We start from the raw sequence: 57,671 nt of genomic DNA, 5'->3' as shown, positions 1-57,671 counted from the left end.
ACCACTTCCGTCGGATCGGAAATGAACCGTTCCGCTAATTGCGAGAGGTGCACCAGTCCGTTCTCCTTAATACCTATATCGACAAACGCCCCGAAATTGGTGATGTTGCCTACGATGCCCGGAAGAATCATTCCTTCGCGCAAATCGGCTATGGTGCGCACGTTCTTGTCGAACTCAAAGACTTTGATAGCCTTACGCGGGTCACGTCCCGGCTTGTCGAGTTCCTGCAGAATGTCCTGTAAGGTGGGCAGGCCGACGGTAGGGGTGATGTAGGCGGAGATGTTAATCTTCCGGCGGAGTTCCTTGTCGGCTATCAGTTCGTCGATGGTACATTTCAGGTCTTTGGCCATTTGCTCTACGATGTGGTAGCTTTCCGGATGCACGGCGGTGTTGTCCAGCGGATTCTTGGCTCCGGGGATGCGGAGGAATCCGGCACACTGTTCGAAAGCCTTGGCGCCCATGCGCGGAACTTTCATCAATTCTTTCCGCGAACCGAAAGCTCCGTTTTCCGCCCGGTAGTTGACGATGTTTTGAGCCAGTTGCGGTCCCAGTCCGGAGATGTAAGTCAATAGATGGCTGCTTGCCGTATTCAGGTTTACGCCGACCAGGTTCACGCAATTCTCTACGGTCTGATCGAGTGCTTTTTTCAGCTTTGTCTGGTCTACATCGTGCTGGTATTGACCTACACCGATGGATTTAGGATCTATCTTCACCAATTCTGCCAACGGGTCCATCAGGCGGCGGCCGATGGAGACTGCTCCACGCACCGTTACGTCATAATCGGGAAACTCGTCGCGGGCAATCTTCGAAGCCGAATAAATGGAAGCTCCCTGTTCACTGACTACAAACACGGGTATCTGACGGTCGAAGCTCTGGCTGTTGATGAAATCTTCTGTCTCACGGCTTGCCGTTCCGTTGCCGATGGAGATGGCTTCTATCTGATAGGCCTCAATCATCTTACGGAGTTTGGAAGCAGCTTCTCCTGTTTTGTTCACCGGAGGATGCGGATAGATATTCTCATTATGTAACAGATTGCCTTGCGCATCGAGGCAGACGACTTTACATCCCGTACGGAATCCGGGGTCGATGGCGAGCACCCGTTTTTGTCCCAATGGAGGGGCGAGAAGAAGTTGGCGGAGGTTCTCGGTGAATACCCGAATCGCTTCCTCATCGGCTTTTTCTTTGGATTGAGCGGCAAATTCTGTTTCGATGGAGGGCTTGAGCAGACGCTTGTAAGCATCGACCGTAGCTTCGCCCACCTGCTGGCTACACTCGTTGTTGCCACGTACGAACTGACGTTCCAAGCGTTCGATACATGCCTCGTCGTCGGGTTGGATAGATACTTTCAGCAGGCCTTCCGACTCTGCCCGGCGGATGGCCAACAGGCGGTGGGACGTGCAGCGTTTCAGTGCTTCGGAGAAATCGAAATAATCCCGGTATTTCGCTGCTTCTTCCTCTTTTCCTTTCACCAATTTGGCACTAATCTCTGCCTGACGGCTGAACTGATTACGTACCGCGTTGCGGGCACGTTCGTCTTCGTTCACCTGCTCTGCAAGGATGTCACGGGCGCCTTTCAGGGCATCTTCCACATCTTTCACGTCTCCTTTCACGAAGGAGGCAGCCTTGGCGCTAAGGTTGTTTTCCCTTTGCAACATCAGGAGGATGGCAAGCGGTTCCAACCCTTTCTGGCGGGCTACTTCGGCACGTGTCTTCCGCTTGGGTTTATAAGGAAGATAAATGTCTTCCAGTTCCGTAGGATTCCAAGTGTCGTTGATACGTTTCTCCAGTTCGGCAGTCAGTTTTCCCTGCTCGTTGATGGTGCCGAGAATCGTTTCTTTCCGTTTGGCTATGTCGCACAACTTATCGTGTTGCTCTTTGATTTGCTCTATCTGCACTTCATCCAGTCCGCCGGTGGCTTCTTTACGGTAACGGCTGATGAAGGGAATCGTAGCACCTTCACCCAAAAGATGGAGTGTACTACTTATTTGTCTTTCCGGTATACCCAAAAAACCGGAAATCATCTTGTGAAATAATTCCATAATTTGTATTTTTTGAGAGTAAATGAGCGACAAAAATACATATTAATCTGCTAAACCCGACAAGTTTTACTATATTTGCAACTTAATTAATGAATTAACACATCAAAACTGCATGATTATGCTGGGACGTCTTGGATATCTTTTTATCTGTTTCCTTTGGCTTCTGCAGTCAACGGAAGTATTGGCTGTCTCTAAAGATAAGAAACCTATTCTGATTATTTGCTCCTATAATCCGGCTGCGCATCAAACCTCGGTCACTATTTCCGATTATATGGATGAATATAGTAAATTGGGGGGACAGCGCGACATTATCATCGAAAACATGAACTGTAAAAGCTTCTCGGAAGCTCCGTTATGGAGCGAAATGATGACGCAGATTCTGGCTAAATATCAGGGGGAAAAGCATCCGGCGCAAATTATCCTGTTGGGACAGGAGGCATGGGCTGCTTATTTGTCGCAGAGGGATGAAATGCAGGTGAAAGTGCCTGTGATGTGCAGTCTGGCCAGTAGCAATGTGGTGATATTGCCGAAAGATACGGTGAAAAACCTTGATCGCTGGATGCCCGAATCTATCGATATATTTGAGGATCATCTGGATATTCCCGAACTGGAATCGGGATTTATCAACCAATATAATATAGAAGGTAATATCCGCATGATTCAAGCTTTCTACCCGAAAACGAAACACATTGCTTTTATCTCGGACAATACTTATGGCGGGGTGACCATGCAAGCGTTGGTGCGAAAAGAAATGAAGAACTTCCCCGATCTGGATTTGATTCTGATGGATGGCCGGACACATTCTATTTATACCATCGTTGAGGAATTGAGACAGCTGCCCGAAAACACAGTTATCTTGGTGGGAACGTGGCGTGTGGACATGAACGAAGGGTATTTCATGCGAAATGCTACGTATGCCATGATGGAAGCTACTCCTACCATCCCGGCTTTTACTCCTTCATCGGTGAGCCTCGGTTATTGGGCGATAGGAGGAGTGCTGCCCGATTATCGGAAAGTGGGAGGAGAAATGGCTCTGGAATCTATACGGATGGATCAGCATCCGGAGGATACGGAAAAGCATCTTTCGGTCATCGGCTGCAAAGCGGTATTGGATAGCCGGAAGGTGAAAGAGTGGGGGCTGCACCCGAATGTGTTGCCTTTTAAAGTGCAGCTTGTCAACCAGTCGGTTTCGTTCTATCAGCAATATACTTATCAGATATGGTCTGCTTGTGCTTTGTTCGTGATTCTGGTACTTGGCTTATGTATCTCTCTCTTCTATTATTTCCGTACGAAACGTTTGAAAGACGAGCTTCTGAAATCGGAGAAGGATTTGCGTGTAGCGAAAGACAGGGCGGAAGAGTCTAATCGTCTGAAGAGTGCTTTCCTTGCTAATATGAGTCATGAGATACGGACACCGTTGAACTCGATTGTCGGCTTCTCGGATGTACTGGCAATGGGTGATAGCACGGAGGATGAACAGCAGTCTTATTATCAGATTATCAAAACCAATTCGGATTTGTTGCTTCGTCTGATTAATGATATTCTCGATCTTTCACGTCTGGAGGCCAACCGGGTGACTTTGACGTGGGAGGAATGTGATGTGGTGCAATTGTGTAGTCAGGTGGTTGCCTCTGTTAGTTTTTCACGGCAGTCGTCGGATAATCAGTTTTTGTTTTCCACCTCTTTTGAAACTTTCCGGATGGTGACGGATGTGCAGCGTATGCAACAGGTAATCATTAATCTGCTGTCCAATGCTGACAAATTTACGAAAGGCGGGAAGATTACATTGGACTTTTCTGTGAATGAGGAAAAGCAAATGGCTATTTTCTCGGTAACGGATACCGGATGCGGCATCCCGAAAGAAAAACAGGGACTTGTGTTCGAGCGTTTTGAAAAATTGAATGAGTATGCCCAGGGAACCGGATTGGGATTGTCTATCTGTAAATTGATTGTGCATAAATGGAGAGGAAGTATATGGATCGACCCTGACTATACCGGTGGGGCACGGTTCGTATTCTCGCATCCGCTAAATATAGAAAAAGAATGAAACGAATAGGATTTATTTATGGCTTGCTTTTCTGTCTCGTACTGTCTGTTGCGGCGCAGGAAAAGGTGGTGAAGCTGAAGATTGTGGAAACAAGTGACGTACATGGTAATTATTATCCGTACAATTTTATAACCCGTCACGAGTGGAAGGGGAGTCTGGCACGAATTTATTCTTTCGTGCAGAAAGAGCGCGAACAGTATAAAGAGAATCTGATATTGCTGGATAATGGTGATGTTTTGCAGGGACAGCCTACTGCCTATTACTATAATTATATAGATACGGTGTCTCCTCATCTTTGTTCGGAAATGATGAATTATATGAAATATGATGCCGGCAATATGGGAAACCATGATGTGGAAACGGGGCGTGCCGTGTTCGACCGTTGGATAGCCACTTGTGACTTCCCTGTGTTGGGTGCCAACATCATTGATACGTCTACGGGAAAGCCCCATCTGGCTCCTTATAAGGTGTTGGAACGTGATGGCGTGAAGATTGTGATATTGGGTATGATTACTCCTGCCATCCCTGCATGGCTTTCTGAAAATCTGTGGAAAGGGTTGCGTTTCGACGATATGGAAGAGACGGCACGCAAATGGATGAAGATTATCCATGAAAAAGAGAATCCCGATGTAGTGATCGGATTGTTTCATGCCGGACAGGAGGCTTTCAAAATGTCGGGTAAATACAATGAGAATGCTTCTCTCAACGTTGCGAAGAATGTCCCGGGATTCGATATTGTATTGATGGGACACGATCATGCCCGCGAATGTAAGAAGGTGATGAACGTGGCCGGAGATTCGGTGTTGATTATCGATCCGGCCAGCAATGGAATTGTATTGTCTAATATCGATGTGACCTTGAAATTGAAAGATGGAAAGGTGCAGAGCAAGGATATCAAGGGGGAGTTGACGGAGACGGAAACTTACGGAATCAGCGAGGATTTCATGAAGTATTTTGCTCCGCAATATGAGGCGGTGCAGAAGTTTGTATCCAAGAAGATCGGAACTTTTACCGAGAGTATCTCTACTCGTCCTGCTTTCTTCGGTCCTTCCGCTTTTATCGACTTGATACATACCTTACAGCTCGACATTACCGGAGCTGACATCTCTTTTGCCGCTCCGCTTTCGTTTGATGCGGAGATAAAGAAGGGGGATGTGTTTGTCAGTGATATGTTCAACTTATATAAGTACGAGAATATGTTGTACGTGATGACGTTGTCCGGGAAGGAGATTAAGGATTTTCTGGAGATGTCTTATTATATGTGGACGAACCGGATGAAGTCACCGGAAGATCATCTGCTCTGGTTCAAGGAGAAACCTCGGGAAGGTGCGGAAGACAGGGCTTCTTTCCGGAACTTCAGTTTTAATTTCGACTCGGCTTCCGGCATTATTTATACGGTGGACGTGACTAAACCGCAGGGAGAAAAGATTACGATTACGAGTATGGCCGACGGTTCTCCTTTCCGTATGGATAAGATATATAAAGTGGCCTTAAATTCTTATCGTGGTAATGGCGGTGGAGAACTGTTGACGAAAGGATCGGGTATTCCGCAGGAGAAATTGAAAGACCGTATTATTTTCTCTACGGATAAAGACCTTCGTTTCTATTTGATGAATTATATCGAAAAGAAAGGTAAGATGGACCCCAAAGCCCTGAATCAGTGGAAGTTTGTTCCGGAGAAATGGACAGTGCCGGCTGCCAGACGTGATTATGAATATCTATTCCGGTCTGTTCAATAAGTAGTCAAAAGTGTTCATTATGTCCGATAATACTCCTGAATGGCTTGTGTATCTGATTAAATGCTGGTATATTTGTCGCAAAAAAGAGAGAGTATGGATATTCAGAGTGTTCCTAAAATAGGTATTTCTTCGGTAGTTCATTCCAAACATATAGATGCCGACCATATTGATGTTATGGATAATGATATAGCACTTTTCGATACGGAGAGCGTTATATCATTGTATAATGGACCTACCAAACTGGAAGTGCTGACTGTAGGGCTTTGCCTGGAAGGTACTGGTGCATTTAATATTAGTTTGCGTGAATTTGAGTTGTCTCCCGGATTGATGGTGATAGCGTTGCCCAGCCAGATTATTGAACAGCGGTGCTTTAGTCCCGATTTTAAGGGAATATTTTTTGCTGTGTCAAAGAATATGTTGGAGGTGTTGCCTAAAATAGGGAATGTGCTTTCCTTATTTCTCTATCTGAAAGACTATCCGTGTCTCGCCCTTCACTCGCACGAGCAGGAGGTTGTGAAGGAATATCATATGTTTATCAGGAAGAGATTGAGAAATAAGGAGGGGGTGTACCGTAAAGAGGTTGTGATGGGATTGATGCAGGGGTTCTTTTTCGAACTGTATAATATTCTTAATAACCATGTACCTGCCAATACTGTCACAGTGAAGAATAAAAGTCGGAAAGAATATATTTTTGAACGTTTCTATGAGTTTTTAGTAGAGTCCTACCAGTCTGAACGCAGTGTGAAATTCTATGCCGATCAGTTATGTCTGACACCGAAGCATCTTTCGGGAGTAGTGAAAGAGGTCAGTGGGAAAACAGTGGGAGAGTGGATTGACGAATTGGTGATTCTGGAGGCGAAAGCACTTCTGAATTCTTCAAGTATGAATATACAAGAGATTGCCGACCGGCTGAATTTTGCAAACCAGTCTTTCTTTGGAAAATACTTCAAACATTACACCGGTATGTCTCCTAAGGAATACCGGAAAAGCCGCTAAATTTATAAAACACCGGAACGTACACGGCTTAATGTCTCCGGTGTCATTAGAAGATAGGAGGCGATGTACGCCAAAGGTGCACGTTTGATGATTTCCGGATGTGTTTCGAGCAGGAGGTTATAGCGTTCGCGGGCGGATTCAAAACGCCAGGAGTCTGCTTTAATCTGCGATACGATTAGGGAGTATTCCAGTATCTTCTGGTAGAACATATTGATCTCCCAATTTTCTCTTGCCAACTTTTGTATCATATCACGGGGGAATAGGTAAATGATGGAAGGTTCCAGAGTTTCCACTATCAGCCGCGTAGGTTCTTGTTTCAAGAAACTTTCGATACACATCACGATGCAGCCTTCGTATGAGAAATGTTCGGTTATGTCTTTTCCATTTTTGTAATAATACTGCCTAAGCATACCTTTGCCAACAAAAACGAGTTCGTGAGCTACTTCTCCTTCATTCAGCGCTATTGCTCCTTTGGGAAATTCTTCACGGATCAATATGTTTTCTATCTGCCGTCTTCCTTCTATGCTCATTTCCGGAAAGCGGGAATTAACAACAGCATTTACGGTATCTCTTAATAGTGTATCCATGTCTTTTTGTCTTGGTGTGTGCAAAAATACTAAAAACGGTTGACATAAATCATGTGTGGTACAAAAAAGATGTATATTTGTCCGCAAAATCAAAATGTAGTTGATAATGAATAAGATAATAAAGTTGGCAGTGTTGCTGTTCTGTTTTAGTGGTTGTGTAAGGGATAATGATGCTATTTATTATCCGGTTGGCAACGTGGATGTGGAAAGAGGCGGTCCGGCTTTGGAGGCTGGAAAGGGTGATTTGATAGCCCGTAGTTATAATACCGAAGATTATGTACTGGACACGCTCGCGCAATATCCGGGTGATCCGACGCTCGGTAAATTGACATTTATGGTTAGTCTGAGAAACCGGTTGACTGATCAGGAGGTGAGTGGTTTTAATGGTGTCGGTCAATCCAAACTAACGATGAGTCTTGGATATAAAGACGGCAACTATCCGGCAGAAAGCCAGGTCCCTGTTTATACTTCGCCCGACGTGACTGCCAGTTATGCCATCAAACTCCGTTTAAAAGGAGAATTGACCTTAACAGGAGATGAATGGATGATTGATTATATTTATGCTCAATTAGCCGGCTTATTCCAGCCTTATCCTCCTACGTCTTTCCCGGAAGTGTTTATGTGTAAAGGGGGTGAACAATCGTATGCTACGTTCGATTCTTTCCGCAGAACTTGGACGTTCGATATAACTTATGATCGTTCCAACCTTTCTTTCAGCCAACTGTATTTCAATCTGTTTGTGAATCTGGCAGGTCAGAAAAGGGAGGACAGAGTCCGGTTGAGGATTGATAAGGAATCTTACTTCGAGATCTATAAAGAAAAAGAGAGTCCATTAATGGGATAGCGCGATAATAATGCAAGATGAAAATTTACGCAAAATTTGCACCATTTTCTTTAATAATACCCATTTATAACGCCTAAAAACGATACTTTGATATAGATATAAGGCAATAAAAAAGCCTCTTACTTGTTTGTAAGAGGCTGATAATCAAGTGGTAGTGGGTACGAGAATCGAACTCGTATTACATGCGTGAGAGGCATGTGTCCTAACCGTTAGACGAACCCACCGGAATTTGATAGATTTAAAAAGAGCCAAGTCTACAAAACTTAGCTCTTTTTTATTTTGAGATTTTGCGGAAGCTGGGGGATTCGAACCCCCGGTACCCTTACGAGTACGTCAGTTTAGCAAACTGGTGGTTTCAGCCACTCACCCAAACTTCCTTGAACCCGCATTCTCTCTCAAATGCGGTGCAAATATAGGGGGAACTTTTGGACTACGCAAATCTTTTAGCAAGATTTTTTTTACCTGTTTTTTGTAAAATGAGATAACCTGCTATGTTTCAAATGTTAAACGGAGGAATTTTTTTTTCGAAAGCTTTTAAATTTTATCGATGAGCGGACGACTTGAAACATATTGACGCTATCCGTTCATTATAGTGACGGTATCTTCATGGGATAGGGTAATCATCGGGATTGGATAGTGACGGTATATTTAACCTTGGAAAAGGGCATAAAAAAAGGCTATCTATCCCAGACAGCCAATCTTTTGTTAACCTTAAATCTAATACTATGAAAAACACAGTACAAATATACGGACTTCTGGTGAATTTGCAAATAAAACAAGAAAAAAGAGATGTTTTATAACATTGATTAAATATTTGATTCTTCAATTCTATTTTTATTAAGATTTTCAGCGTTTTGAACACTATATTCCCAATATTTATCACATAATTTCAGATAACTGGTCTCTGCACTTTTGCCTCCTAAAGAAATGGCATACATCTTTGTCTGTTTTGCTTTTGCATGTTCTATGGACCGGGATAGCAGTTTATCGACGGGACGCATCTCAAAATCCGATACGGTGATGATGTCTGCTTCCATATATCCTTCTTCGCTGATTTTTCGCAGAGCATGCGTGATGACCGGTTCCATATCTGTTCCACCATGAAAAGATTGGCTTAGGAAATCGACAAGGCGGTCGAAGCTACTTCCTAAATCGGTTATTTCAATACACTCGATATCATCGGAGAAAAGGATGACGTAACATTTCCGATGTTGTACTTCTGTCAATTCGGCAATGGCAAGTAGAGTAGATTTCGCGATTCTTTCCCGTTCTCCTGCCATAGAACCGGAAGTGTCCAGACAAACGATGAAAGGGCCTTCAGCTTCTTCGGAAACTTCATTTCCTGCTGTTTTCTTATCATTGATGGTTTGCTTCTCGTGCGATTGATAATCGATGACTTGTAGTCTCTTCTCTATGAAACGCTCGAAAAATACGGGTTGCAGGCTCTTTTCCGCCAGATAACAATATTCCAGAGGGAGAAGACTATTCAAATCATTACCTTCACAAATGCCTGCAATATCGCTTCGGGTGGCGTGAGATATAATTTGTTCCCGATGAATACCTGCGGTCATTTTGAAACGTTTCCGGCTACTTTGGTGTTTCTTGCCTAAGATTTCTACCAGTTCGCGGATAACGGGATTCCGCTTGATCGTTTCTTCGTATTCTAAAATCTGTTCCGCTATCTGTTTATGATTGCGAAGCAGCCAGACGAGGCGTGAGCCACCGCGTACCGGAAGATTTTTGGCTAATGACAGTTGAATGCGGTAGAAATCCTCACAGAGTTGCTCGATATGTTCCATCTGATAGTTGAACTCATTGTTCGAGAGCAGCGTATGCCACTTGTCGAAAAAGAGAGTCCGCAACGCTTTCCATTCTTTGGAACGCGGGCTGATTACATCAAAACGTTGGAGATAGTATTTTACGTTGAGGTCTACCAGGTGATATTTCATGGAGAAGGGGTATGCGCTGTTTTTCAGGAATTGAAGAAACTTTGCGTCCGATGCTTCATTCATTTCATGAAAGTATTCCCATTGCGATGCATAGCGGGAGTAGAAATCTTGCAGGGAGGGTTGTGTGTGACGAAAATATAGGTGAATGTCCGCATCCAGTTCTTCGGGACGGATAATCTGATTGTGCAGTTGTTCGTTGTATACATCATAGGCTATTCCCTGCAATTTTTCGTAATAAATGTCTTGCAGGTGTTTGAGCCTAATACTCTCTGTTCTCTTGTTCATGGGCATGAGCGATGATGCGAAGTTCATTCCGGTAGTTCTCTATGATATGTGCAGTCTCTCCCAAGATTCGCTTAATCTTGCTTTTTTGCGATGAACTTAAGAAAAGATGTTCCTTGGTGTATGCTGTTTCCCGCTCGGAGATTGTTTTATATTCTACTTCCATTTGCTGAAGTAAATCTATTACTTCCTGCAATGTAAATTCGAACGGAGTGCTGTCGTCCTGCTGTGCTGGCAAAGGTTCGCAATTGTCATAACATAGTAGTGGATACTCCTGATTGTTGATGAAAACGGATCGTTTTCCTTTTCGGAGGGAATAAATATTCTTTTGTGCGATATTTCTGTTCTTTACAAAATCGTAGGCTTTCAGGATTTTGTTGACCGGACGGAATTTATCCTGCTGGATATAAAACAGCCGGTTACTGTCTTTCTTCAAAGACTGGTAATCTGAAGCAAAGATGAGTAAATTTCCGGCAATGTGGTAACCTTCTATGCGATGATAGAAGGTATCTACGACCTGGATTCCCGGATCGCTAAGTTCCCGTAAGCTGTGTTCGGACTTCATGTTTTCTTTCAACGTATCCAGTTTCTGTTCCAGCCGTTTTTCTCCCAATAAATAGGTGTTGATTCCCCGTGCAATCGACTGTTCCACTATGTTTTCGATGATGGGGAGCTGCGAAACTTCATCCCACAGGCAGGCACTCATCAGCAAGCAGTCGGAGAAGTGAATCCCCGGCGATTCGTTCAGATAGGCCGAGGTGCGGAGCAGACCTACTATTTTTTTCCAACGGCGGTCGGATATATAGATGGGAGGGGTGTTTTCATCCCGTCCCGTATTGTACTGTTCGATTTCTCGTTTGATATTGTGAATCAGCTCGAAGATGGTATAGTGAATACCTACTTTCTCACTTTCAGCTTGTATTTGATTGTATAATTCATCGTCTACCTGGAGTTTTGCGGGGATTTCAGGTTCTACCTCCCGTGTAGAAGAGATCATCTGGTCGAAAGCATATTCCTGTTCAATGCATCCCACAAACTGGCGGATCAGGAAACGGTCGTATAAGGCTTCCAGTCCTTCACCCTTTGCGGGTAGTTCGTTGGATGCGGCAATCAGCGCTTTCAGAGGAACACGCACCGTAAATTGTCCGTTGCGATATATCTTTTCATTGATTACCGTCAAAAGAGAATTTTGGATGGCAGGACCGGCTTTCCATATTTCATCCAGAAAGACAATTGATGCTGTCGGCAAGTATCCTTGTGTAATACGTTCGTATGTATCTTCATCTTTCAACTTTGAGATGGACACGGGACCGAATATTTCATCCGGTGTACTGAAACGGGACATCAGATATTCAAAAGCATCCGCATCTTTAAATGCCAGTTTGAGCCTGCGCGCCACTAAGCTCTTGGCTACTCCCGGAGGGCCCAATAGAAAGATACTTTCACCTGCCATGGCAGATAATAGGGAGAGTGCGATGGTATGTTCTTTTTCGAATACTCCCTCATTGAGGGATTTCAGTAGTTGGGTGATATGGGATTTGATTGACTTCATGCGACAGATGATTTCATGTGTTGTTAGCAGGAGGCAAAGATACAAGAATTCTTTGAAATAGACTTCATTGGGGGGGATTTACCCACAGATTTAGGCAATTTCCTCCCGATAAGTAGGAGTTTTCAGTTTCATAAGGAAAATTCATTCTCTACTTTTGTTCTATCGAAAGATTAATGATAGATAATAATTAGAGAACCGTTAAAAATAAAGGAATATGAAAACGAACACATTTAAATACTTCGGTTTGGCTTTGATGGCCGTATTGATGGTAAGTTTTACCTCTTGCGAAGTGGAAATAGATAGTTTCTATGATGATGATCATAATGGTGCAGGGTACTATAATCGTTCGGCTGATTTATGTAGTCGTACTTGGGTTAGTTTCTACCGGGACATGGACGGTAACTATTGCCGTCAGGAACTGGACTTCTTTTTAGATCGTACGGGAATTGACTATATACGGGTGGAATATCCTAACGGAGCAGTAGAGCAATATGAATATAATTTCCGTTGGAGCTGGGAGAATTATGCGCAGACTTCCATTCGTATGTCATACGGACCGAATGATGTTTCATACCTGGATGATGTGTACATCGGTGGAAACAGGTTAAGCGGTTATCTGGACGGACGAAATAACTTTGTAGAGTTTCAGGGGAAATGATGAAAGATAAAGAGGAAAGAAACAGAGGGAAAAGATCGTTTGAAGGATAACAAGATGCAGGTGAAAAGAGAAGGATAAGGAAGTTAAGATAGAAATAGGATAGTTATTAGGAACAAAATAATAGGTAACGAAGTAAAAGGGGAATCAATAAGATTTCAGGATATATGAATCAGGGTATCAATAGGGCGTGAAATGAAAGCTTAAAAGTTTTGAACCGGACTAAATAGTTTTTATCTTTGCGCCCTATTAGTTTTTATATACATGGAGTGGTTATATAGTCTATTTATCGAACATTCTGCCTTACAGGCTGTTGTGGTACTTTCACTGATTTCTGCCATTGGTCTGGGCTTGGGAAGAGTGCATTTCTGGGGAGTTTCCCTGGGAGTCACTTTTGTTTTTTTTGCAGGTATCCTTGCCGGACATCTCGGGCTTTCGGTCGATCCGCAGATGTTGAACTACGCAGAAAGTTTCGGACTGGTCATTTTCGTTTATTCTCTCGGTTTGCAAGTCGGTCCCGGTTTCTTCAGCTCTTTCCGTAAAGGAGGGGTGACATTGAATATGTTGGCAATGGGAGTTGTTCTGTTGGGAACCTTGTTGACGGTGGTAGCCAGTTATGCAACAGGCGTCTCTCTTCCTGATATGGTCGGTATCCTCTGTGGAGCAACCACGAATACTCCGGCGTTGGGAGCTGCACAACAGACGCTGAAACAGATGGGAATGGACAGCAGTACTCCTGCTTTAGGATGTGCGGTAGCCTATCCGATGGGGGTCGTTGGGGTAATCCTTGCCGTTTTATTAATTCGCAAAGTGTTGGTTCGCAAAGAAGACTTGGAGATAAAAGAGAAAGACGATGCGAACAAAACCTACATTGCAGCGTTTCAAGTACACAATCCTGCTATTTTCAATAAAAGTATCAAGGATATAGCTCGCATGAGCTACCCGAAGTTTGTCATCTCCCGCTTATGGCGTGACGGACATGTCAGTATTCCGACTTCTGACAAGATATTGAAGGAAGGTGACCGTTTGCTGGTGGTAACTGCGGAGAAAGATGCTTTGGCCTTGACCGTGCTTTTTGGTGAACAGGAAAATACGGATTGGAATAAAGAGGACATTGACTGGAATGCGATTGATAGTGAATTGATTTCGCAGCGTATTGTCGTTACCCGTCCCGAACTGAATGGTAAGAAACTCGGGTCACTCCGGTTGAGAAACCATTATGGGATTAACATCAGCCGCGTGTATCGGTCGGGTGTGCAGTTGCTTGCTACTCCGGGATTGGTACTTCAATTAGGAGACCGCCTGACGGTAGTGGGAGAGGCTGCTGCTATTCAGAATGTGGAGAAGGTATTGGGAAATGCTGTAAAAAGTTTGAAAGAACCCAATCTGGTTGTTGTGTTTATCGGCATCGTACTTGGCTTGGCATTGGGAGCTATTCCTTTCTCCTTTCCGGGTGTCAGTACTCCTGTGAAGCTGGGATTGGCGGGTGGACCGATTATCGTTGGTATCCTTCTGGGAACTTTTGGACCGCGGATACACATGATTACCTATACCACCCGTAGTGCGAATCTGATGCTGCGTGCCTTGGGGCTTTCCATGTATCTTGCTTGTCTGGGACTGGATGCCGGAGCTCATTTTTTTGACACCGTATTCCGTCCGGAAGGTTTGTTATGGATCGCTTTGGGGGCCGGATTGACTATTGTTCCAACCGTGTTGGTCGGGTTTGTAGCTTTCAAGATGATGAAGATTGATTTCGGTACTGTATCCGGTATGTTGTGCGGAAGTATGGCAAATCCGATGGCACTGAACTATGTGAACGATACCATTCCCAGCGACAATCCATCCGTAGCCTATGCGACTGTTTATCCGCTGTGTATGTTCCTGCGGGTAATTATCGCTCAAGTGTTGTTGATGTTCTTGTTAAATTGAGAATTGAGAATTGAAAATTGAGAAATGATGGATTTGTAAATAAAAAGAAGTCATTTCTTAATCAGGAATCGTTTAAAATAGATAAATTTGTAACTAGAAAAGGAGAGGAGTTAATAAATTCCTTTTTTGAGTTACTAAATGGTAAGTTGTCAATGAATAATAAGTTGCCAATTAATAAATTGTAAATAGTAAAATAGTAAATAGAATGACTGCTCAAAGTAACATAACTCCTGAAAGCATTGTGAGTGATCTCCGTTACCTGCAACTGCTTTCCCGAAGTTTTCCTACCATTGCCGATGCCAGTACGGAAATAATCAACTTGGAGGCTATCTTAAATCTACCTAAAGGGACGGAACATTTCCTGACTGATATTCATGGAGAATATGAAGCTTTTCAGCATGTATTGAAAAATGCTTCCGGTGCGGTAAAACGTAAAGTAAATGAAATATTCGGCAATACTCTCCGTGAAGCTGAAAAGAAAGAAATCTGCACGTTGATTTACTATCCCGAAGAGAAACTCCAATTGGTGAAGGCCCGTGAAAAGGATCTGGACGATTGGTATCTGATTACGCTGAACCAACTGGTGAAGGTCTGTCAGAACGTGTCTTCCAAATATACCCGTTCGAAGGTTCGTAAATCACTGCCTGCCGAATTCTCTTATATCATTCAGGAGTTATTGCACGAATCGTCTATCGAACCGAACAAGCATGCTTATATTAATGTAATTATCAGCACGATTATCACTACGAAGCGTGCCGACGATTTCATTATCGCTATGTGTAATTTGATTCAGCGCTTGACTATTGATTCTCTTCATATCGTAGGAGATATTTACGACCGTGGTCCCGGTGCGCATATCATTATGGATACATTGTGCAATTACCACAACTTCGATATCCAATGGGGAAATCATGATATTCTTTGGATGGGAGCAGCTTCCGGTAATGATAGTTGTATCGCTAATGTGATACGTATGTCCATGCGCTACGGTAATCTGGGTACGCTTGAAGACGGGTACGGAATCAATTTGCTTCCATTGGCTACTTTTGCAATGGATACGTATGCCGATGATCCTTGCACGATCTTCATGCCGAAAATGAACTTTGCCGATGCTCATTATAATGAGAAGACTTTGCGTCTGATTACTCAAATGCATAAAGCCATTACCATTATCCAGTTTAAACTGGAAGCTGAAATCATCGACCGCCGTCCGGAATTCGGAATGGCTAATCGTAAACTTCTGGAGAAGATTGATTTTGAACGTGGTGTCTTTGTGTACGAAGGAAAAGAATATGCTTTGCGCGATACCAACTTCCCGACTGTAGACCCGGCAAATCCTTACCGGTTGACTGAAGAAGAACGCGAATTGGTAGAAAAGATTCATTATTCATTTATGAATAGCGAGAAATTGAAGAAGCATATGCGTTGTCTGTTTACCTATGGCGGCATGTATCTGGTTTCAAACTCGAATCTTCTTTATCATGCTTCTGTTCCTCTGAATGAGGATGGCAGTTTTAAGCATGTCAAAATACGTGGAAAGGAATACTGGGGACATAAATTGCTGGATAAAGCCGACCAACTGATCCGTACCGCTTACTTCGATGAAGAAGGAGAGGAGGATAAGGAATTTGCTATGGATTATATCTGGTATATGTGGTGTGGTCCGGAGGCTCCCTTGTTTGATAAGGATAAGATGGCGACTTTTGAGCGTTATTTCCTAGAAGATAAAGAGTTACATAAAGAAAAGAAGGGCTATTATTACACATTGCGTAACCGGGAAGATATTTGTGACCAGATTTTGACAGAGTTTGGAGTTTTAGGGCCTCATTCGCATATTATCAACGGTCATGTGCCTGTGAAAACGATTCAGGGAGAACAACCCATGAAAGCCAATGGCAAGCTTTTCGTTATTGATGGTGGCTTTTCGAAAGCTTATCAACCGGAAACGGGAATTGCGGGATATACACTTGTTTATCATTCTCATGGTATGCAGCTCGTACAGCATGAACCGTTCCAGTCCCGTCAGAAAGCCATTGAAGAGGGGCTTGATATCAAATCGACCAACTTTGTTCTCGAATTTAATTCGCAACGAATGATGGTGAAAGATACCGATAAGGGAAAAGAACTGGTGACTCAAATACAGGATTTGAAGAAATTGCTTGTTGCTTATCGTACTGGTCTGATAAAGGAGAAGGTTTGAAATGAATGTTATTCCTTTGCAATATGAAATTCAATAACTTTTAGTGCATTGAGTGATTCGTTCCACCTAGGTGGGACTAAACGGTGACCCGGATGGGACGAAAGGAAAACCATGGTGGAACGAAACAAACATCCAGGTGGAACGAATTATCATTAGTAAAGCAATATCTTGATATTAGTGTTTTAATCTTTTCAGCAGTATATCTTGCCCGATTCTTGTTTAGAAAAGAACAATACCTGCTTCTATAATCGCTCCTTTATCGTAATTGCTTGATTTATTATAGAATCTGGTTAACCCATAACCGCCTGTCGCAAAGATACCGAACTTCTTGGTAAATTGATATTCCAGATTGGCACGTGCCTGCAATGCGTACAAACGTTTCGGAATCACCTCGTCTTTGTTATCGAACGCCTCGATATGCTGGTAGCCAAGGTCTCCGCTGATGGATAAGCCTTTGTAAAGAGGAAATGACAGACCGGCACGATAGGATGCACTTGCCGAAAACTTATCATTCAATCCTTGATACATGGAGCCGACTCCCAGAATAGTATAAAACAATTGGTTCTTAAAGCGTACACCTATATTGGCAGGCGTAGCATTTCCACCATATACCATCATTTGCACTTTTGTATCAGGATTCGCATTCACCAGTCCGAGTTGGAACCCCTTCATATCTTCCCTGTAATAATTGACAAGGCCAATTTGAAGCCCGCGTGCCTGCGTTGCATAATTACATAATGCTATTTGCACCCCATTCAGTTTCGATGCGGTTATGTTGGCAATTCCTGCAATCTGCAAGCCGTTCATGTGTTCGCCTACCACATTCAAAAGTCCGGAAGCCATCAAACCGCCGAAGCTCTGTCCTGTGATATTTGCCGCTCCGGAAAAGTGTAGCCCCGAAGCCATATTGCCCGTCACATTCATGAAACCACTCATCATTACCCCCGAGGTATTATCTCCTCCGATGCTGGTTAAGCCGGATATGATTACTCCCTGCGTTCTGTCACCGGTGATATTTACCAGTCCGGCAGCAGAAAGTCCTACGGTGTTGTTACCGCTGATATTACTGATACCGGCCAGCTGGACACCCCTCATTGTTCCACCTGCCAGATTGGCTAATCCGGTGATCTGTACTCCGTTCATGTCACCATGTACCACACTTCCCAATGCATTGATGCCCACACCGTTCAGACGGTTCATTGTAGACAGGAGACCGATGTTCACATAAGTCGTCTGTGTACTGTCATGCGGTTGCGTACAAATATCTTTCCAGATGGATATATTAATACCTGCACTCTTGTTCTGTGCCGGTAAACAAACGGCAGCCATTAGTATAGCTGCCGTGAATATTGTTTTCTTTATCTTCATTCCTTTCTCTTTTCGGTTTAAGTTATATCTCTATGCAGCTAACTTTATATTAGCCTTTTGCTTCCTGATATAAATAACGTTTGATGCTCTTCTTCGGTGTCTTTTCGAATTCTTCCGGATAGATTTTCATCTTGGATATTTGGCTGTAGGCCGGTAGCATATCATTCAGTGCCACACGGTTTTCTTCCATTATTTGCTCGATGTCTTCATTCTTGAGACCGTGAGCGAAAGCGTCGTCAAAATCAGGATAAACAAGTCCGACAAGTTTTTCGTTTTGCTGAACGATAATACTTTCAGCCACGTATGGCAGGTTGTTCAATTTATCTTCAATTTCTTCCGGGTAGATATTCTGTCCGCTGGCACTCAATAACAGGTTCTTGCTGCGTCCTCTGATCGTAACATTTCCTTCGGCATCCATCAAAGCCAGGTCACCTGTATGCAGCCATCCGTCTTTGTCGATAACTTCTTGGGTAGCTTCTTCGTTTTTGTAATATCCCAACATCACATTCGGGCCCTTACATACGATTTCGCCAACAATGTTTTCGGGATCAGATGACAACACTTTCACATCCATACGTGGCACAGCTTTTCCGCATGAACCCGGTTTGAATCTTCTCCAATCCTCGTAGCAGATAATCGGACCACATTCCGTCATTCCATATCCTACTGTATAAGGGAAATCAATCATTTTCAAGAACTGTTCTACTTCCTGATTGAAAGCAGCACCTCCTACAATAACAGCTTTGAAGTTTCCGCCGAATGCCTTAATCATTTCTTCGCGTACCGTTGCTTTTATCTTGTCATTGATGATAGGTACTTTTAGTAAGATCTTCATTGCAGGAGTTTCCAGTTTCGGAAGTACGCTCTTCTTGATGATTTTTTCGATGATAAGCGGTACGGCAACAATCAGATTCGGTTTCACCTCTTCGAAAGCTTGGAAAATGATTTTCGGACTCGGCATGCGGGTAAGGAAGTAGATGTGGCAACCCACGGAGAACTCATAAAGGAATTCGAAAGCCAGTCCGTACATATGTGCCATAGGGAGCATGGATACGATCTTATCTCCGGCTTGCAGGTCTAACACTTCAAAAGCAAATTTGGTATTCGACCACAGACTGCGATAGGGGAGCATTACTCCTTTCGAGTAACTTGTTGTTCCTGAAGTATAATTGATAACAGCCAGTTCTTCCGGTTCATCCTTATGATATGCGATATGCTCTGTGCGGAAATTCTTCGGATATTTTTTGCCGAACATTTCGTTCAGATGCTCGCGTGCATAAGTCAGTCGTTCGCTGCGTGACACTAGCAGGGTGAAGTCGTTCATCATCAGGATACCCTCCAGTAGCGGCATTGCCGACTCATTCAGGTTTTCCCATACCATATCTCCTACAAGCAGTAATTTTGCTTCGGAATGGTTGACGATGTTATGTATATTGTCCGCTTTAAATTCATGGAGAATGGGTACAACAACTGCCCCATACGTCAGTGTAGCAAGGAAAGTGACTCCCCAATGAGAGCTGTTTCTTCCGCAAACAGCAATCTTGTCTCCTTTGCGGATTCCACTTTCTTCAAAAATGATATGGAGTTTTTCGATCTTGCGAGCTACGTCTTTATACTGTAATGTTGCACCTTTATAATCGGTCAGGGCATCCAAGTCCCAATTATTTTTGATACTATTCTCAATGTAGGCTATAAAACTTTGTTCCATTGTTTTGCACATTTGGTATTAATTTGTGCAAATATAGCAATTATATTAAGAATGAAGAATTAAGAGGGAAGAATTTTTGGAAATGGGGGAAGGGCGATGCGGTGAGATCGCGACAGGCCGGTAGGAAGAAAGAATATGATTATAGCTAATTTCATTATGCTATAACCAAAAATCGTTATGCTATAATCAAAAAAAAATATGCTATAAGCAAAAATAATTCTGCTCATAGCATATTGATTGATTCTTTAGATTCTTATTTCAAGTACCATTCGTACATTCTTTGTACGCCTTCCTCGATTTCAATTTTATGGTGCCACCCCAAAGCGTGCAGTTTCGAAGGATCGGTCAGCTTGCGCATAGTGCCGTCCGGTTTGCTGCTGTCGAAGGTCAGTTTTCCTTGATACCCTACAGTTTCTACAATACGTTCGGCCAGTTGGCGGATGGTGATTTCCTTACCGGTGCCGATGTTGATGTGGCAGTTGCGGATATCTTTGCTACCTTCTTTATAGGTATCTTTGAAGTCTACGTGCTCCATAACAAAGACACTGGCATCCGCCATTTCTTCGCTCCAAAGGAACTCGCGGAGTGGAGTACCTGTACCCCAAAGAGTGACTTCCGTTTCGCTGATTCCGTATTTTTGCAGAATAGCCAGGATTTCTTCTTTCGGACTGTCGCCATTCACACCTTCCACCGGACGCAGATTCATATCCTTACGTACAGCTTCCCAGTTTCCTTCTTTCAGACAGTGTGCCAGATGAATCTTACGGATCATGGCAGGCAGTACATGACTGCGTTCCAAGTCGAAATTATCATTCGGTCCGTAAAGGTTTGTCGGCATCACAGCGATGTAGTTCGTTCCATATTGCAGGTTGAAACTTTCGCACATTTTCAGTCCGGCAATTTTAGCGATTGCATACGGTTCGTTGGTATATTCCAACGGTGAAGTAAGCAATACGTCTTCCTTCATCGGCTGTTCGGCGTCACGTGGATAAATACACGTGCTACCCAGAAAGAGCAACTTCTTTACATGGTGGCGGAAGCTCTCTCCGATGATATTCTGTTGAATTTGCAGATTCTTATAGATGAAGTCGGCACGGTAGATGCTGTTCGCCATGATACCACCCACAAAGGCAGCAGCAAGGAATACATATTCCGGTTGTTCTTCATCGAAAAAATTACGGACAGCCGCGCCATCCAGCAGATCAAGCTCTTTGTGAGTGCGGCCTACCAGATTTGTGTATCCTTTATCCTGCAAATTCTTCCAGATAGCAGATCCCACAAGTCCGCGGTGTCCTGCCACATATATCTTTGCATTCTTTTCCATTCTATCTTTTATTAGTTCACCACAGAGGACGCAGAGGACACGGAGGATTTTATTTTTTCCTCTGTGTCCTCGGTGTCCTCTGTGGTGAAATGAAATTCATTTAGTGTTTGGTAGCAATCATTCGTCTCACTTTCTCCATATCGTGGCGAACCATGATGCTTACCAGTTCTTCGAATGATGTTTTACGCGGATCCCAACCCAACAGTGTTTTAGCTTTTGTCGGGTCGCCCAGCAGCTGTTCTACTTCTGATGGACGGAAATACTTCGGATCAACTTCTACCAGAGATTTTCCGGTAGCTACATCGATACCTTTTTCATTTACGCCTTCACCTTCCCAACGAAGTTCGATCCCTGCTTCTTTGAATGCTAACGTTGCGAATTCGCGCACCGTGTGCATTTCTCCAGTAGCAATAACGAAATCTTCGGGAACATCATGTTGCAGGATCAGCCACATACATTCGATGTAATCTTTGGCATATCCCCAGTCGCGGCGTGCATCCAGATTACCCAGATACAGTTTGTCCTGTTCGCCCTGTGCGATACGTGCGGCAGCAAGCGAAATTTTACGGGTAACGAACGTCTCACCACGGCGTTCGCTCTCGTGATTGAACAAAATACCGTTTACTGCAAACATACCATAGCTTTCGCGGTAGTTTTTAGTAATCCAGAAACCATATTGTTTGGCTACCCCATACGGAGAACGGGGATAGAATGGAGTTGTCTCTTTTTGTGGAACTTCCTGCACCTTACCGAACAATTCGGAAGTAGAAGCCTGATAGATGCGGGTTTTCTTTTCCAGTCCCAGGATGCGTACAGCTTCGAGCATACGCAACGTACCGATAGCATCTGCTTCGGCAGTGTATTCCGGAACGTCGAACGAAACCTTCACGTGGCTTTGAGCTGCGAGATTGTAGATTTCATCCGGTTGCACCTGTTGAATAATACGAATTAACGAACTAGAATCTGTCATATCCCCATAATGCAGATTAATCGTACGTTTCTGTTTCATGTCGCGCACCCACTCGTCAAAATACAAATGTTCAATACGCCCTGTATTGAACGAAGAAGAACGACGGAGTATACCGTGTACTTCGTAACCTTTTTGCAATAGAAATTCGGCAAGATAAGAACCATCTTGTCCGGTGATGCCTGAAATTAGGGCTTTTTTCATACGCTAATTATTTATATAATTGAAAATGTGGGTGCAAATGTCGGCATTTTTTGTGACCCATCCAAGTGACTTTCCAATTATTTTTCAGCACAGTCATTCAGCACGGTTTTTTCCCATTATTTTGTCGATAATCAAAGCGATAGCTCCGTCTCCCGTCACATTGCAGGCAGTGCCGAAACTGTCCATGGCGATGTAAAGCGCAATCATCAAAGCTTGTGCCGATTCGTCGAAACCGAGCATGGATTGCAGAATCCCCAGGGAAGCCATGATTGCTCCACCCGGAACTCCCGGAGCGGCTACCATTGTGATACCCAGCATAAAGATAAACCCGGCGAACAGGGGGAAGTCGAACGGCATTCCCTGCATCATCATCAATGCCAGTGCGCAGGCTACGATTTTCAATGTGCTGCCCGATAGATGGATGGTGGCACATAGCGGAATCACGAATCCGGCCACTTCGGCAGATACTCCGTTCTTTTTGGCCTGTTCCAGCGTCACGGGGATGGTGGCTGCGGATGATTGTGTGCCCAATGCCGTGAAGTAAGCCGGCAGCATTTTGCTAAGCAATTTGAATGGATTTTTATGCACAAACAATGCCGCAATGGAATACTGAAAAACTAACAGGAAAATATGAAGAACGAAGATGACTCCGATAATTTTAATAAACACCATCAGGATAGAATATACTTGTCCCGAATGTGTCATGTTGAGGAATATGCCGAAAATATAAAGCGGCAGCAAAGGCAGAATGACGGCACTTATCATTCGTACGATAATTTCCTGAAAATCACGTGCCACATTTTTCAATGCGTCGCTGTTGAGTGACGCCAGTCCTAACCCCAGTGTGAAAGCTAAAACCAGGGCTGTCATCACGTTCATCAGCGGCGGAATGGAAACGGAGAAGTAGGGGAGGATTCCCTGCGCTGCGCTTACTTCTTCAAGTGGCGCACCCGGTTCGATAAGTGAGGGAAATATTGTGACTCCTGTGAAGTAGGAGAGAAAGCCGGAAAAAAGAGTAGCGAAGTAAGCGATCAAAGCAGTCAGGAGCAGCATTTTTCCTGCACCTTTCCCGATGTCGGCAATAGCCACAGTGACCAGCCCGACGATAATCAATGGGATAGAGAAATTGAGAAATTCACTGAAAATGCCATTGAACGTAACAAATATTCGCACTAGCGGAGCCGGGAAAACTGTGCCGATGGCAATACCCAAAATGATGGCGATAACGATGCGTGCCAGCAAACCGATTTTGATCTTCTTCATCCTTGATTTTATTTGTAGACTACAAAAATAATGTTTTAATCTAAAATCTTGCGAACAAATGTGCATTTTAAATGTTACTAAGATAAAGAATATTCAAAATATACAAGTTATGGCAAATCAGAATAAAACAGATATCGGACTTATCGGCTTGGCTGTGATGGGCGAGAATCTTGCTTTAAACATGGAGAGTAAGGGATGGCACGTGTCGGTATATAACCGTACTGTTCCCGGAGTAGAAGAGGGGGTGGTAGAGCGCTTCCTGAATGGTCGTGCAAAAGGTAAAAACATCGAAGGGTTCACGGATATAAAGGCATTTGTAGATTCGATAGCTATTCCCCGTAAGATTATGATGATGGTTCGTGCCGGAAGTCCGGTAGACGAACTGATGGATCAGCTTTTCCCGTTGCTTTCACCGGGAGACATTCTTATTGATGGCGGTAATTCTAATTACGAAGATACTGACCGTCGTGTCCAACTGGCGGAATCAAAGGGATTTTTTTTCGTCGGTAGCGGTGTGTCCGGTGGTGAGGAGGGAGCCTTGAATGGCGCTTCTATTATGCCCGGCGGTTCGGAAAAAGCATGGCCGGAAGTGAAACCGATTCTTCAGAGTATTGCGGCAAAAGCTCCGGACGGCACTCCTTGTTGCCAATGGGTGGGTCCTGCCGGCTCCGGTCATTTTGTGAAGATGATTCACAACGGTATCGAATATGGTGATATGCAACTGATTGCTGAAGCCTATTGGGTGATGAAAAAGTTGCTTGATCTGACCAATGAGGAAATGGCTGATGTCTTTGCCCGTTGGAACGAAGGCAAACTTCGCAGTTATCTGATTGAAATCACCGCCAACATTCTGCGGCATAAAGACAAATCCGGAGGTTATCTCATTGATAAAATTCTGGATGCAGCCGGACAGAAAGGAACCGGTAAATGGTCGGTTATCAATGCGATGGAACTCGGTATGCCGTTAGGGCTAATTGCCACGGCGGTATTCGAACGAAGCCTTTCTTCACAGAAAGACTTGCGTCACTTGGCTTCCAAGCAATTCCAGTGTCAACATACACAACCTATATATAATAAGGCGGAACTCGTAAAGAATATTTTTTCTGCTCTTTATGCTTCCAAACTCGTCTCTTATGCCCAGGGATTCGCCGTGTTGCAACGTGCTTCCGACGCTTTCGGCTGGCATCTCGACCTGGCTTCCATTGCACGTATGTGGCGTGGGGGATGCATCATCCGCAGTATATTCCTGAACGATATTGCCGCTGCCTTCGAAGCCACCGACAAGCCTAAACACTTGTTGTTGGCTCCTTATTTTAAAGAAGAAATGAAGACATTGCTTCCCGGATGGAAGAGTCTGGTGGCGGAAGCCATGAAAGAAGAACTTCCCGTTCCTGCTTTCTCTTCTGCCCTGAACTATTTCTATTCGCTCACTTCTGCCGATTTGCCCGCCAACCTTGTGCAGGCACAACGCGATTATTTCGGTGCGCACACTTTTGAGCGTAAGGATGAGTTGCGCGGACAGTTCTTCCACGAGAACTGGACAGGCCACGGAGGAGATACGAAATCGGGTACATATAATGTTTAAATAGAAAAATAGTTTTGAAATGATAAATTATATTTCACCACAGAGGACACGGAGGACACAGAGGTTTTATATTTTATTTACTATAGAGTAACACAGAGTTTCACGTATTTATAATTGTATTTATCGCTCTGTTTTACTTGCAGAAAGAGAGAGAAGAACTCTGTGTTCTCCGTGTCCTCTGTGGTGGACTCATAAATGATTATTTACCATTTCAAAACATAAATCAAAACAATTCTTGAATGATGGATAAATTTGCAATGATAATTTTCGGTGCGTCGGGTGACTTGACCAAGCGTAAGCTGATGCCTGCCCTTTACTCCCTTTACCGTGAAAACCGGTTGACCGGAGAGTTTTCCATATTGGGTATCGGGCGTACGGTCTATTCTGACGATAACTACCGTTCCTATATATTAGAAGAACTGCAACAGTTCGTCAAGTCCGAAGAACAGGACGCAGCTCTTATGGCTTCGTTTGTCTCCCATCTCTACTATTTACCGATGGACCCGGCAAAAGAAGAAGGTTACCCACAACTCCGCCAACGTCTGGTGGAATTGACTAACGAGGTAGATCCGGACAATTTGCTGTTCTACCTTGCCACTCCGCCATCACTTTACGGAGTAGTGCCCATCTACTTGAAAGCTGCCGGACTTAACACTCCCCATTCGCGCATCATCGTCGAAAAACCTTTCGGCTATGATCTCGAATCGGCACTTGAACTGAATAAAACGTATGCCTCTGTTTTCAATGAGCATCAAATTTACCGTATCGACCATTTTCTCGGTAAGGAAACGGCCCAGAATGTACTGGCTTTCCGTTTTGCCAATGGTATCTTCGAACCTCTCTGGAACCGTAACTATATCGACTACGTTGAGATTACAGCCGTAGAAAATCTGGGTATCGAGCAACGTGGCGGGTTCTATGAAACGGCAGGTGCGCTGCGGGATATGGTGCAGAACCATCTGATACAGCTTGTAGCCCTTACGGCTATGGAACCGCCTGCTGTTTTCAATGCAGACAATTTCCGTAATGAAGTGGTGAAGGTCTACGAATCTCTTACTCCATTGAACGATGTCGATTTGAACGAACATATTGTTCGCGGACAATATACAGCCTCCGGTAGTAAAAAGGGATACCGTGAAGAAAAAGGAGTGGCTCCCGATTCGCGCACGGAAACTTATATTGCCATGAAACTGGGCATCAGTAACTGGCGCTGGAGTGGCGTTCCGTTCTACATTCGTACAGGAAAACAAATGCCGACGAAAGTAACGGAAATCGTTGTTCATTTCCGTGAAACACCTCATCAGATGTTTCATTGTGCCGGTGGCAACTGTCCGCGGGCGAATAAATTGATTCTTCGTTTGCAACCGAATGAAGGAATAGTGCTCAAGATCGGAATGAAAGTCCCCGGTGCAGGCTTCGAAGTCCGTCAGGTGACGATGGATTTCAGTTATGCACAGTTGGGCGGTGTGCCTAGTGGCGACGCTTATGCCCGTCTGATAGACGATTGTATTCAGGGTGATCCGACTTTATTTACTCGAAGTGATGCAGTAGAAGCCTCATGGAAATTTTTCGATCCGGTGCTGCGCTATTGGAAAGATAATCCCGACGCACCTCTTTACGGTTATCCCGCAGGTACGTGGGGGCCTTTGGAAAGCGAAGCGATGATGCATGAACATGGGGCCGACTGGACGAATCCTTGTAAGAATTTGACAAATACAGATCAATATTGTGAATTATGAAAATATCAGTTTTTCCCTCATCTATTGAAACTTCACGAGCATTGATACTCCGCCTGGTGGAAATCATGAATGAAGAGCCGGACAGAGTATTCAATATCGCAGTCAGCGGTGGTAATACCCCTGCTCTGATGTTCGATTTATGGGCGAATGAATATCTGGAAATCACCCCTTGGGACCGTATGCGGATTTATTGGGTGGATGAACGTTGTGTGCCTCCCGATGATTCGGACAGTAATTACGGAATGATGCGCAACCTTCTTCTGGGTATCACTCCTATTCTTTATGAGAATGTATTCCGCATCCGTGGAGAGGAAAAGCCTGCGAAAGAGGCGGTTCGCTATTCGGAGTTAGTCCGGCAGCAAGTGCCGTTTAAACGTGGTTGGCCCGAATTCGATATTATACTGTTGGGAGCCGGAGATGACGGACACACTTCTTCCATCTTTCCCGGACAAGAAGATTTGCTGACTTCAAACTCTATTTATGTGGTCAGTGCACATCCCCGTAACGGGCAGAAGCGTATCGCAATGACGGGATATCCCATTCAGAATGCCCGCTATGTCATTTTCCTGATTACCGGAAAAAACAGAGCCGATGTAGTAGAAGAAATCTGTAATTCGGGAGACACTGGTCCCGCAGCCTATGTGGCTCATCATGCGCAAAATGTAGAACTGTTTATGGATAAAGGGGCTGCCGCATATATTGAAGATCCTAATAAAAAGATGAGTTAGAACATAACTATTTCATTGACGAAACTAATAGAAAAAAGAAGAATATGAATCCTTATCAACATTCATTTGGTGGTAATATCCCGCAAGACGTAGCTGGGAAACAAGGCGAAAATGTTATCTTTATTGTTTATGCTTTAAAAGATTCGCCTGAAACTCTTGACAAAGTAAAAGATGTGTGTGCCAATTTTTCGGCCCTGATTCGCAGTATGCGTAACCGTTTTCCCGATATGATGTTCAGTTGTACTATGGGATTTGGAGCTGATGCCTGGAGCCGTCTTTTCCCGGAACAGGGAAAACCCAAAGAACTGAACACTTTCGAAGAGATAAAAGGCGAGAAGCATACGGCAGTTTCTACTCCGGGCGACTTATTGTTTCATATCCGTGCAAAACAGATGGGATTATGTTTTGAGTTTGCTTCCATCATTGATGAGAAACTTCAAGGCGTAGTTGAGCCTGTTGATGAAACTCACGGTTTCAGATATATGGACGGCAAGGCCATTATCGGCTTTGTAGACGGAACGGAGAATCCGGCAGTTGATGAAAATCCCTATCATTTTGCAGTTGTAGGAGAGGAAGATGCTGATTTTGCAGGAGGCAGCTATGTCTTTGTGCAGAAGTATATTCATGATATGGTTGCGTGGAACTCCTTGCCTGTGGAAGAACAGGAGAAAGTGATCGGACGTCGTAAGTTTAACGATGTCGAACTGTCTGACGAGGAGAAACCTCAAAATGCGCATAATGCCGTCACTAATATTGGTGATGACCTGAAAATAGTGCGTGCCAATATGCCGTTCGCCAATACGTCTAAAGGAGAATATGGTACCTACTTCATCGGCTATGCAAGTACGTTCACTACTACCCGGCAGATGTTGGAAAGTATGTTTATTGGCAATCCGGTAGGCAATACCGACCGTTTACTGGACTTTAGTACAGCAGTAACGGGAACACTTTTCTTTGCTCCTTCCTACGATTTACTGGGTGAACTGGGCGAATAAAAAATAAAAGACTGGAGGAGGATTACACTTTGGTAATCTCCTCCACTACATATTGGTCTTTTACTTTCTTGCAAGTACATACGAAGAATTCCGGATGTTTCAGAGCTCCTTGTAAAGTATCAGGAAGAATCATTTCTTTAGTATGACGGTCCATTGCAACCGTTGCATACAGGATACCTTCGCTCTTGCATTTCTCTATTAATTCACTTTTTAGTTCTTCTACACTATATTCCATTTGTGTGATCCTTTGTCACTGCAAAGTTATGGAAAATATGTATATTTTATGCAATTATATTCCTGTAATAAATAAAAAATAGCTCCCTTGTTCGTCCGCCGACGAGGGAGCTATCAACACAAAAACTAAACTAGACTTAACTAAACTATTCTATTCTTGGAATTTCACAATCCCTTTCTGTTCTTTGCAAAGGTAGATATAAAACGGGTTTTGACAAACTATAATCGACAAAAATCACTTTTTTACCGATAAATTCATGAATAATCAGCTCCTTTCGTCAAGAAAAGTCTGAAAAACTTGTTTGTAACTATCGCTGATAGGAATATATGTCTTGTCAAAAACAATACGGCCGCGGTCGATCACGCGTATCTTATCTTTTTGTACGATGAATGAGCGGTGCACACGTATGAAACGGCTGGAAGGTAAAAGTTCCTCCATTGCTTTCATACTCATCAGTGATAGAATGGGTTTGGAAGCATCTTCCGTATATATTTTAATATAATCTTTCAGTCCTTCGATATACATGATTTTCTTCAAGTCCACTTGCACCAGTTTGTAGTCACTTTTCACAAAGATACTGTCTATCTCTTCCGGTTTCTGCACAAGTTCGAACCATTGAAGGGCCTTGTTGGCGGCTTGTAGGAAATCGACGTATGAGATCGGTTTCAGCAGGTAATCGAGTGCATTGACACGATAACCGTCGATGGCATACTGTCCGAAAGCAGTGGTAAACACAATGCGGGTGTGCGGATCTACCATCTTCGAAAACTCCAAACCATTAAGCTCCGGCATCTGGATGTCCAGAAACAGGAGATCAATCTCTTCGCCAGGCAATTCTTTCATTGCCTGAACCGCACTGGAATACTTTCCTACGAGTTGCAGGAACGGGGTTTTATTCACGTAACTCTCTAACAAGCTAAGAGCTAACGGCTCATCGTCAACAATTGCACAACGTAACATCATACTATTTTATATCTAAAGTTCTTATATCCAATGTTTTGAAATCTACTCTTTGATCTTGATGCTTAATCTCGATTCGTATACTTTTTCATCCTTTGAGATGCCTTTCGACCAAGTATAAGCCCCGGGATAAAGAATCTCCAACCGGCGGCTGACTTGCTCCAGTCCCACACCCGAGCCACTTTTATCCTCCACTGTCTTTGGATGATTACTGTTGCGGATTTCGCAAATCACCTCCTTATCATTCTCCGAAAGATGAATACTGATGAAACTCGATTCAGTAGGGGAGATGCCATGCTTGAAAGCATTCTCTATCAATGAGATAAAGATAAGCGGGGCTATAAGCGTCTGGCTGTCGGGCTGAATATCGAATTTAGTAATCATCTGTACATTGGCCGACAAGCGGATGCGCATCAGTTCAATGTAATTCCGGATAAAATCAACCTCCTTACAGAGAGGAACGTATGTCTGTTGATTATCATATAACACATAACGAAGCAGTTTGCTCAACTCCTGAACTGCTTGTTGCGCCTTGTCCGAATCAAATGCAATCAGTGCATAGATATTATTCAGCGTATTCAGCAGAAAGTGAGGGTTCAGTTGGTTCCGTAGATTTTTCAGTTCCGCTTCCGCACGGTTTCGTTCCGCTTCTTTGCGGGCAGCTTCATTCTGCGTCCATCGCGCGCTCATACGGATAGCGGCACTTAGGCCGATAGTAAATACGAGACTCAACATATCTCTAAGGAAGAACAACCATCCCGGAGGCATTCCCGGTCTTTTGGATTTGGGCATAAATGACGGATCGAATGTCAGGCTTTGCCAGAGATGTAACAAAATGCCGATGACACATAAAAAGATAATGTTGTAGACGATATATCTTTTGGCCTGACTCTGAAACAGGTAACGGGGAACAAGAATGAAATAATTCACGTAGAACGCAATCATGAAAGAGAGTGGTACAGCAAGATGGCGTATATAGGCCATCCAGTTAATGTTCCCGTTTCCACGTTCAACGAAGAAGAACGGGAAACCGAACATAATCCCCCAGCTGATAATGTGTATCAGTATCTCCAGGGGACGACGTGCGGATGTAAAGGTTTGTTTCATAAAGACAAAGATAATTTTTTTAATTGACAACCGACGGTTGTCAATCAATTATTCGTATCTGATGGCTTCTATCGGGTCTAAATCTGCTGCTTTCTTAGCCGGATACCATCCGAAGAAGACGCCCGTAATGGTACATACTGCGAAGGAAAGGAATACGCTCCACGGCTGGATATAGATAGGCCAATGCGCTACGCTCTTGACAATCCAGCTGGCCCCGCAACCGATAATTACTCCGATGATACCTCCCGTGATACTAATCATGATGGCCTCGATAAGGAATTGGCTTAGAATATCGACTCCACGTGCACCGACGGACATACGCAGACCGATTTCACGGGTGCGTTCCGTAACGGATACATACATGATATTCATAATTCCGATACCACCCACTACCAGCGAAATGCCTGCAATACAAGCCAGCAGGGTTGTCATCAGGTCGGTGGTTGAGTTGAGCATCGTGCTCAATTCCTGTTGGGTACGGATGGTGAAATCATCGTCATCCGAAGCTTTCAGTTTATGGTTGCGACGGAGGATCGTACTGATTTCGTCAGTAGCATAATCCGTCATATCTTCGGTAAGGGCAGAGGCAAACACTCCCTGCAAATATGTAACGGCAAGCAGACGTTTCATCACTGTGGTGTATGGTGCAAGCACTACTGCATCTTGGTCTTGTCCCATAGAGTTGTAGCCTTTGGCTTTGAGCACACCTACCACACGAAGCGGTATTTTACTGAAACGAATAATCTTACCTACCGGATCACTTCCGTCCGGAAAAAGATTGTCTACTATCGTCTTTCCGATCACACACACTTTGGCCGAACTTTGTATGTCGGCTTCTGTGAACATCTCTCCGTTTTCAACAGTCAGTTGGCGGATGTCGAGATATTCTGTTCCGACACCATTCACGGAAGCCGGGTAGTTGTTGTTTCCGGCAATGAGTTGCCCCGATGATGAAACATTGGGACTGATGGCGGACAGGAAACTTGTCTCATCGCGCAAGGCTTCGTAGTCGGCAAGCTTCAAAGTCTGCATGGCAGACGGGTCCTGACGGACACCTCCACGCATATCGGCTCCCGGATGAATCATAATCATGTTCGATCCCATCTCGGAAATCTGCTGCTGGATGCTTTTCTTCGAACCTTGTCCGATAGCCAGCATCGTGATGACGGAAGCAACACCGATAATGATACCGAGCATGGTTAGAAAAGCACGCAGCTTATTGTTCGCCAATGCCCGGAGAGCTATCTTAAATAAATTAGTTCCATTCATAATGAATAATTTGCTAATTTGTCCATATACTAATGGGGTAATTTCCTGAAGGTATAGTCACCCAAGCTGTTTATTGTACAGCAATCGGCACATTAGTATATCGGCACATTGAATAATTATTAATCCTCGTCGTTTTTCGGCAATGCAGCCAGCGCTTCGGCGGCAGACAGAATTTTCGGATTGGTCGTATCTTCTATAACCTGACCGTCACGCAGACGGATATTCCGGCTGCTATATTGCGAAAGTTCGGGATTATGTGTGACAAAGATAATCGTACGTCCCTCTGCATGAAGCTTTTGAAATAGTACAAGTATCTCGAAAGAGGTACGGCTGTCGAGGTTTCCGGTCGCTTCGTCGGCAAGAATCACTGCCGGATTGTTGACCAATGCGCGTGCAATGGCAACGCGTTGCATCTGTCCACCGGACATCTGGTTGGATTTATGTTCCAGGCGGTCTCCCAATCCTACAGCCTGTAAGGATTCGATGGCACGGCGACGGCGTTCGGAAGCGCTCACGGCAGAGTTGTACATAAGCGGTAGTTCCACATTTTCTACAGCCGTCGTTTTAGGTAACAAGTTGTAGCTTTGGAACACGAAGCCAATCTTCCGGTTTCTTAGTACCGCACGTTGAGGCTTGCTCATCGTACGTACAGGAATATCGTCGAGCAGATACTCTCCACTGGTTGGGGTGTCCAGACAGCCTAATATATTAAGCAGCGTGGATTTCCCCGAACCGGAAGTCCCCATGATGGTGACAAACTCCCCTTCATTGATATTGAACGAAACGCCCCGCAATGCGTGGACAGTTTCGTCGCCTACCTGAAAGTTACGTTTGATATTTTGTATTTCAATTACTTTTTTCATCGTAAATAATGTGTTAAGAGAGTGTGTCAAAACGCAGATTAACGCAAATTATCGCAGATTATTTCAATTATATTGATATATTAATCAACGACTTATACAATTATTTCTGCGATAAATCGCGTTAATCTGCATTTTATTATTCATTATGGCACCCTCTTTAATAATTATTATTTCTTCTTACTTCCCGGACGGCTAGGCATGAACGGACTTCTTTCTCCGCCACTTTCCTGATTTCCTTCAGCGGCTACATTTTCACCGGGCATTGCTCCTATGGTAGCTTCTGTCACAACTTTTGTTCCTTCGGAAATACCACTGATAATCTCTGTAGATATACCGTTGCTGATTCCGATTTCTACCGGATGAGCGGTGAATGTAGTTCCTTCACGAGTCCAGAGTTTGTGTTCGCCTTCGCAATCTTTTACGATGTCATTATTGCCGATTAGAGGTTTTTCCGGTGTGAATCGCAGTGCTTTGTTCGGAACGGACAACACATCCTTTTTATCAAGAATATAGATCGTGACATTAGCCGTCAAACGCGGTTTCAGTTTCAGATCAGGGTTGGGAGCAGAGATTACAACTTCATAAGTAACCACTGTAGTAGTGGTACTTGTGCTGCTCGTGCTGCTTGCGTCTCCCAGACGAATCTGTGTAACTACACCTTCGAATACATCATTCGGATAAGCATCTACCGTGAAGCTGGCACGCTGGCCTTCTACTACGCCGCCTATATCGGCTTCATCCACATCGGCTACCACTTGCATCTGTGTCAGGTCGGCAGCGATGGTGAACAGTGTCGGAGTTTCGAATCCGGAAGCAACGGTTTGTCCTGCTTCCACATCACGGCTGATGACTACTCCGTCAATCGGTGAGGTGATAGTAGCATAAGCCAGGTTACGTTCCGCTTTTGCGAGCGATGCCTTACTGCTGTCATAGCTGCTTTTTGCTTTCTGGTAGTTGTAGAGGGCCTGTTCGAAATCCGTATCACTAATCAGTGACTTTTCATGTAAGCCTTTGCTGCGTTCATAATTCTTCTTCTGATATTCATATTCGGCTTTTGCACCATCGTACGTTGCCTGTTGTGATGCCAGTTCACTTTGCAATGTGGCACGGTCCATTTCGGCAATCAACTGTCCTTTGGTTACTACCGAGTTGTAATCTACGTAAATCTTGTCGATGATACCGGAAACCTGTGTACCGACTTCTACTTCCGTCACCGGTTCGATGGTTCCGGTAGCAGTCACCGAATTTGAAATATCGCCTTTGCTCACGTTGGCAGTGGCGTAGGTGACTTTGTGCTTGGCCGGTGAACCTGCAAAGAACCAGATTCCTGCACCTGCTACCACAACGACTGCCACAGCGATTAAGATAATCTTTTTAGTTTTCATTCGTTTATTATGCTTTTATTTAGATTGCTAATTGATCTCCCTGATAGAACTTCAGCAGTTGCATATTCAGTATGGCCATATATTTAGCCTGAAGCTGTTCCTGCTGTGCTTGCAGCAAGTTATTCTTTTCAGTAAGAAGTTCTATGGTATTCTTCATTCCCAGATTAAACTGTTCGCTAATCAACTCATAGCTGATTTGTGTACTCTTCAACTTCTCGTTTGCTGCTGCATAGCGTTGCTGTGCACTGTTAGCATCCAGCCAGAGTCCTTCAATGGTTTTGTACAGCGTCTTTTGTTCGTCGAGCAAGGATAACATGCTCGTCTCGTATTGCAGTTTAGCTTTCTGTACGGCACTTTTAGTTTGACGGTTATTGAAGATCGGCACACTGACAGATAATCCGATGGAATTGTTCCATCCGTTTTTCACTTGCTCTCCAAAAGTGAAGTCACTGCCGTTGGTATGGTTGGTACCGATTCCGGCGCTAAGGCTGATCGTGGGAAAATAACTCGATTTGGCAATATCGATACCCAGTTCGGAAGCTTCTACATTAAGTTTGCTCGCTTCAATTTCGGGGCGAAGACTCAATGCACTAATGTACACATCTTTTTTTGTAGGCAATGGAGCCAGTACATTTTCGTCGGACAGGGCGGGGAGATAGATGTTCATTTCATTCTCCCCATCCAGTTCGAGCAGTTGTTTCAGTTGTAATTTGTAATCTTCAAGAGTGGCTTGCGCTGTGACAAGTTGGTATCGGTCTGTGCTCACTTGTGCTTCTAGTTGGGCAAAATCGCTTTTGGCAATGCTTCCGGCGTTCAGAAGTTCCTGTCCGCGGTCGCGCTGCGCAATAGAAACTTGCAGGGTACTTTCGTTTACTTTAACAGACTCGGCTGCATAAAGAATCTGGATATACACTTGGGCGATAGATTCCTGAATGTTATTTTCGGAAGTCGCTACGTCTAGTTCGGCTACCTGATTGTTCAACTTTTCCTGTTGGATGGTTTTCAGTCTTTTGTTACCATTATATAGAGTCCACGACGCATTCAGTCCATAATTACCATTGTAGCTTGTTTTGCTGTTACTACTGATAATTTCGCTGCCACTCACCCGGCTACTCGTCTCTTGATACGGACGGTTCACCACTTGCTGGCTGGTAGAGAACGAAAGACTGGGAAACAAGGCAGCCTTAGCCGTCTTCACATCAATCTGCGTGCTGGCCGCAGTGATCCGGTTCTTGCGAATCGTGATGTTCTGCTCTTTTGCGTAGTCGATGCATGACTGCAAATCCCATTGAGCCGGAATCTTCGTTTCTTTCAGCGTATCGACTTGCAGCGGAGAAACTTGGGCGGATATGCCGGACAGCATACCTGCTCCAAGAAATGTCATCACTGTCAATCTTCTTACATTTATCATATTCATACTTCTATTGATTTACTGTTGGCGAAGATACGTACATATTATATATGCCGCAAAAACGATAGACGGATGACGGATTTTCGCCGTTAAATGTTTTTTTTCTGTCGATAGGCAGGTTTTTGAAGAAAAACACAACAAATCACACAACTTTTTTGACTAGTTGTTTGTTTTAATTATAAAAAATGTATATTTGTACTCATTACAAATTATAACGTCAACATATGAAGAATACACTGCTTACGATCTGGAACTTCTATTTGGAGGGCTTCCGTAGTATGACCTTGGGGCGTACCCTTTGGGTTATCATTCTGCTGAAATTATTCGTCATGTTCTTCATCCTTAAAATGTTCTTTTTCCCTGATTTCCTCCGTGACCATCCTACGGATGACGACAAGGGAACATACGTGGGAAACGAACTGATAGAACGTGCCATCCCCGGTAAATCTACTGATTTTTAACTCTTAAACTACATAGGATTATGATTGAAAGTATTGACACCTCGCTGATCGATTGGTCGAGAGCCCAATTTGCGATGACAGCCATGTACCACTGGATTTTTGTTCCTCTCACACTCGGACTGGCAGTGGTGATGGGAATCATGGAGACGCTGTATTATAAAACAGGCAATGAATTTTGGAAAAAGACTGCCCAGTTTTGGATGAAACTCTTCGGTATAAACTTTGCCATTGGTGTGGCAACCGGTTTGATTCTGGAGTTTGAGTTCGGTACGAACTGGAGCAATTATTCGTGGTTTGTAGGAGATATCTTCGGTGCTCCGTTGGCTATAGAAGGAATTTTGGCATTCTTTATGGAAGCCACATTTATCGCCGTCATGTTCTTTGGATGGGGAAAAGTAAGTAAACGTTTCCACTTGGCTTCCACCTGGCTGACAGGCTTGGGAGCTACGATTTCTGCCTGGTGGATTCTCGTAGCCAATGCATGGATGCAGCATCCGGTAGGCATGGAATTCAATCCCGATACGGTTCGTAATGAGATGGTAGATTTCTGGGCAGTGGCTACGTCACCCGTAGCGGTCAATAAATTCTTCCATACGGTATTGTCCGGCTGGGTGCTGGGCGCTGTTTTTGTAGTCGGCATCAGTTGTTGGTATCTGCTGAAGAAACGTAATCGTGAGTTTGCGCTTGCCAGCATCAAGATTGGTGCTATTTTCGGATTAGTGGCATCATTGCTTTCTGCTTGGACAGGTGACGGTTCCGGTTATCAGATTGCCCAGACGCAACCGATGAAACTGGCTGCTGTGGAAGGTTTGTATGAAGGCGGCACCCATGTAGGTTTGGTTGGAATAGGAGTATTGAATCCGGAAAAGAAGACTTACAATGATGGAAAAGATCCTTTCCTCTTCCGTTTTGAAATCCCCAGCATGCTTTCTTTCCTTGCAGAACGTGATGTAAACGGCTACGTTCCGGGCATTACGAATATCATCGAGGGTGGTTATCAACAGAAAGACGGATCGACAGCTCTTTCTGCTGCCGAGAAGATAGAACGTGGAAAAACGGCTATCGGTGCATTGGCTGCCTATCGTGCTGCAAAGAGTGCAGGACACGAGGAGGATGCTCAAATTGCATATAAAGTATTGCAGGAGAATATTCCATATTTCGGTTACGGATATATCAAAGATGTGAACCAACTGGTTCCGAATGTTCCTCTGAACTTCTATGCGTTCCGTGTAATGGTAATCTTGGGCGGATACTTCATCCTGTTCTTTATTGTCGTTCTCTTCTTTATCTATAAGAAAGATTTAAGCCAGATGCGTTGGATGCACTGGATTGCTCTGCTGACGATTCCTTTGGGATACATCGCCGGACAAGCCGGATGGGTGGTTGCCGAATGTGGCCGTCAACCGTGGGCGATCCGCGATATGCTGCCGACAATGGCTGCCATCTCCAAGCTGGATGTAAGCTCTGTACAAACGACTTTCTTTATCTTCCTGCTCCTGTTTACAGTGATGCTGATTGCAGGTGTCGGAATTATGGTAAAGGCTATCAAAAAAGGACCGTTTTAAGTATTAAGTATCAAGTATTAAGTATGAAGCGTGGCTTCAGATATGCCTTTTGGGCTTTGTTAATACTTGGTACTTGTGATGAGCCTTCAACGGCGAAGCTTAATACTTAATACTTATCACTTAATACTTATTTCTTATTACTTAATATTTTAGCTATATGTATATATTTTTGCAACAATATTGGTGGCTTGTCGTTTCCTTGTTAGGAGCCATACTCGTGTTCTTATTGTTTGTACAAGGAGGTAATTCATTGTTGTTCTGTCTGGGTAAAACCGAAGAACATCGTAAGATGATGGTGAATTCTACCGGACGTAAGTGGGAGTTTACGTTTACTACATTGGTTACGTTTGGGGGAGCTTTCTTTGCTTCTTTCCCGTTGTTTTACAGTACCAGTTTCGGTGGTGCATATTGGCTTTGGATGATTATACTTTTCAGTTTTGTATTGCAGGCTGTCAGTTATGAGTTTCAGAGTAAGGCCGGAAATCTGTTAGGTAAAAAGACATACCGGACTTTTTTGGTGATTAATGGAGTGGTAGGTCCTGTGTTACTTGGTGGGGCAGTGGCTACATTCTTTACCGGTTCTGATTTCTATATTAATAAGGCTAATATGACGGATACCATTATGCCGGTAATCAGTCATTGGGGAAATGGCTGGCACGGATTGGATGCGTTGACCAACATTTGGAATGTAATTCTTGGATTGGCTGTCTTCTTCCTTGCGCGTGTGTTGGGATCGCTCTACTTCATTAATAATATTGATGATAAAGAGTTGACCGATAAATGTCGTCGTGCAGTACGCAATAATACAGTTTTGTTCCTTGTATTCTTTTTGGCATTTGTCATTCGTACATTGGTATCTGATGGTTTTGCCGTTAATCCGGATACACAGGAAATTTATATGCAACCATATAAGTATCTCACTAACTTTATCGAAATGCCGGTAGTGCTAGCTTTATTCCTGATTGGTGTGGTACTGGTTCTTTTCGGCATTGGAAAGACATTGCTTAAAAAGACGTTTGACAAAGGAATCTGGTTTACGGGAATCGGTACGGTACTGACTGTTTTATCTTTATTGCTGGTAGCAGGGTACAACAACACTGCTTATTATCCGTCATATACAGACTTGCAAAGCTCATTAACTTTAGCCAATAGCTGTTCCAGCGAATTTACGCTAAAGACAATGGCCTATGTCTCTATTCTTGTTCCGTTCGTAATTGCATATATTTTCTATGCTTGGCGTAGTATCGATCGTCACAAAATAACCGAGAAGGAAATGGATGAAGGAGGACACTCATATTAATACTTTGTTCGACTCATAATATGTTGTCTGTATAGAATTTCAACATTGAGATTCTTGCAGGAGCAAATAAACTCCCCTTATTTAATTCTCTATGTCATGGTAGAGAAGTTAAATGAGGGGAGTTTTTTTATGTATAAGCCTTTTCTATCTTTTCAAATAGATCGCTTTTTATTTGTTGACTATATTCTCCGGCTTTCCGGCGATATAAGCCTGAAGGTTACTGATTGCAATATTCATCAGACGTTCACGAGCCTCGATGGTTGCCCAGGCAATGTGCGGAGTGATGTAGCAGTTCTTTGCAGTTAGTAATGGATTGTCGGCACAAGGCGGTTCAGTAGAAAGCACGTCTACTCCGGCTGCATAAATTTTGCCACTGTTCAAAGCGTCTGCAAGGTCTTGTTCGTTGATAAGCGGGCCGCGACCGGTGTTGATTAAGATAGCTGTCGGCTTCATCATGGCGAGACGGCGTGCATTTACCATTTCGCGTGTCTCCGGGGTAAGCGGGCAGTGCAAACTGATAATATCACATTCGCTGAACAACTGATCTAAATCCATCTTCTTGATTTCCGGTGGTAACTGGAAGTGCGATTTAGAAGTCAATGCATACACTTGCATACCGAAACCGATCGCAACACGCGCTGTGGTATATCCGGTATTTCCCAGTCCTACCAGACCGATTTTCTTTTCCCGCAGTTCCATCAACGGAGTGTCCCAAAAACAGAAATCCTTGTTGTTGGTCCAACGACCTTTATGCACTTCTTCAGAGTGGTGTTGCACTTGTTGAGTGATGTTCAGGATATGCGCAAATACCATTTGAGCAACGGAAGCGGTGCTGTATGAAGGAATATTAGTAACGACGATTCCCCGTTCTTTTGCAGCAGCTGTGTCTACCACATTGTATCCGGTAGCCAACACACCGATATATTTCAGTTCGGGCAGTGCAGCCATGTGGTCTGCATTGATGATTACCTTGTTAGTCAGAATTGCTTCTGCACCGGCTGCACGTTCTAATACCTCTTCCGGAGCTGTACGATCATAAATTGTACATTCTCCAAGCACCTTCATACCCTCCCAGGATAAATCTCCGGGATTGGCGGCATAGCCGTCTAAAACTACAATCTTCATTTCAATTTCAATATTATTAATATGTTATAATGTTTCCTACTGCTTTATTTTGCTTTTAGCTTTTCTTACAGAAGGGAGTGACTTATTTTACGAACACTTATTTCTTAAATTTGTCTCCCCACAACTGTATCATTCGCTCGGCATGTTTCTGCTCTGCCGGATTGTTTTGCGGTTGCCATATCCGTTTGTCTTTCAATTCGTCCGGAAGAAATTGCTGTTTGACAAAGTTACCTTCATAGCTGTGTGCATATTTATATTCCTGTCCGTATCCCAACTGTTTCATCAGTTTGGTCGGAGCATTGCGCAGATGCAAGGGGACAGGCAGATTACCAGTTGACCGGACTAACTCTAATGCATCGTTAATTGCACTGTATGCCGAGTTGCTTTTAGGGCTGGTAGCCAGATAAATCGTTGTTTCAGCCAAAGGAATCCGTCCTTCGGGCCAACCGATTTTCATCAATGTATCAAAGCACGCATTAGCGAGAAGCAATGCATTCGGGTTTGCCAAACCAATGTCCTCGGAAGCAGAGATCACAAGCCGGCGGGCAATGAAAGCAGGATCTTCGCCTCCTTCTACCATACGGGCAAGCCAGTAGATCGCTCCGTCAGGATCGCTGCCGCGGATAGACTTGATGAAAGCCGAGATAATGTCATAATGCATCTCTCCATCTTTGTCATAAGCCAGTGGATTCTGTTGCAAGCGTTCGGTCACCATTTCATCGGTGATGACAACTGTTTCCTCCGTCTCCGATTGTACAACAAGTTCCAATATATTAAGCAGTTTGCGGGCATCTCCACCGGAGAAGCGCAGCATGGCTGTTGTTTCTTTCAATTCAATTTTTCGTTCCTTCAGCACGGTATCCGTAGTGATGGCGCGTTGCAGAAGTTCCAGCAAATCTTCTTTTTCCAAAGATTTGAGTACATAAAGCTGGCAACGGGACAGGAGAGGGCGGATGACCTCGAACGACGGGTTTTCCGTTGTTGCACCAATCAGCGTGACTGTTCCGTTCTCTACAGCTCCCAACAGTGAATCCTGCTGTGACTTGCTGAACCGATGGATTTCATCGATAAACAGAATCGGACTGGACTGCGAAAAGAAACGGTTGCTCTTGGCACGGTCTATCACTTCGCGCACATCCTTCACACCGGAAGTTACAGCACTCAAAGTATAGAAAGGCGTCTCCAGTTTGTTGGCAATGATCTGTGCAAGAGTCGTTTTACCTACTCCGGGAGGTCCCCAGAGAATAAAAGAAGAGATGCGCCCTGCGTCAATCATCTTCCGCAAGATGGCTCCCGGTCCAACTAAATGTTTCTGACCGATATATTCATCCAAAGTTTTTGGCCGTAACCGTTCTGCTAAAGGTTGCATAATTTTTTAGAATACCATTAATACCATGAAACGAATACCGTTTTTGTTGATACCCGGATTATCACGGTAAGTGAAACGATGTACATATTCAATGTGCAGCAACTTGAAAATGTTGTAGATACCTACACTTCCTTCGATATACGGCACTTTCGGGTCCATTACGAAACTGGTGAACTTACCGTCGCGTGTCGGGAAACGGAACAAATCGGGATTGTTGCTCTTAAACGGATTATTCTTATCCGTCAATGTTCCCCACAAGGCACGTACGCGGAACATTTCCCTCCATTTCAAGTTCTTGATAAGGGGAATACGGTTGAATAGTTTTCCATTCATATCATAAGATAATGACATGGAAGCGTAACGGTCGTTCAGGAATTCCATGTTATTAATCAAGTTGAACGTTTCGCGCTGGGTGATGTAGGACAAGTTAGCTTCCGGCAAGATCAACAATGGGAAAGGAACCGTGTTCCATTCAGCACCTGCTTTTAAGCTACAGTCAATCTTTCCCCAGGAAGAGGGAAGCCAGAAACGTTTCCACACACTTGCTTCCGTACGGTTAAAACTGTAATCTCCGCCTAGTACTCCTTTGAAACCCATGGCGTGAGTCAATGTAAAGATAGGAGCATCCAGCGATACGGGCACGCGGCGTTGTTTGGAGTTGACAAATGATTCGCCCGGAGCATAACGCAGCGTCAGACTTGCTTCCGAAGTCGTGACATCATGTACACGGGTTTGTGCGGCATCATTGCGCAGATATTCCAGTTTGCCGGTAGGCTCGTCGTTACGATGGCGCAGCATGGCTTTCACTCCGAATCCTGTCAGCGTTTCAAGTTCATAATTAATGGTAGCGTCACGCATATACGACATTTGGTCTACTGTCGTTGTTTTTACCGACAGGAAGATATTGTCTTTATCCGTGAACAGGAATTTATCCATCGGAGACATTACGTCATAACTGTACGTAGCCGAAAGATAATGTTTCGGGAATTCCCAGACTACATAATCGCGTTTATTAAACGAATAAGTCACCGTACCGCTATATTTCCAGCGTTCGTCTTTCAGACCGTAAGCTCCGTATCCGTTCAAGAACCAGTGTTTATGGAAATGAGCCGTTGTCATGCCGCTCAACCGGAAACGGGTACCATCAATGTAGTTGCTCGAAATCATGGTGTTGATAGGGCCGATATCCACTTTGCTCGGATGGCCTTTGCTTCCTGTTTCCACAAAGTTTTCAATCAGTGCTTTCGCTCCGAAGATGATGTACTTGAATCCCGGTATCTGTTCGAGGCGGTTGACGAATACATCCATCGAGCTTTCTTTCTTCGTCAGCGGTACTTGACGGACACTTGCCCAATATTCATCGCTTTTCGAAAGCATATCCGCTTCTTTTATCACGCTGCCTTTCAACCGGAACAGTCGTTGTTCGATAGGATCGAATTTATAATTACTATATTTTGTAGTTCGTTCCACCTGCAATCCGCCTGCCGTTTTGTTGGAATTCCAGGATAGGTCTACGGTCATGTCATCATCCGCCAATACCCAGTTGCCGTTAGGAAGTTGCTCGTACTGTTGCACGATGTCCATGCGGTTGACGAAGTTTACCCCTGTCTTTTTAGGCAGGTTCATCGTACACTTCTGAACGGCATAAGTAGAGTCGTTCAATACGTAAAGATGTCCGGTGAATCCGAAGTCCTGCGAGTTTTGCGGAACAAACGTGAGGTGGACACATTCGCGCCTGTTTACCATCAATGTGTCCATCAGATAATATTTATAAAATGAGATGGCATTGTTACCGATAGGGCTCACGAAGCGCTGTTGGAGCAACCGGATATCATCGTCGTAGATATTGATGTCAGCAAATACGTCTTTCAGTACAGTGCCGAGCATATCTCCTGTGGAGAAGAATTCTTCTATACCATTGGAGTTCTTGCCTTTGATGATCGTTTTTTTGTTTTCGGGATTTTTGCGATAGATGGTTTGCGAAGCCGTCTCCTGTACGGAAATCGGGAGAATCAATTTATTGGTTGTTTCCGAAACTTCCACCTGATCTTTTAGGAATGAATATTTCTTGTAGATTCCTTTTTCCAGTTTTTCCGGCGTGAGGTCGTTGATAGACATCTTCATTTTCTCGTACTTGTCGTACTGATAGTATTCATTCACTTCAAGGACTTGTGCCTTTTTGTGTTCGATTACTTTCTTCATGAATTCGACTGCCGGGTTGTTTTTACGGGAATATTTTTCCTTTTGAGGTTTCACTACAACCTCGTTCAGGAGCACATTATCCGGAGCCAGCTTAACGTTTACCGTCTGATTGTTGGAACCGACTTTAACTGTTTTACTGATATAACCTACAGCGGAGAACACAAGAGTTCCTCCGTTTCTGCGGGCTTCAAGACTGTATTCTCCGTCAATATTGGTGATGGTACCCATATCTCTCTTTTCCTGATAGTAAACAGAGATATACATCAATGGCTCGTGGGTAACAGAATCAGTGACTACCCCTTTTATTTGCTGCGCAAAAGCATTTGAAGCTGCCAATACGAGTAAGAACAGTATAAGTATTTTGCTATATCGTTGTTTCATAACGTACGTAGTAGGGCGCAAAGTTAACAAATAACTCTAAGGATAACAGAATATATAACTTTTTTTACCCATCGTTTTTTGTTGTTTACAAGCTTTGGTTGTCCGTCAATGAAAGGGAATGGGGCAATTCACCTTTCGATAAATTAGTTTCCCGCGTAGATAGTGATTGTTTCTCTATGGGAAACCTTTGTTCCCCCTATGGGGAAACTCTTGTTTCTCTACGGGGAAACAACAGTTCCCTTACGGGGTAAATAAAGTCTTCCGGCATGAAATGGAAAGTAACGTGCCGGAAGATGAAATGTATCCCTGTAGCAGTACTATTTTTTATCAGTCAATATCTGCACGATACGTTCTGCTGTACGCCCGTCCCAACGCTCGGGAAGTTCGCCTCTTTTCCATTCACCTTGCATCAGGGTGTTCATTGCTTTGGCAAGCAGGGCAGGATCTTCCCCGACAAGTTCGTTGGTTCCCATGCGCCATGTTTCGGGATGTTCGGCATACGTGTTGAGCGTGATACATGGAATACCCATAAATGTTGCTTCTTCGGCCACATTGCCCGAATCCGTAATGATTCCTTTTGCCTTGTTTATCAGATAACCGAAGAACAGGTAATTCTGTGGCGGCATTATGTGGAGGTTCGGAGCTTCGATGCCTAATTCTTTGATGGCATTTCGTACGTATGTGTGCAGCGGTGCTACGATAGGCATACCGGCAGATTTTTCAATGATTGTTTTCAGCAACTGACGCAGGTTTCCTTTGTTGTTCAGCAATACGCGACGGTTGAGGGTGAGCAGGAGATAATTTCCCTCTTGCAGTCCCAATACGGAAAACCATATCGGTTTGAGCAAACGGTTCCGGTTGTAACGAACGGTATCTATGAGAATGTTGCCTACATAATATACATTTTCACTTTCCGTTCCTGTCTGGTTCAGGTTGCGGTTGGCAACCATGCCGGCAGTGAATAGATAGTCGGATATTCCATCTGTAATCATGCGGTTGACCTCTTTCGGCATCTTCATGTCGAAAGAACGGGTTCCGGCTACGAGATGCGCTACCTTGATTCCTTGTTTCTTGGCAACGATGGCACAGCTCATGGTGGCAGTCAGATCGTCTACCACGAGAACTACGTGTGCCGGATTCTCCGTCAGTTCCTGTTCGAAGGCTATCATGATTCCGGCTGTCAAACTCGTTGGATTACTGCTTTCCACTCCCAGATAAACATCGGGAGCTTTCATATCAAGGTCCGAAAAGAGAGAAGCATCCAGACTTGTATCGTCTTTCCTTCCTGTATATACCAGTCGGTAAGAGATACTTTTACCCAGCGCCCGTGCGGCCTCAATAGCGCGTGTAATGGGAGCTATCTTCATAAAATTGGGGCGTGCCCCCGCAACAATTGTTATTTTCATATTGTTTCTATCTTATTCGGTTTAATTCGTGAAGCAAAAGTACATTTTCTTACGGAATTTATTTGTTACTTTGCATACAAAATAACAAATATATGCCCACATTCGTTCAAATTCTTGATTTTATAGGCACATTTGCCTTTGCTATTAGTGGCATCCGGCTGGCTTCGGCGAAACGTTTCGACTGGTTCGGTGCTTATGTGGTAGGACTTGCTACAGCTATCGGTGGCGGTACCATCCGTGATGTCCTGCTCGATGTGACACCGGGATGGATGACTGATCCTATATATCTGATTTGTACGGGACTGGCTTTGCTGTGGGTGATCTGTTTCGGACGTTCGCTCATACGGCTCAATAATACTTTCTTTATTTTCGACACTATCGGCTTGGCATTGTTTACCGTGGTAGGTGTAGGCAAGAGCATTGCTTTAGGCTATCCTTTCTGGGTGGCGATTATCATGGGTAGCATTACGGGAGCAGCAGGTGGAGTGATTCGTGACGTTTTTATCAATGAAATACCTCTCATTTTCCGAAAAGAAATTTATGCAATGGCCTGCGTCGTAGGTGGTATTGCATACTGGATTTGCGACGCCACAGGTCTGGAATCATACGCCTGTCAGTTGATTGGCGGACTGGCGGTATTCCTGACCCGCATCTTAGCTGTCAAATATCATATCTGCCTGCCTATATTAAAAGGTAGTGAAGAGCCGGAAGAATAAGGACGGCATTACTTTTCCTCCTTTATATCCAGTTCTCCTTGAAAACTAATGGACTGACGGTTTTGCATATTGACATCGATACTTGCCGAACCGTTGGGGAAGACTTTGGCTCTGAATTCATATCTGTCTTCAGGATTACGTGCAACGAATTTGATAACGGCATTCCCTTTCTTGTCCATTTCCATATTATATTCTTTAAGGATGGCTTTGAAATTCAGTCCGTCACCTCCGCCATACGGGATGCTATAAGCCCGTCCATAATAAGGCAAATAAGAAATAACCGAATCATTTCTGATTGTCAGTGAGTAGGAAGACGTCAAAGGGATGGAGCGTCCGCGCATCGGCATGGCAGTGTTGACATCTATCTTGTAGTTTTCTGATTCAATCAGTTTCTTTACCGCTTCTTTTTTCTGTTCCTTCTTTTCCTTCTTACTTTGAGCCGAAAGGGTAGGGATTCCCATTAATAAGGCTAATAACAGCATAAAGATTTGTTTCTTCGTTCTCATATCAGTTGTATTTAGGTTGATGTATATATGTATAACAACCAAATATACTAAAAAGACAGGGATACTTCTGTTTCTTTTAATGAAAATTAAACAGAAATCCCTGTCTTTTATAAGTTTAGCCCGATTTAGAACTGTTCCAGTATTTCAATTCGCTTTTCGATAGGAGGATGAGTGGCGAACAACCCGCTAAGTCCGCTGAATATACTTTTAGAATTCTTTTTGGGATTCTGAATAAATAATTGTGCCACGTCTTTCCTTTTTACTGCCTCGATGGCAGGGTCTGCCGATATTTTGCGGAGAGCGTTGGCCAGTGCTAATGGGTTTTTCGTCATTTCTGCCGAACCTGCATCTGCCATGTATTCGCGTTTGCGTGAAATGGCAAAGCGCATCAGGCTTGCGAAGAGATAGCCGATGGCGGCTATCACTAAAGCGATAAGAATAAAGAGAAACACGCCGCCGCTACCTTTATTGTTACTACGCACGCGTATGTGCGTGATGGCATAAAATGTGATTTCTGTCAGCATGGAAAAGATCCCGACAAAGACGATGGAAATAATCAGCAGGCGCACGTCACGGTTACGGATGTGACTTAGCTCGTGCGCAATTACCGCTTCCAGTTCTTCATCATTTAGTTTCCGGATGATACCTTCCGATAGGGTAACGGTGTATGTGCGTTCGTTGATACCGCTGGCAAATGCATTCAGGGAACTGTCATAGATGATATTGATTTTCGGCATTTTCATGCCTTGAGACATACAGAGGTTTTCCACCAGATTATAAACTCGTTTATTCTCCCGACGGTTCAACGGCTTGGAACCGGTGGCGGAATTGATAATACTTGTGTTAGCCCAATAGGCAATCAGAAACCAAATTAATACGATCCCCATGGTATATGGCAACGAAGAGAAGAAGAAATGATTGACCATTGGCATTATTTCTATTTCCATACTCTTTCCGTATCCAAAAAGAACCAACAGGTAACAGGATAAATAGAGGAGTGCCGCTACGAGACAAGGAAACAGGAATAGCAGAAACGCAGAGCGCAGATTATTCCGGCTCTGCTGTGTTTGGATTCCGACGTATTGCATGCGTGTTCGACTTTTGTAATTGGATGGACGGTGTAAATAAAGGTTTTAGAAACTAATTTTAGGTGCCTGCTCCAGATTCGCACGTTCGTTTTTTCCCAAGTCGAACATTATTTCTCTTTGGAATCCGGTCATTCCTGCTATTATATTCGACGGGAATGTCTGCACGGCATTATTGTATTCTTTAGTGGCCGAGTTGAAGTAGCGGCGGACAGCAGCCAGTTTATTTTCTACGTCAGAAATTTCTTCCTGTAATTGCAGGAAATTCTGATTAGCTTTCAGATCGGGGTAAGCTTCGAGGGTAATCTTCAATCCGGCAAGAGCGGAGCTTAATTGGTTTTCGGCAGCTATCTTATCGTCAATCGTTTTTGCACTGACTGCACCGTTACGTGCCTGAATCACCCGGTCGAGCGTTTCTTTCTCATGTGCGGCATATCCTTTCACTGTGTCTACCAGTTGTGGAATGAGATCATGACGTTGTTTCAACTGCACATCGATGTCGGCAAATGCGTTTTCACGATTGTTTCTCAATTTCACTAATGAGTTGTACATGGAGGCGAAAATAATGCCCAGCAATACAATAATTCCTACAATAATAAGTATGGTCATAGCCTTTTGTTTTATTTAGTAATATAAAATCAAAAGTAATCTATTTGGTTCTTTTAACCAAGAGATAGAGGATATATTTACTAAATACCACCTAAAAACTATCAGAAAGCACCTAAAATCTATCATTTGATAGAATAACCCCCTAAAAAATGACGAATTATCCCCTGTTGGATACACAAAAAACCTTTAAACTTGCAAACGTCGAGAAAAACGAAATATTAACCATAAAACCATTAAAGTATGAAAAGTTTAAGTTTCAGAAAAGATTTAATTGGAGTACAGGAGGAGTTGCTTCGTTTCGCTTATAAATTAACGGCCAACCGTGAAGAAGCAAATGATTTATTGCAGGAAACATCTTTAAAAGCATTAGACAATGAAGAGAAATATGTTCCGGACACAAATTTCAAAGGATGGATGTACACAATCATGCGTAACATCTTTATTAATAACTACCGCAAAATAGTACGCGATCAGACCTTTGTTGATACCACTGATAATTACTATCACTTAAATCTGCCACAAGATTCAGGATTTGAAAGTACCGAAGGTGCTTATGACCTGAAAGAGATGCATCGCATCGTCAACGCACTCCCCCGGGAGTATAAGATTCCTTTCTCCATGCATGTATCAGGTTTCAAATACCGTGAGATTGCAGAAAAATTAGGATTACCATTAGGTACAGTGAAGAGCCGTATATTCTTCACCCGTCAACGTTTACAACAAGAGTTGAAAGATTTTGTATAAATGAGGATAACGCATACAAACAAGCTTATAAGCAAAAGGAGCAAGGGGATAGATCCTCGTTGCTCCTTTCTTTTTATTTATGATTCAATTGTCACTTGCTTTTCTTGTTTTTGCCTTTTTTCTTTTCAACGGCTTTTTCTTCAGGTGGAAATTTTGGAACCAGATTCATCAGCCGTAATATCTGCTTTTGTCGTTTTAATATGTATGACGAAGGTTTCGCCGAGTTAAACCGTATCGGATTGGGCAGGGTAGCGGCGATAAGTGCGCATTGTCCCCGGGTCAGCTGGGCGGCTGTTGTTCCGAATTTGATCTTTGCGGTAGCTTGTGCGCCGTAGATGCCATTTCCCATTTCTATAGAGTTGAGATAGACTTCCATGATCCGTTCTTTCGACCAGAACAGTTCGATGAGAAACGTAAAGTAGACTTCGAGTCCCTTGCGTACCCACGAAGATTGCGGCCATAAGAACACATTCTTGGCTGTCTGCTGACTGATGGTGCTTGCTCCGCGTTTCCGTTTGCGTGTTTCGTTCTCTTTCATCGCCTTCTTGATTTCTACAAGATCGAATCCGTTGTGTTCGGCAAAACGGTTGTCTTCGGAGGCTATGACCGCCATCGGCAGGTTGGGAGATATCTTATCAAAAGAAACCCACGTGTGCTTCCACGTGGGTTTATCTCCTGAAAAAATCTGCTGAACGCTTCGGATAACCATCAACGGAGTGACATAAACCGGCATAAACCGATACACAATCACTGCCAACAGGGTGGATGCAAAGAAGAAAATCAGCAGGTTGCGCGTATAGCGCAGAATTTTTTTAATTAGCAGCTGCCTGTGCATCTTTAATCATCTGTTCACTTGCGTACATGTATACTTCTACACGACGGTTTTGTTCACGACCGGCAGCAGTGTCATTGCTTGCAACGGGATCGCTTTCACCCATTCCCTGTACACCTTTGATCTGATTGGTGGAAACACCACAGCTCAACAAATAACTGGACACGCTCTGTGCACGTTCTTGTGACAAGTTCAGATTTTTCTGCTGGCTTTGTGCGGCAGTGCTGTTTTTCCAGCCCTGGTTGTCGGTGTATCCGTAGATAGACACGTCCATATCCCGGTTCTGATTGAGCACATTGTTGGCAAACTTGCTTAAAGCAGATTTAGCAGCAGCACTTAGAGTTGCATTACCGGTAGTGAAAAGAATACCCGAATCGAATGTTACTTTCACGGCTTGCAATCCGTTGTTGTCTGTTATCTGTTCTACTTGTGCGCCTTCAATTTGTTTTGCTTCTGCTGCTGCTTTGTCCATCTTCTTACCGATAAGAGCACCCGTACCTGCACCTACTGCCGTACCGATAGCAGCACCAATAGCGGCGCCTTTACCTTTACCGATAACACCTCCCAGGATTGCACCCAGTGCAGCACCCGAACCACCACCGATAGCAGCACCTTTACCAGTGTTGTTCATACTTCCACAGCTACCAAAAATCATGGCAATACTCATGAAGAGAACCATAAATTTCATCTTGTTCATAATGTTGATGTTTTTTTAAATTGGTTTATAAATAATGTTTTTATACGAATCGCTTCGTATTATAAATAACAATGCAAAGATACATATTATTTGGCAAGCGTGTACTTTTTAAGTTAAAATAACTCGGATGAATCCCTTTGTTTGTTAATAAAGGAAAATGATCATTATCCTTTTATCGTTGAAGGAATACTTAAGCTCTTCTTTTTAATAATAATGAACCAACTCAAAAGAATTAAACCTTTGGCAACGGTGGTGACGCAGACTGCCCACCATATTCCTTCCACTCCCATGCCCATCCGCACAAACAGGATAGCAAGCGGAATACGCATATAGTTGCAACTGATGCTGATAATGGCGGGAGGTATGGTGCGTCCGATGCCGTAGAAAACTCCCTGCATGGTGATTTCGAGCATCATGAAGAGTTGGGAATATCCGTCGATCCGAAGGAATACACCTCCGGCTTCGTAGGCTGCCTGTTCGGGCACGAATATGGCAAAAACTTCGTTTCCGAAGAAAACGAATAGCAAAGTACAGAGTGTACCGAAGATTCCCGTCATCCATAGGGTGGTGTACCAGGATTTAAGTACCCGTTCGATTCGTCCGGCAGCATAGTTTTGGGCGATGAAGGCACTTAGTGCGGTGGAGAATCCCTGTGAGGTGTTCCAGGTGATTGCTTCGATTTGTCCCCCGGTGGTGAACGTCATTAAGCCGATGTGTCCTCCCTGTTCAGAGGCAGTGCGGCAGAGGAACATGTTGACGAAGGCAAACAGTGTATTTAAGGTGGCTACGGGTAATCCCAGTTTAAGGATTCTCCGCGTGTACTTTTTCTTTAGCCGGGTGAAGAAAGGGAAACCGCCCAGCAGGGCATCCCTGCAACGCAACTGATAGATGAAAATCAGGAAAACGCTTGCTTCCGCAATCCAAGTGGCATATGCCGCACCGTTTGTTCCCAGTCCGAAACCGAATATAAAGAGTGGGTCCAGAATGATATTCAAAATCAATCCTGTGCCACTGATAAAGAACGGGATTTTGCTACGTCCTGCTGCATTATAAATTCCGGTGAAGGCAGCGGAAAGGAAAACGAAAGGTAATCCGGTAGAAACAATCCGCAGATATTGAATGGCATTGGCCGTGATATGTTCCTCAAGTTCGTAAATACGTATGATAGGTTCTGCAAATATAAAAAGGAGCCCGCCCCAGCAAATGGAAATAATCAAAGCAATCGTGATATTATGGGACGCGAAGTGGCGGGCATCTTCCTGGCTTTGTGCACCGATGGATTGTCCGACACTCACTTCAGATCCCACCTTATTTAATAAGGAAATAGAACCGGACATCCACGTCAGGATTCCGACGGAACCGATGGCGGCTACGGCTTCACTTCCCAACCGTCCTACCCATGCCATGTCTGTGAGACTATATGCCATTTGAATAAACGACGTTGCCATGATTGGCATTGCCAGATTAAACAGTTGACGGTTGATGGGGCCTTTTGTCAGATTCTTTATTCCTTGCATATAATTTTTCTATTCAAAATGAGGTGCAAAGATACGTAAAATTACTATCTTCGCACGTCTAATTATTCATTAAACAAAGTATATAGATACTATGAAACAGAAATTTTCTACTATTTTTCTCCTGTTATTTATCTTACTGGCAGGTTCACAAGTGGTAGCACAGAATGCTCCGAAACCTTTTGATATCGAACAACCCTCACTTCGCGTATTCCTTCCTGCACCGGAACTGGCAACGGGGCGTGCCGTGGTCGCTTGTCCGGGTGGCGGATATAGCGGTTTGGCAGTCAACCACGAGGGGTATGATTGGGCACCCTATTTCAACAAACAAGGAATTGCGTTGATTGTTTTGAAATACCGGATGCCGAAAGGCGACCGCACACTGCCAATCTCGGATGCCGAAGCTGCTATGAAAACTGTGCGTGACAGTGCTGATGTATGGAATCTGAATCCGAATGACATCGGTATTATGGGCTCTTCTGCCGGCGGACATCTGGCATCCACCATTGCCACTCATGCTAAACCGGAACTTCGTCCGAATTTCCAGATTCTTTTCTATCCTGTGATTACGATGGATAAGTCATATACCCACATGGGATCTCATGATAATCTATTGGGTAAAGATGCTTCTGCCGAACTGGAAACAGAATATTCCAATGAAAAGCAAGTGACGAAAGATACGCCGCGTGCTTTTATCGTATATAGTGATGACGATAAGGTCGTTCCACCTGCTAATGGAGTTAATTATTATCTGGCTCTGAACAAGAACAATGTTCCTTCAGTACTTCATATCTATCCTTCCGGCGGGCATGGATGGGGGATTCGTGAAGGTTTTCTTTACAAGAATGAAATGCTGAATGAACTGACATCCTGGCTCCGTAGTTTCAAAGTGCCTCATAAAGATGCTATCCGTGTAGCTTGCATCGGCAATAGCATTACGTATGGGGCACGTATCAAGAATCGCAATCGTGACAGTTATCCGGCTGTGTTAAGTCGTATGTTGGGGGAGGCTTATTGGGTAAAGAATTTCGGAGTAAGTGCACGCACTCTGTTGAACAAGGGCGATCATCCTTATATGAATGAGAAGGCTTATCGGGATGCACTGGCTTTCAATCCCAATATCGTTGTTATCAAATTGGGTACAAATGACAGTAAATCATTCAATTGGAAGTATAAGGCAGACTTCACGAAAGATTTGCAGACGATGGTAGATGCTTTCAAAGCATTGCCTGCTCAACCGAAGATTTATCTTTGCTATCCTTCCAAAGCCTATCAGACCGGAGATAATATTAACGATGATATTATCTCTAAAGAAATTATTCCGATGATAAGGAAGGTTGCTAAGAAAAATGGCCTGCCTGTTATCGATCTTCATGCGGCAATGGACGGAATGCCTGATTTGTTCCCTGATAAGATTCATCCGAATGAAGAAGGCGCTAAAGTGATGGCAAAAGCCGTTTATCAGTCCTTGAAAAAGTAAAACAGAAACGCGAGAACTACCCCAAACAAACGGTTGGAACTTTCTCTCAAAGAGATTGCTCCAACCGTTTGTTTTTTAGTTTAATGACGAATAATCTTCTTATAATATGCTAAAAAAGTATCTTTTTGAAAGTCTGGTTTGGCGGTAATATCTATTTTTGCGCCCGAAAAATATTAAAATGATAAATAGCGTTATGAATAGACTACAAGATTTTACTTTTTTCTCGCAGTTGATGGCTAACGCTAACATGGGGTGGTGGAAAGCCAATTTATCAACTGCAAGTTATGAATGTTCTGAACTTATATTGGAGTTGTTAGGTCTGGATCAGACCGGAATGATCAGTTTTGAAGATTTCAATAAACGTATTCTGAAAGAAGAGCAACCTCCTACAACTGTTCATTCTTTTGGTGTGCATCAAAGACCGGAAACGGTATATTTGCTCGATACAGTAAAAGGAGCCGTTTGGATACGCAGTAAGATTTGCTTTCGAGAAACAGACGAAGACGGAAATGAAATTGTTTATGGAATAGCCGAAGTGCAGGATGGTCCTGATATGGCATCTGCTTATCAGGCCTTGCAATACAGTGAACGTCTCTTATATAACATTTTCAAGCATTTACCCATTGGTATCGAGTTGTATGATATGGATGGGACGTTGGTGGATTTGAACGATAGGGAATTGGAGATGTTTCATGTGGAGAAGAAAGAAGACATCTTGGGTATCAATATTTTCGAGAACCCAATTTTCCCGAAGGAGATGAAAGAACGGTTGAAGATGTATGAGGATGCCGACTTTACTTTTCGTTATGACTTCTCGAAAGTCGGGACCTATTATCAGAGCTCCCGAAAGGAAGGCACGATTGATTTGGTGACTAAAGTGACTACATTATATGATAGCAAATGCCAACCGATCAATTATTTGTTGATTAATGCAGATAAGACAGAAACAACCATAGCCTATAATAAAATACAGGAGTTTGAGGAGTTTTTCGAACTGGTTGGCGATTATGCCAAGGTCGGTTATGCTCACTTTAATGTTTTGAATGGACACGGCTATGCCCAAAAAAACTGGTACAGAAATGTGGGTGAATCGGATGGAACTCCGTTATCCGAGATTCTTGGTACATACCGGCATTTTCATCCCGACGACCGTGCCCTGCTGATTCAGTTTCTGGACGATGCACGAAAGGGACTTGCTGTCAAACTAGGTAAAGAGATGCGTATCCTTAGGGAGGACGGCACATGCACATGGACGTATGTCAATCTGTTAGTAAAGAGATACGCTCCGCAAGATCGGATGATCGAAATTATCAGCATTAATTATGATATTACAGAGCTAAAAAAAACAGAAGAAATGCTTGTCAAAGCACGTGATAAAGCCGAGTCATCCGATCGTTTAAAGTCTGCTTTCCTGGCTAATATGAGCCACGAGATCCGTACTCCTTTAAATGCCATTATTGGATTCTCAAGTTTGTTGGGCAGTACGGAAAATGCGGCGGAAAAAGAATTTTATAATTCCCAGATCAGTCATAACAACAAACTTCTGCTTGATCTGATTAATAATGTGATTGATCTTTCTAAGATAGAGTCCGGTTATCTGGAACTGCATCCGGATTGGGTCAATCTTACCGAACTTCTTGACGAGAGTGTAGCGGAGCACATTCATCAAGTACCCTCCGGTGTTGAACTCCTGACCCACTATCCGGAGCATGATTCTTTGGTGGAACTGGATAGGCCGCGCATTAAGCTGATATTGAAAAACTTCCTCTCGAATGCCTTAAAGAACACCACCACCGGATATGTGGAAGTCTTCTATGAGGTAGACCGGCAGTTTGTCCGAATCGGTGTTAAAGATACCGGCCGGGGTATTCCGCAGAATATGCTTGAAAAGATATTCGAAAGGTTTGAGAAGTTGGACTCTTTTGCTCAAGGGGCAGGTTTGGGCTTATCCATCTGTAAGTTGATTGTCGAAAAGATGAACGGACGGATAATAGTAGATTCCCAACTGGGAACAGGTACTACTTTTGTAATCGAATTACCGTGCCATTCTATGCCTGTTGAATAAGTATATTGGGAAAATATAAAAAAGAAAGATCCCCTTTGTTCATGACTGTTGCCATGAAAGTTTGTGATAAATAATATATTTCTTCCTTTAGTTGACTAAGTCAACTAAAGGGCGTATCTTTGCGCCATGAAACAGGAACATTTGAATAGTATAAGAGCCTTTAATAGGTTCTATACAAAGTTGTTAGGCGTACTTAATAAGTATTATTTAGAAAGTGAATTTGGACTTCCCGAGGTTCGCATTATTCAGGATGTTTATTTGCACCCTGATAGAAGTTCCAAAGATATATCCAGTGAGTTAAACATGGATAAAGGTTTGCTCTCCCGTTTATTAAAACAACTGGAACAAAAAGGGTATATATGTCGAAAAGGAACAGAAAGAGATAGTCGCATGGGGCTGATAAATCTCACACAAAAAGGATGTGAAATTTATCATCGCTTAAATGCTGCCGCTAATCAATCTGTGGAGGAAATTTTTGCACACCTGAATGATAACCAACTGCAAAAGATAATAAATAGTATGGACTTCATTTATAATACAATGAACGAAAAGGAAACAAATCTTGCAGTTAAGAAGGTTGCGCCCATTGTTATACGTCCAATAGAGGAAGAAGATAATACTTCAATTGCTTGTGTACTTCGTGCTTCAGTTGAAGAACATGACGCTCCTAAAGTCGGTACATTTTATGATGATCCACATACAGATATGATGTTTCAGACTTTTAATATAAAAAATGCAGAATATTGGGTGGTTGAATGTGACGGTGTAATATTGGGTGGTGCCGGCTTTTATCCAACTAAAGGCCTGCCCCAAGAGTATGCTGAATTGTCAAAATTCCATTTTAAACCGGAACTTAGGGGAAAAGGAATTGGAAAACGTCTACTGCAGCTAATAGAACAACGAGCAATAAAGGCAGGATATACACATATGTATATTGTTTCATATCACGAGTTTGGAAATGCTGTTGCTATGTATGAAAAATGCGGGTATAAGCATATAAGTAGTGCATTAGATAAGTCAGGGCTTTATCAGGACGCACCTTTTCATATGGTGAAAGAGTTGCAGAGAAAAGTGTGACTATCATTTTTAGAAAATATGATAGTGATTATTGATTACGGATATAATATAAAAAAAACTCCTGCAATACCTTGATATTGTAGGAGTTATCTTTTTCTGTTCTGTGTTTCAGTGATCCGCCTGGGATTCTCCTGAGAGAGTTACCATGCTGATATTTAAAACTTTATATTTTTTGCTTCAAGCATATCCCATGAATTAACCCACTGATTTGCTACATGCTTTTGCGGTAGTTTGCTCATGGAGAATACTGAGGACAAAGATATATCTTTTCTTTGTATTTGCATGATCAGATACATAATATTGTTTTCACAGAAAACAATAACTTTATTTATTATATCAAACAAGTAGTTTAACATTGACTTTTTGGGTATGTTTAAACATAATTGCATTTTCAAATATTTTGGGAAATTACTATTGTAAAAATAAACACTTTGTTGATGGCTGTTAATGATTCAAAGTGATATCACTTACATTAACCATGTTTGAAGTGGTACAATCTTATGAATTCCATTGACAGCAGGGAATAATACGTAAGCACTCATTGTACGGCTATAATACCCACAAAGGTATTGTAGCCCACATTGAGTTGTATTTTTGATTAATAATT

At 43.5% G+C, this 57,671-nt stretch carries 45 protein-coding genes and 2 tRNA genes (1 of these 47 running past the window's edge); 19 read left to right on the top strand and 28 right to left on the bottom strand.

The annotated features are described in order from the left end of the window. Positions 1-2,039, bottom strand: the 5' portion of a protein-coding gene (locus tag I2I13_RS21105; RefSeq protein ID WP_148367346.1) for a Tex family protein. Its footprint begins 94 nt before the window's first position; the window shows 2,039 of its 2,133 coding nt (coding positions 1-2,039); it begins with the start codon at positions 2,037-2,039; its stop codon lies off the left edge, out of view. Positions 2,040-2,157: 118 nt separating this feature from the next. Here I2I13_RS21105 and I2I13_RS21100 point away from each other — a divergent pair, with 118 nt between their 5' ends. The 3 genes from I2I13_RS21100 to I2I13_RS21090 all read left to right on the top strand — a co-directional run bounded on the left by I2I13_RS21100 (position 2,158) and on the right by I2I13_RS21090 (position 6,821). Then, positions 2,158-4,086: a HAMP domain-containing sensor histidine kinase gene (locus tag I2I13_RS21100; RefSeq protein ID WP_074559723.1), complete on the top strand. Its 1,929-nt coding sequence runs from the start codon at positions 2,158-2,160 to the stop codon at positions 4,084-4,086. Continuing rightward, complete coding sequence (locus I2I13_RS21095) at positions 4,083-5,825, top strand: bifunctional UDP-sugar hydrolase/5'-nucleotidase (RefSeq protein ID WP_195650429.1); 1,743 nt, start codon at positions 4,083-4,085, stop codon at positions 5,823-5,825. The genes I2I13_RS21100 and I2I13_RS21095 overlap by 4 nt, the downstream gene beginning before the upstream one ends. Before the next feature lie 93 nt (positions 5,826-5,918). After that, positions 5,919-6,821 (top strand): helix-turn-helix domain-containing protein, encoded by a 903-nt coding sequence (locus I2I13_RS21090; protein WP_074559709.1) that lies wholly within the window; start codon positions 5,919-5,921, stop codon positions 6,819-6,821. Positions 6,822-6,823: 2 nt separating this feature from the next. Here the strand turns inward: I2I13_RS21090 and I2I13_RS21085 are convergent, their stop codons facing one another. Continuing rightward, positions 6,824-7,408, bottom strand: coding sequence for a Crp/Fnr family transcriptional regulator (locus I2I13_RS21085; protein ID WP_074559707.1), 585 nt, complete (start codon positions 7,406-7,408; stop codon positions 6,824-6,826). A 106-nt stretch (positions 7,409-7,514) separates the two neighbouring features. Here I2I13_RS21085 and I2I13_RS21080 point away from each other — a divergent pair, with 106 nt between their 5' ends. Continuing rightward, entirely contained in the window at positions 7,515-8,252 is a 738-nt protein-coding gene (locus tag I2I13_RS21080) for a DUF3845 domain-containing protein (RefSeq protein WP_148367340.1), read from the top strand. Between the two features lie 149 nt (positions 8,253-8,401). On the opposite strand, the gene I2I13_RS21075 is transcribed toward I2I13_RS21080, so the two are convergent. The 4 genes from I2I13_RS21075 to I2I13_RS21060 all read right to left on the bottom strand — a co-directional run bounded on the left by I2I13_RS21075 (position 8,402) and on the right by I2I13_RS21060 (position 12,035). Beyond that, a tRNA-Glu gene (locus I2I13_RS21075) sits at positions 8,402-8,476 on the bottom strand. A 66-nt stretch (positions 8,477-8,542) separates the two neighbouring features. Further along, positions 8,543-8,629 (bottom strand) — tRNA-Ser (locus I2I13_RS21070). 429 nt (positions 8,630-9,058) lie between these two features. Continuing rightward, positions 9,059-10,486, bottom strand: a complete 1,428-nt coding sequence (locus I2I13_RS21065; protein WP_195650428.1) for a VWA domain-containing protein — start codon at positions 10,484-10,486, stop codon at positions 9,059-9,061. Further along, positions 10,461-12,035 carry an AAA family ATPase gene (locus I2I13_RS21060; protein ID WP_195650427.1) on the bottom strand — a complete coding sequence of 525 codons (1,575 nt, stop codon included), beginning with the start codon at positions 12,033-12,035 and terminating at the stop codon, positions 10,461-10,463. The genes I2I13_RS21065 and I2I13_RS21060 overlap by 26 nt, the downstream gene beginning before the upstream one ends. Positions 12,036-12,249: 214 nt before the next feature. On the opposite strand from I2I13_RS21060, the gene I2I13_RS21055 reads away from it, so the two are divergent. The 3 genes from I2I13_RS21055 (at position 12,250) to I2I13_RS21045 (ending at position 16,819) form a co-directional block, all read left to right on the top strand. Beyond that, on the top strand, positions 12,250-12,693 hold the full coding sequence (locus I2I13_RS21055; RefSeq protein WP_195650426.1) for a hypothetical protein: 444 nt from the start codon (positions 12,250-12,252) through the stop codon (positions 12,691-12,693). A 261-nt stretch (positions 12,694-12,954) separates the two neighbouring features. Continuing rightward, the gene (locus I2I13_RS21050; RefSeq protein ID WP_195650425.1) at positions 12,955-14,619 is read left to right on the top strand and encodes a putative transporter; all 1,665 of its coding nucleotides are present in this window, start codon (positions 12,955-12,957) and stop codon (positions 14,617-14,619) included. A gap of 205 nt (positions 14,620-14,824) precedes the next feature. Further along, positions 14,825-16,819, top strand: a complete 1,995-nt coding sequence (locus I2I13_RS21045) for a fructose-1,6-bisphosphatase (RefSeq protein ID WP_148367332.1) — start codon at positions 14,825-14,827, stop codon at positions 16,817-16,819. Between the two features lie 219 nt (positions 16,820-17,038). On the opposite strand, the gene I2I13_RS21040 is transcribed toward I2I13_RS21045, so the two are convergent. From I2I13_RS21040 to I2I13_RS21020, 5 genes are all read right to left on the bottom strand, one after another. Continuing rightward, the gene (locus tag I2I13_RS21040) at positions 17,039-18,187 is read right to left on the bottom strand and encodes an LA_2272 family surface repeat-containing protein (protein ID WP_074559694.1); all 1,149 of its coding nucleotides are present in this window, start codon (positions 18,185-18,187) and stop codon (positions 17,039-17,041) included. A gap of 49 nt (positions 18,188-18,236) precedes the next feature. Further along, positions 18,237-19,895, bottom strand: a complete 1,659-nt coding sequence (locus I2I13_RS21035) for an AMP-binding protein (protein ID WP_148367330.1) — start codon at positions 19,893-19,895, stop codon at positions 18,237-18,239. Between the two features lie 253 nt (positions 19,896-20,148). Next, positions 20,149-21,219 (bottom strand): GDP-L-fucose synthase, encoded by a 1,071-nt coding sequence (locus tag I2I13_RS21030; protein ID WP_074559690.1) that lies wholly within the window; start codon positions 21,217-21,219, stop codon positions 20,149-20,151. 100 nt (positions 21,220-21,319) lie between these two features. After that, positions 21,320-22,390, bottom strand: coding sequence for a GDP-mannose 4,6-dehydratase (gene gmd, locus I2I13_RS21025; protein WP_117933029.1), 1,071 nt, complete (start codon positions 22,388-22,390; stop codon positions 21,320-21,322). A gap of 93 nt (positions 22,391-22,483) precedes the next feature. Then, on the bottom strand, positions 22,484-23,653 hold the full coding sequence (locus I2I13_RS21020; RefSeq protein WP_195650424.1) for a dicarboxylate/amino acid:cation symporter: 1,170 nt from the start codon (positions 23,651-23,653) through the stop codon (positions 22,484-22,486). A 109-nt stretch (positions 23,654-23,762) separates the two neighbouring features. On the opposite strand from I2I13_RS21020, the gene gnd reads away from it, so the two are divergent. The 4 genes from gnd to I2I13_RS21000 all read left to right on the top strand — a co-directional run bounded on the left by gnd (position 23,763) and on the right by I2I13_RS21000 (position 28,700). Beyond that, positions 23,763-25,238: a decarboxylating NADP(+)-dependent phosphogluconate dehydrogenase gene (gnd, locus tag I2I13_RS21015; protein WP_195650423.1), complete on the top strand. Its 1,476-nt coding sequence runs from the start codon at positions 23,763-23,765 to the stop codon at positions 25,236-25,238. A gap of 242 nt (positions 25,239-25,480) precedes the next feature. Continuing rightward, the gene (gene zwf, locus I2I13_RS21010; protein ID WP_148367371.1) at positions 25,481-26,977 is read left to right on the top strand and encodes a glucose-6-phosphate dehydrogenase; all 1,497 of its coding nucleotides are present in this window, start codon (positions 25,481-25,483) and stop codon (positions 26,975-26,977) included. Beyond that, positions 26,974-27,705, top strand: coding sequence for a 6-phosphogluconolactonase (pgl, locus tag I2I13_RS21005; protein WP_195650422.1), 732 nt, complete (start codon positions 26,974-26,976; stop codon positions 27,703-27,705). The genes zwf and pgl overlap by 4 nt, the downstream gene beginning before the upstream one ends. Positions 27,706-27,749: 44 nt before the next feature. Further along, on the top strand, positions 27,750-28,700 hold the full coding sequence (locus tag I2I13_RS21000) for a Dyp-type peroxidase (RefSeq protein WP_148367326.1): 951 nt from the start codon (positions 27,750-27,752) through the stop codon (positions 28,698-28,700). A 22-nt stretch (positions 28,701-28,722) separates the two neighbouring features. Here I2I13_RS21000 and I2I13_RS20995 read toward each other — a convergent pair whose 3' ends face one another. The 7 genes from I2I13_RS20995 to I2I13_RS20965 form a co-directional block, all read right to left on the bottom strand. Beyond that, positions 28,723-28,935 (bottom strand): hypothetical protein, encoded by a 213-nt coding sequence (locus tag I2I13_RS20995; RefSeq protein ID WP_099145872.1) that lies wholly within the window; start codon positions 28,933-28,935, stop codon positions 28,723-28,725. Positions 28,936-29,199: 264 nt separating this feature from the next. Continuing rightward, on the bottom strand, positions 29,200-29,898 hold the full coding sequence (locus tag I2I13_RS20990) for a LytTR family DNA-binding domain-containing protein (RefSeq protein WP_148367324.1): 699 nt from the start codon (positions 29,896-29,898) through the stop codon (positions 29,200-29,202). A gap of 42 nt (positions 29,899-29,940) precedes the next feature. Further along, positions 29,941-31,002, bottom strand: a complete 1,062-nt coding sequence (locus I2I13_RS20985) for a sensor histidine kinase (RefSeq protein WP_099145814.1) — start codon at positions 31,000-31,002, stop codon at positions 29,941-29,943. 48 nt (positions 31,003-31,050) lie between these two features. After that, positions 31,051-32,271 (bottom strand): ABC transporter permease, encoded by a 1,221-nt coding sequence (locus tag I2I13_RS20980; RefSeq protein ID WP_099145813.1) that lies wholly within the window; start codon positions 32,269-32,271, stop codon positions 31,051-31,053. Positions 32,272-32,390: 119 nt separating this feature from the next. Beyond that, the gene (locus tag I2I13_RS20975; protein WP_004300330.1) at positions 32,391-33,134 is read right to left on the bottom strand and encodes an ABC transporter ATP-binding protein; all 744 of its coding nucleotides are present in this window, start codon (positions 33,132-33,134) and stop codon (positions 32,391-32,393) included. Positions 33,135-33,301: 167 nt separating this feature from the next. Continuing rightward, on the bottom strand, positions 33,302-34,519 hold the full coding sequence (locus tag I2I13_RS20970; RefSeq protein ID WP_148367320.1) for an efflux RND transporter periplasmic adaptor subunit: 1,218 nt from the start codon (positions 34,517-34,519) through the stop codon (positions 33,302-33,304). A 19-nt stretch (positions 34,520-34,538) separates the two neighbouring features. Continuing rightward, a complete protein-coding gene (locus tag I2I13_RS20965) occupies positions 34,539-35,936 on the bottom strand; it encodes a TolC family protein (protein WP_167511894.1) in 1,398 nt (465 codons plus the stop codon). A gap of 218 nt (positions 35,937-36,154) precedes the next feature. Between I2I13_RS20965 and I2I13_RS20960 the strand changes: the two genes are divergently transcribed. The 3 genes from I2I13_RS20960 to cydB all read left to right on the top strand — a co-directional run bounded on the left by I2I13_RS20960 (position 36,155) and on the right by cydB (position 39,256). After that, positions 36,155-36,391, top strand: coding sequence for a DUF4492 domain-containing protein (locus I2I13_RS20960; protein ID WP_004300334.1), 237 nt, complete (start codon positions 36,155-36,157; stop codon positions 36,389-36,391). 20 nt (positions 36,392-36,411) lie between these two features. Further along, on the top strand, positions 36,412-37,956 hold the full coding sequence (locus I2I13_RS20955; RefSeq protein ID WP_099145811.1) for a cytochrome ubiquinol oxidase subunit I: 1,545 nt from the start codon (positions 36,412-36,414) through the stop codon (positions 37,954-37,956). 157 nt (positions 37,957-38,113) lie between these two features. Beyond that, on the top strand, positions 38,114-39,256 hold the full coding sequence (gene cydB, locus I2I13_RS20950; RefSeq protein ID WP_004300336.1) for a cytochrome d ubiquinol oxidase subunit II: 1,143 nt from the start codon (positions 38,114-38,116) through the stop codon (positions 39,254-39,256). A 168-nt stretch (positions 39,257-39,424) separates the two neighbouring features. Here cydB and I2I13_RS20945 read toward each other — a convergent pair whose 3' ends face one another. The 4 genes from I2I13_RS20945 to wecB form a co-directional block, all read right to left on the bottom strand. Beyond that, entirely contained in the window at positions 39,425-40,381 is a 957-nt protein-coding gene (locus I2I13_RS20945) for a D-2-hydroxyacid dehydrogenase (protein ID WP_099145810.1), read from the bottom strand. A 97-nt stretch (positions 40,382-40,478) separates the two neighbouring features. Continuing rightward, complete coding sequence (locus I2I13_RS20940) at positions 40,479-41,750, bottom strand: replication-associated recombination protein A (RefSeq protein ID WP_148367318.1); 1,272 nt, start codon at positions 41,748-41,750, stop codon at positions 40,479-40,481. Between the two features lie 6 nt (positions 41,751-41,756). Further along, positions 41,757-44,333: a DUF5686 and carboxypeptidase-like regulatory domain-containing protein gene (locus I2I13_RS20935; protein WP_195650421.1), complete on the bottom strand. Its 2,577-nt coding sequence runs from the start codon at positions 44,331-44,333 to the stop codon at positions 41,757-41,759. A gap of 317 nt (positions 44,334-44,650) precedes the next feature. Further along, positions 44,651-45,739, bottom strand: a complete 1,089-nt coding sequence (gene wecB, locus I2I13_RS20930) for a non-hydrolyzing UDP-N-acetylglucosamine 2-epimerase (RefSeq protein WP_074557142.1) — start codon at positions 45,737-45,739, stop codon at positions 44,651-44,653. A 92-nt stretch (positions 45,740-45,831) separates the two neighbouring features. Here wecB and I2I13_RS20925 point away from each other — a divergent pair, with 92 nt between their 5' ends. Continuing rightward, a complete protein-coding gene (locus I2I13_RS20925; RefSeq protein WP_074557143.1) occupies positions 45,832-46,455 on the top strand; it encodes a trimeric intracellular cation channel family protein in 624 nt (207 codons plus the stop codon). 8 nt (positions 46,456-46,463) lie between these two features. Here the strand turns inward: I2I13_RS20925 and I2I13_RS20920 are convergent, their stop codons facing one another. From I2I13_RS20920 to I2I13_RS20910, 3 genes are all read right to left on the bottom strand, one after another. Further along, positions 46,464-46,961: a DUF4251 domain-containing protein gene (locus I2I13_RS20920; RefSeq protein ID WP_074557144.1), complete on the bottom strand. Its 498-nt coding sequence runs from the start codon at positions 46,959-46,961 to the stop codon at positions 46,464-46,466. 125 nt (positions 46,962-47,086) lie between these two features. Then, positions 47,087-48,049 (bottom strand): M48 family metallopeptidase, encoded by a 963-nt coding sequence (locus tag I2I13_RS20915; RefSeq protein WP_195650420.1) that lies wholly within the window; start codon positions 48,047-48,049, stop codon positions 47,087-47,089. 45 nt (positions 48,050-48,094) lie between these two features. Then, positions 48,095-48,655 carry a LemA family protein gene (locus I2I13_RS20910; RefSeq protein WP_074557147.1) on the bottom strand — a complete coding sequence of 187 codons (561 nt, stop codon included), beginning with the start codon at positions 48,653-48,655 and terminating at the stop codon, positions 48,095-48,097. Between the two features lie 240 nt (positions 48,656-48,895). On the opposite strand from I2I13_RS20910, the gene I2I13_RS20905 reads away from it, so the two are divergent. After that, positions 48,896-49,399 (top strand): RNA polymerase sigma factor, encoded by a 504-nt coding sequence (locus tag I2I13_RS20905; RefSeq protein WP_004300346.1) that lies wholly within the window; start codon positions 48,896-48,898, stop codon positions 49,397-49,399. A gap of 91 nt (positions 49,400-49,490) precedes the next feature. On the opposite strand, the gene mtgA is transcribed toward I2I13_RS20905, so the two are convergent. The 3 genes from mtgA to I2I13_RS20890 form a co-directional block, all read right to left on the bottom strand. Then, the gene (mtgA, locus tag I2I13_RS20900) at positions 49,491-50,234 is read right to left on the bottom strand and encodes a monofunctional biosynthetic peptidoglycan transglycosylase (RefSeq protein ID WP_148367316.1); all 744 of its coding nucleotides are present in this window, start codon (positions 50,232-50,234) and stop codon (positions 49,491-49,493) included. Beyond that, complete coding sequence (locus I2I13_RS20895; protein ID WP_148367314.1) at positions 50,212-50,928, bottom strand: OmpA family protein; 717 nt, start codon at positions 50,926-50,928, stop codon at positions 50,212-50,214. The genes mtgA and I2I13_RS20895 overlap by 23 nt, the downstream gene beginning before the upstream one ends. A 164-nt stretch (positions 50,929-51,092) precedes the next feature. After that, positions 51,093-52,445, bottom strand: a complete 1,353-nt coding sequence (locus I2I13_RS20890) for an MATE family efflux transporter (protein ID WP_195650419.1) — start codon at positions 52,443-52,445, stop codon at positions 51,093-51,095. Between the two features lie 91 nt (positions 52,446-52,536). On the opposite strand from I2I13_RS20890, the gene I2I13_RS20885 reads away from it, so the two are divergent. The 3 genes from I2I13_RS20885 (at position 52,537) to I2I13_RS20875 (ending at position 57,064) form a co-directional block, all read left to right on the top strand. Then, the gene (locus tag I2I13_RS20885) at positions 52,537-53,922 is read left to right on the top strand and encodes a GDSL-type esterase/lipase family protein (RefSeq protein ID WP_148367311.1); all 1,386 of its coding nucleotides are present in this window, start codon (positions 52,537-52,539) and stop codon (positions 53,920-53,922) included. Between the two features lie 193 nt (positions 53,923-54,115). Then, positions 54,116-55,987, top strand: coding sequence for a PAS domain-containing sensor histidine kinase (locus I2I13_RS20880; RefSeq protein ID WP_195650418.1), 1,872 nt, complete (start codon positions 54,116-54,118; stop codon positions 55,985-55,987). A gap of 126 nt (positions 55,988-56,113) precedes the next feature. Next, entirely contained in the window at positions 56,114-57,064 is a 951-nt protein-coding gene (locus tag I2I13_RS20875; RefSeq protein ID WP_217722283.1) for a helix-turn-helix domain-containing GNAT family N-acetyltransferase, read from the top strand. The last annotated feature ends 607 nt before the right edge of the window (positions 57,065-57,671 follow it).

The sequence above is a fragment of the Bacteroides sp. D55t1_190419_B8 genome (assembly GCF_015558905.1).
Taxonomy (GTDB): Bacteria; Bacteroidota; Bacteroidia; order Bacteroidales; family Bacteroidaceae; genus Bacteroides; species Bacteroides vicugnae.
Note: the sequence above shows the minus strand (reverse complement) of the source record. Positions and strands in the feature narration are given on the sequence as shown.

Bases quoted from the DNA above. Each gene is read 5' to 3' on its own strand.
- I2I13_RS21100 (WP_074559723.1), top strand. From the start codon at position 2,158: ATGCTGGGACGTCTTGGATATCTTTTTATCTGTTTCCTTTGGCTTCTG.
- I2I13_RS21095 (WP_195650429.1), top strand. From the start codon at position 4,083: ATGAAACGAATAGGATTTATTTATGGCTTGCTTTTCTGTCTCGTACTG.
- I2I13_RS21090 (WP_074559709.1), top strand. From the start codon at position 5,919: ATGGATATTCAGAGTGTTCCTAAAATAGGTATTTCTTCGGTAGTTCAT.
- I2I13_RS21085 (WP_074559707.1), bottom strand. From the start codon at position 7,408: ATGGATACACTATTAAGAGATACCGTAAATGCTGTTGTTAATTCCCGC.
- I2I13_RS21080 (WP_148367340.1), top strand. From the start codon at position 7,515: ATGAATAAGATAATAAAGTTGGCAGTGTTGCTGTTCTGTTTTAGTGGT.
- I2I13_RS21065 (WP_195650428.1), bottom strand. From the start codon at position 10,486: ATGAACAAGAGAACAGAGAGTATTAGGCTCAAACACCTGCAAGACATT.
- I2I13_RS21060 (WP_195650427.1), bottom strand. From the start codon at position 12,035: ATGAAGTCAATCAAATCCCATATCACCCAACTACTGAAATCCCTCAAT.
- I2I13_RS21055 (WP_195650426.1), top strand. From the start codon at position 12,250: ATGAAAACGAACACATTTAAATACTTCGGTTTGGCTTTGATGGCCGTA.
- I2I13_RS21050 (WP_195650425.1), top strand. From the start codon at position 12,955: ATGGAGTGGTTATATAGTCTATTTATCGAACATTCTGCCTTACAGGCT.
- I2I13_RS21045 (WP_148367332.1), top strand. From the start codon at position 14,825: ATGACTGCTCAAAGTAACATAACTCCTGAAAGCATTGTGAGTGATCTC.
- I2I13_RS21040 (WP_074559694.1), bottom strand. From the start codon at position 18,187: ATGAAGATAAAGAAAACAATATTCACGGCAGCTATACTAATGGCTGCC.
- I2I13_RS21035 (WP_148367330.1), bottom strand. From the start codon at position 19,895: ATGGAACAAAGTTTTATAGCCTACATTGAGAATAGTATCAAAAATAAT.
- I2I13_RS21030 (WP_074559690.1), bottom strand. From the start codon at position 21,219: ATGGAAAAGAATGCAAAGATATATGTGGCAGGACACCGCGGACTTGTG.
- gmd (WP_117933029.1), bottom strand. From the start codon at position 22,390: ATGAAAAAAGCCCTAATTTCAGGCATCACCGGACAAGATGGTTCTTAT.
- I2I13_RS21020 (WP_195650424.1), bottom strand. From the start codon at position 23,653: ATGAAGAAGATCAAAATCGGTTTGCTGGCACGCATCGTTATCGCCATC.
- gnd (WP_195650423.1), top strand. From the start codon at position 23,763: ATGGCAAATCAGAATAAAACAGATATCGGACTTATCGGCTTGGCTGTG.
- zwf (WP_148367371.1), top strand. From the start codon at position 25,481: ATGGATAAATTTGCAATGATAATTTTCGGTGCGTCGGGTGACTTGACC.
- pgl (WP_195650422.1), top strand. From the start codon at position 26,974: ATGAAAATATCAGTTTTTCCCTCATCTATTGAAACTTCACGAGCATTG.
- I2I13_RS21000 (WP_148367326.1), top strand. From the start codon at position 27,750: ATGAATCCTTATCAACATTCATTTGGTGGTAATATCCCGCAAGACGTA.
- I2I13_RS20995 (WP_099145872.1), bottom strand. From the start codon at position 28,935: ATGGAATATAGTGTAGAAGAACTAAAAAGTGAATTAATAGAGAAATGC.
- I2I13_RS20990 (WP_148367324.1), bottom strand. From the start codon at position 29,898: ATGATGTTACGTTGTGCAATTGTTGACGATGAGCCGTTAGCTCTTAGC.
- I2I13_RS20985 (WP_099145814.1), bottom strand. From the start codon at position 31,002: ATGAAACAAACCTTTACATCCGCACGTCGTCCCCTGGAGATACTGATA.
- I2I13_RS20980 (WP_099145813.1), bottom strand. From the start codon at position 32,271: ATGAATGGAACTAATTTATTTAAGATAGCTCTCCGGGCATTGGCGAAC.
- I2I13_RS20975 (WP_004300330.1), bottom strand. From the start codon at position 33,134: ATGAAAAAAGTAATTGAAATACAAAATATCAAACGTAACTTTCAGGTA.
- I2I13_RS20970 (WP_148367320.1), bottom strand. From the start codon at position 34,519: ATGAAAACTAAAAAGATTATCTTAATCGCTGTGGCAGTCGTTGTGGTA.
- I2I13_RS20965 (WP_167511894.1), bottom strand. From the start codon at position 35,936: ATGAATATGATAAATGTAAGAAGATTGACAGTGATGACATTTCTTGGA.
- I2I13_RS20960 (WP_004300334.1), top strand. From the start codon at position 36,155: ATGAAGAATACACTGCTTACGATCTGGAACTTCTATTTGGAGGGCTTC.
- I2I13_RS20955 (WP_099145811.1), top strand. From the start codon at position 36,412: ATGATTGAAAGTATTGACACCTCGCTGATCGATTGGTCGAGAGCCCAA.
- cydB (WP_004300336.1), top strand. From the start codon at position 38,114: ATGTATATATTTTTGCAACAATATTGGTGGCTTGTCGTTTCCTTGTTA.
- I2I13_RS20945 (WP_099145810.1), bottom strand. From the start codon at position 40,381: ATGAAGATTGTAGTTTTAGACGGCTATGCCGCCAATCCCGGAGATTTA.
- I2I13_RS20940 (WP_148367318.1), bottom strand. From the start codon at position 41,750: ATGCAACCTTTAGCAGAACGGTTACGGCCAAAAACTTTGGATGAATAT.
- I2I13_RS20935 (WP_195650421.1), bottom strand. From the start codon at position 44,333: ATGAAACAACGATATAGCAAAATACTTATACTGTTCTTACTCGTATTG.
- wecB (WP_074557142.1), bottom strand. From the start codon at position 45,739: ATGAAAATAACAATTGTTGCGGGGGCACGCCCCAATTTTATGAAGATA.
- I2I13_RS20925 (WP_074557143.1), top strand. From the start codon at position 45,832: ATGCCCACATTCGTTCAAATTCTTGATTTTATAGGCACATTTGCCTTT.
- I2I13_RS20920 (WP_074557144.1), bottom strand. From the start codon at position 46,961: ATGAGAACGAAGAAACAAATCTTTATGCTGTTATTAGCCTTATTAATG.
- I2I13_RS20915 (WP_195650420.1), bottom strand. From the start codon at position 48,049: ATGCAATACGTCGGAATCCAAACACAGCAGAGCCGGAATAATCTGCGC.
- I2I13_RS20910 (WP_074557147.1), bottom strand. From the start codon at position 48,655: ATGACCATACTTATTATTGTAGGAATTATTGTATTGCTGGGCATTATT.
- I2I13_RS20905 (WP_004300346.1), top strand. From the start codon at position 48,896: ATGAAAAGTTTAAGTTTCAGAAAAGATTTAATTGGAGTACAGGAGGAG.
- mtgA (WP_148367316.1), bottom strand. From the start codon at position 50,234: ATGCACAGGCAGCTGCTAATTAAAAAAATTCTGCGCTATACGCGCAAC.
- I2I13_RS20895 (WP_148367314.1), bottom strand. From the start codon at position 50,928: ATGAACAAGATGAAATTTATGGTTCTCTTCATGAGTATTGCCATGATT.
- I2I13_RS20890 (WP_195650419.1), bottom strand. From the start codon at position 52,445: ATGCAAGGAATAAAGAATCTGACAAAAGGCCCCATCAACCGTCAACTG.
- I2I13_RS20885 (WP_148367311.1), top strand. From the start codon at position 52,537: ATGAAACAGAAATTTTCTACTATTTTTCTCCTGTTATTTATCTTACTG.
- I2I13_RS20880 (WP_195650418.1), top strand. From the start codon at position 54,116: ATGAATAGACTACAAGATTTTACTTTTTTCTCGCAGTTGATGGCTAAC.
- I2I13_RS20875 (WP_217722283.1), top strand. From the start codon at position 56,114: ATGAAACAGGAACATTTGAATAGTATAAGAGCCTTTAATAGGTTCTAT.